Origin of the sequence: Pseudomonas fluorescens, from assembly GCF_000967965.1 — a bacterium.
Classification (GTDB): Bacteria; Pseudomonadota; Gammaproteobacteria; order Pseudomonadales; family Pseudomonadaceae; genus Aquipseudomonas; species Aquipseudomonas grandcourensis.
Genome location: NZ_LACC01000026.1, coordinates 57263 through 114307, shown reverse-complemented (window position 1 = coordinate 114307; position 57045 = coordinate 57263). Strand labels below are relative to the sequence as shown.

52 protein-coding genes and 2 pseudogenes (2 of these 54 only partly in view) are annotated in these 57045 nt (G+C 60.2%); 34 read left to right on the top strand and 20 right to left on the bottom strand.

The window, feature by feature from the left end:
- The 5 genes from VC35_RS21645 to VC35_RS21625 all read right to left on the bottom strand — a co-directional run.
- Positions 1 to 407, bottom strand: the 5' end (the start) of a protein-coding gene (locus VC35_RS21645) for a PhnE/PtxC family ABC transporter permease (RefSeq protein WP_046042481.1). Its footprint begins 421 nt before the window's first position; only the first 407 of its 828 coding nucleotides appear in the window; it begins with the start codon at positions 405 to 407; its stop codon lies off the left edge, out of view.
- The gene (locus VC35_RS21640; RefSeq protein WP_046042480.1) at positions 401 to 1198 is read right to left on the bottom strand and encodes a phosphonate ABC transporter ATP-binding protein; all 798 of its coding nucleotides are present in this window, start codon (positions 1196 to 1198) and stop codon (positions 401 to 403) included. Before VC35_RS21640 ends, VC35_RS21645 begins: the two co-directional genes overlap by 7 nt.
- Entirely contained in the window at positions 1195 to 2046 is an 852-nt protein-coding gene (locus VC35_RS21635; protein WP_046042479.1) for a putative selenate ABC transporter substrate-binding protein, read from the bottom strand. Before VC35_RS21635 ends, VC35_RS21640 begins: the two co-directional genes overlap by 4 nt.
- A gap of 311 nt (positions 2047 to 2357) precedes the next feature.
- Positions 2358 to 3536, bottom strand: coding sequence for a trans-sulfuration enzyme family protein (locus VC35_RS21630; protein WP_046042478.1), 1179 nt, complete (start codon positions 3534 to 3536; stop codon positions 2358 to 2360).
- Positions 3533 to 4909 (bottom strand): pyridoxal-phosphate dependent enzyme, encoded by a 1377-nt coding sequence (locus VC35_RS21625; RefSeq protein ID WP_046042477.1) that lies wholly within the window; start codon positions 4907 to 4909, stop codon positions 3533 to 3535. Before VC35_RS21625 ends, VC35_RS21630 begins: the two co-directional genes overlap by 4 nt.
- Positions 4910 to 5185: 276 nt before the next feature.
- On the opposite strand from VC35_RS21625, the gene VC35_RS21620 reads away from it, so the two are divergent.
- The 7 genes from VC35_RS21620 (at position 5186) to VC35_RS21595 (ending at position 11328) form a co-directional block, all read left to right on the top strand.
- Entirely contained in the window at positions 5186 to 6547 is a 1362-nt protein-coding gene (locus VC35_RS21620; protein WP_185754825.1) for a flavin-containing monooxygenase, read from the top strand.
- Positions 6547 to 6957, top strand: a complete 411-nt coding sequence (locus VC35_RS21615; protein ID WP_046042476.1) for a RidA family protein — start codon at positions 6547 to 6549, stop codon at positions 6955 to 6957. The genes VC35_RS21620 and VC35_RS21615 overlap by 1 nt, the downstream gene beginning before the upstream one ends.
- Positions 6958 to 6967: 10 nt before the next feature.
- Positions 6968 to 7642 carry a DUF1028 domain-containing protein gene (locus tag VC35_RS21610; RefSeq protein ID WP_046042474.1) on the top strand — a complete coding sequence of 225 codons (675 nt, stop codon included), beginning with the start codon at positions 6968 to 6970 and terminating at the stop codon, positions 7640 to 7642.
- Complete coding sequence (gene argE / locus VC35_RS21605; RefSeq protein ID WP_046042473.1) at positions 7635 to 8804, top strand: acetylornithine deacetylase; 1170 nt, start codon at positions 7635 to 7637, stop codon at positions 8802 to 8804. The genes VC35_RS21610 and argE overlap by 8 nt, the downstream gene beginning before the upstream one ends.
- A 35-nt stretch (positions 8805 to 8839) precedes the next feature.
- A complete protein-coding gene (locus VC35_RS21600; RefSeq protein WP_046042472.1) occupies positions 8840 to 9880 on the top strand; it encodes an ABC transporter substrate-binding protein in 1041 nt (346 codons plus the stop codon).
- Positions 9881 to 10022: 142 nt separating this feature from the next.
- Positions 10023 to 10163: a hypothetical protein gene (locus tag VC35_RS29620; protein ID WP_185754831.1), complete on the top strand. Its 141-nt coding sequence runs from the start codon at positions 10023 to 10025 to the stop codon at positions 10161 to 10163.
- Between the two features lie 124 nt (positions 10164 to 10287).
- Positions 10288 to 11328 (top strand): GGDEF domain-containing protein, encoded by a 1041-nt coding sequence (locus VC35_RS21595; protein WP_046042471.1) that lies wholly within the window; start codon positions 10288 to 10290, stop codon positions 11326 to 11328.
- A 182-nt stretch (positions 11329 to 11510) separates the two neighbouring features.
- Here the strand turns inward: VC35_RS21595 and VC35_RS21590 are convergent, their stop codons facing one another.
- The 4 genes from VC35_RS21590 to VC35_RS21575 form a co-directional block, all read right to left on the bottom strand.
- Entirely contained in the window at positions 11511 to 11870 is a 360-nt protein-coding gene (locus VC35_RS21590; RefSeq protein WP_046042469.1) for a cupin domain-containing protein, read from the bottom strand.
- A gap of 13 nt (positions 11871 to 11883) precedes the next feature.
- Positions 11884 to 13281 carry an NAD(P)/FAD-dependent oxidoreductase gene (locus VC35_RS21585; RefSeq protein ID WP_046042468.1) on the bottom strand — a complete coding sequence of 466 codons (1398 nt, stop codon included), beginning with the start codon at positions 13279 to 13281 and terminating at the stop codon, positions 11884 to 11886.
- A 70-nt stretch (positions 13282 to 13351) separates the two neighbouring features.
- Positions 13352 to 14635, bottom strand: a complete 1284-nt coding sequence (locus VC35_RS21580) for a nucleotide disphospho-sugar-binding domain-containing protein (RefSeq protein WP_046042467.1) — start codon at positions 14633 to 14635, stop codon at positions 13352 to 13354.
- Positions 14636 to 14735: 100 nt separating this feature from the next.
- On the bottom strand, positions 14736 to 15668 hold the full coding sequence (locus VC35_RS21575; RefSeq protein ID WP_046042466.1) for a GntR family transcriptional regulator: 933 nt from the start codon (positions 15666 to 15668) through the stop codon (positions 14736 to 14738).
- 199 nt (positions 15669 to 15867) lie between these two features.
- Here VC35_RS21575 and VC35_RS21570 point away from each other — a divergent pair, with 199 nt between their 5' ends.
- The 11 genes and pseudogenes from VC35_RS21570 (at position 15868) to VC35_RS21525 (ending at position 26795) form a co-directional block, all read left to right on the top strand.
- A complete protein-coding gene (locus VC35_RS21570) occupies positions 15868 to 16923 on the top strand; it encodes a polyamine ABC transporter substrate-binding protein (protein WP_046042465.1) in 1056 nt (351 codons plus the stop codon).
- Positions 16924 to 17005: 82 nt separating this feature from the next.
- Positions 17006 to 17866, top strand: coding sequence for an ABC transporter permease (locus VC35_RS21565; RefSeq protein WP_046042463.1), 861 nt, complete (start codon positions 17006 to 17008; stop codon positions 17864 to 17866).
- Positions 17863 to 18669 carry an ABC transporter permease gene (locus VC35_RS21560; protein WP_046042462.1) on the top strand — a complete coding sequence of 269 codons (807 nt, stop codon included), beginning with the start codon at positions 17863 to 17865 and terminating at the stop codon, positions 18667 to 18669. The genes VC35_RS21565 and VC35_RS21560 overlap by 4 nt, the downstream gene beginning before the upstream one ends.
- Complete coding sequence (locus VC35_RS21555) at positions 18662 to 19741, top strand: ABC transporter ATP-binding protein (RefSeq protein WP_046042460.1); 1080 nt, start codon at positions 18662 to 18664, stop codon at positions 19739 to 19741. Before VC35_RS21560 ends, VC35_RS21555 begins: the two co-directional genes overlap by 8 nt.
- 32 nt (positions 19742 to 19773) lie before the next feature.
- Positions 19774 to 21057 (top strand): nucleotide disphospho-sugar-binding domain-containing protein, encoded by a 1284-nt coding sequence (locus tag VC35_RS21550; RefSeq protein WP_046042459.1) that lies wholly within the window; start codon positions 19774 to 19776, stop codon positions 21055 to 21057.
- On the top strand, positions 21050 to 21418 hold the full coding sequence (locus VC35_RS21545; protein WP_008049636.1) for a cupin domain-containing protein: 369 nt from the start codon (positions 21050 to 21052) through the stop codon (positions 21416 to 21418). Before VC35_RS21550 ends, VC35_RS21545 begins: the two co-directional genes overlap by 8 nt.
- A gap of 184 nt (positions 21419 to 21602) precedes the next feature.
- Positions 21603 to 21947 (top strand): cupin domain-containing protein, encoded by a 345-nt coding sequence (locus VC35_RS21540; protein WP_046042458.1) that lies wholly within the window; start codon positions 21603 to 21605, stop codon positions 21945 to 21947.
- A 5-nt stretch (positions 21948 to 21952) separates the two neighbouring features.
- Entirely contained in the window at positions 21953 to 23026 is a 1074-nt protein-coding gene (locus tag VC35_RS21535) for an aminoglycoside phosphotransferase family protein (protein WP_046042457.1), read from the top strand.
- A complete protein-coding gene (locus tag VC35_RS21530; protein ID WP_046042456.1) occupies positions 23007 to 24515 on the top strand; it encodes an aldehyde dehydrogenase family protein in 1509 nt (502 codons plus the stop codon). Before VC35_RS21535 ends, VC35_RS21530 begins: the two co-directional genes overlap by 20 nt.
- A 27-nt stretch (positions 24516 to 24542) precedes the next feature.
- Positions 24543 to 25022: pseudogene (locus VC35_RS30060) on the top strand (NTP transferase domain-containing protein); the annotation flags it as partial.
- Between the two features lie 294 nt (positions 25023 to 25316).
- Positions 25317 to 26795 (top strand): aldehyde dehydrogenase family protein, encoded by a 1479-nt coding sequence (locus tag VC35_RS21525; RefSeq protein WP_046042566.1) that lies wholly within the window; start codon positions 25317 to 25319, stop codon positions 26793 to 26795.
- 471 nt (positions 26796 to 27266) lie between these two features.
- Here VC35_RS21525 and VC35_RS21520 read toward each other — a convergent pair whose 3' ends face one another.
- Both VC35_RS21520 and VC35_RS21515 read right to left on the bottom strand, forming a co-directional pair.
- Positions 27267 to 28226 (bottom strand): HlyD family secretion protein, encoded by a 960-nt coding sequence (locus VC35_RS21520; RefSeq protein WP_046042455.1) that lies wholly within the window; start codon positions 28224 to 28226, stop codon positions 27267 to 27269.
- A 3-nt stretch (positions 28227 to 28229) separates the two neighbouring features.
- Positions 28230 to 28601 (bottom strand): DUF3302 domain-containing protein, encoded by a 372-nt coding sequence (locus tag VC35_RS21515; protein ID WP_046042454.1) that lies wholly within the window; start codon positions 28599 to 28601, stop codon positions 28230 to 28232.
- 151 nt (positions 28602 to 28752) lie between these two features.
- On the opposite strand from VC35_RS21515, the gene VC35_RS21510 reads away from it, so the two are divergent.
- Together VC35_RS21510 and VC35_RS21505 are read left to right on the top strand one after the other, a co-directional pair.
- Entirely contained in the window at positions 28753 to 29415 is a 663-nt protein-coding gene (locus tag VC35_RS21510; protein ID WP_046042453.1) for a hypothetical protein, read from the top strand.
- A gap of 77 nt (positions 29416 to 29492) precedes the next feature.
- Entirely contained in the window at positions 29493 to 30575 is a 1083-nt protein-coding gene (locus VC35_RS21505) for a sterol desaturase family protein (protein ID WP_046042452.1), read from the top strand.
- Between the two features lie 152 nt (positions 30576 to 30727).
- Here the strand turns inward: VC35_RS21505 and mug are convergent, their stop codons facing one another.
- Positions 30728 to 31249 (bottom strand): G/U mismatch-specific DNA glycosylase, encoded by a 522-nt coding sequence (mug, locus tag VC35_RS21500; protein WP_046042451.1) that lies wholly within the window; start codon positions 31247 to 31249, stop codon positions 30728 to 30730.
- The gene (locus VC35_RS21495; RefSeq protein WP_046042450.1) at positions 31242 to 31868 is read right to left on the bottom strand and encodes a TetR/AcrR family transcriptional regulator; all 627 of its coding nucleotides are present in this window, start codon (positions 31866 to 31868) and stop codon (positions 31242 to 31244) included. The genes mug and VC35_RS21495 overlap by 8 nt, the downstream gene beginning before the upstream one ends.
- Before the next feature lie 260 nt (positions 31869 to 32128).
- Between VC35_RS21495 and VC35_RS21490 the strand changes: the two genes are divergently transcribed.
- The 5 genes and pseudogenes from VC35_RS21490 to VC35_RS21470 form a co-directional block, all read left to right on the top strand.
- Positions 32129 to 33265 carry an HlyD family secretion protein gene (locus tag VC35_RS21490; RefSeq protein WP_046042449.1) on the top strand — a complete coding sequence of 379 codons (1137 nt, stop codon included), beginning with the start codon at positions 32129 to 32131 and terminating at the stop codon, positions 33263 to 33265.
- On the top strand, positions 33265 to 34761 hold the full coding sequence (locus VC35_RS21485) for a DHA2 family efflux MFS transporter permease subunit (RefSeq protein ID WP_046042448.1): 1497 nt from the start codon (positions 33265 to 33267) through the stop codon (positions 34759 to 34761). The genes VC35_RS21490 and VC35_RS21485 overlap by 1 nt, the downstream gene beginning before the upstream one ends.
- 19 nt (positions 34762 to 34780) lie before the next feature.
- Positions 34781 to 36259, top strand: a complete 1479-nt coding sequence (locus tag VC35_RS21480) for an efflux transporter outer membrane subunit (protein WP_046042447.1) — start codon at positions 34781 to 34783, stop codon at positions 36257 to 36259.
- 23 nt (positions 36260 to 36282) lie between these two features.
- Complete coding sequence (locus tag VC35_RS21475) at positions 36283 to 37233, top strand: aldo/keto reductase (protein ID WP_046042446.1); 951 nt, start codon at positions 36283 to 36285, stop codon at positions 37231 to 37233.
- Between the two features lie 63 nt (positions 37234 to 37296).
- Positions 37297 to 38208: pseudogene (locus VC35_RS21470) on the top strand (LysR family transcriptional regulator); the annotation flags it as partial.
- 78 nt (positions 38209 to 38286) lie between these two features.
- Here VC35_RS21470 and VC35_RS29105 read toward each other — a convergent pair.
- A complete protein-coding gene (locus VC35_RS29105; RefSeq protein ID WP_080925361.1) occupies positions 38287 to 38559 on the bottom strand; it encodes a DUF2790 domain-containing protein in 273 nt (90 codons plus the stop codon).
- 474 nt (positions 38560 to 39033) lie between these two features.
- Here VC35_RS29105 and VC35_RS21465 point away from each other — a divergent pair, with 474 nt between their 5' ends.
- Positions 39034 to 41328 carry an AAA family ATPase gene (locus VC35_RS21465; RefSeq protein ID WP_046042445.1) on the top strand — a complete coding sequence of 765 codons (2295 nt, stop codon included), beginning with the start codon at positions 39034 to 39036 and terminating at the stop codon, positions 41326 to 41328.
- Entirely contained in the window at positions 41325 to 43172 is a 1848-nt protein-coding gene (locus VC35_RS21460) for a UvrD-helicase domain-containing protein (RefSeq protein WP_046042443.1), read from the top strand. Before VC35_RS21465 ends, VC35_RS21460 begins: the two co-directional genes overlap by 4 nt.
- A 186-nt stretch (positions 43173 to 43358) precedes the next feature.
- On the opposite strand, the gene VC35_RS21455 is transcribed toward VC35_RS21460, so the two are convergent.
- The 4 genes from VC35_RS21455 to VC35_RS21440 all read right to left on the bottom strand — a co-directional run bounded on the left by VC35_RS21455 (position 43359) and on the right by VC35_RS21440 (position 46665).
- Positions 43359 to 43718, bottom strand: coding sequence for a hypothetical protein (locus VC35_RS21455; protein WP_046042442.1), 360 nt, complete (start codon positions 43716 to 43718; stop codon positions 43359 to 43361).
- Between the two features lie 169 nt (positions 43719 to 43887).
- Positions 43888 to 44916 (bottom strand): restriction endonuclease, encoded by a 1029-nt coding sequence (locus VC35_RS21450; RefSeq protein ID WP_080925360.1) that lies wholly within the window; start codon positions 44914 to 44916, stop codon positions 43888 to 43890.
- 107 nt (positions 44917 to 45023) lie between these two features.
- Positions 45024 to 45917, bottom strand: coding sequence for an FRG domain-containing protein (locus VC35_RS21445; protein ID WP_052960574.1), 894 nt, complete (start codon positions 45915 to 45917; stop codon positions 45024 to 45026).
- Positions 45918 to 46224: 307 nt separating this feature from the next.
- Complete coding sequence (locus tag VC35_RS21440) at positions 46225 to 46665, bottom strand: Lrp/AsnC family transcriptional regulator (RefSeq protein ID WP_046042440.1); 441 nt, start codon at positions 46663 to 46665, stop codon at positions 46225 to 46227.
- A 139-nt stretch (positions 46666 to 46804) separates the two neighbouring features.
- Between VC35_RS21440 and VC35_RS21435 the strand changes: the two genes are divergently transcribed.
- The 5 genes from VC35_RS21435 (at position 46805) to VC35_RS21415 (ending at position 52957) form a co-directional block, all read left to right on the top strand.
- Entirely contained in the window at positions 46805 to 49852 is a 3048-nt protein-coding gene (locus VC35_RS21435; protein ID WP_046042439.1) for an aminotransferase class III-fold pyridoxal phosphate-dependent enzyme, read from the top strand.
- A gap of 171 nt (positions 49853 to 50023) precedes the next feature.
- Entirely contained in the window at positions 50024 to 50812 is a 789-nt protein-coding gene (locus VC35_RS21430; protein ID WP_046042438.1) for an ABC transporter substrate-binding protein, read from the top strand.
- 63 nt (positions 50813 to 50875) lie between these two features.
- Positions 50876 to 51523 (top strand): amino acid ABC transporter permease, encoded by a 648-nt coding sequence (locus VC35_RS21425; RefSeq protein ID WP_046042437.1) that lies wholly within the window; start codon positions 50876 to 50878, stop codon positions 51521 to 51523.
- Positions 51524 to 51533: 10 nt separating this feature from the next.
- Positions 51534 to 52193 carry an amino acid ABC transporter permease gene (locus tag VC35_RS21420; RefSeq protein WP_046042436.1) on the top strand — a complete coding sequence of 220 codons (660 nt, stop codon included), beginning with the start codon at positions 51534 to 51536 and terminating at the stop codon, positions 52191 to 52193.
- A complete protein-coding gene (locus VC35_RS21415) occupies positions 52190 to 52957 on the top strand; it encodes an amino acid ABC transporter ATP-binding protein (protein ID WP_046042435.1) in 768 nt (255 codons plus the stop codon). The genes VC35_RS21420 and VC35_RS21415 overlap by 4 nt, the downstream gene beginning before the upstream one ends.
- Before the next feature lie 117 nt (positions 52958 to 53074).
- Here the strand turns inward: VC35_RS21415 and VC35_RS21410 are convergent, their stop codons facing one another.
- Positions 53075 to 53833, bottom strand: a complete 759-nt coding sequence (locus tag VC35_RS21410) for a DUF899 domain-containing protein (RefSeq protein ID WP_046042434.1) — start codon at positions 53831 to 53833, stop codon at positions 53075 to 53077.
- Positions 53834 to 53917: 84 nt separating this feature from the next.
- Here VC35_RS21410 and VC35_RS21405 point away from each other — a divergent pair, with 84 nt between their 5' ends.
- Positions 53918 to 55138, top strand: coding sequence for a hypothetical protein (locus VC35_RS21405; RefSeq protein ID WP_046042433.1), 1221 nt, complete (start codon positions 53918 to 53920; stop codon positions 55136 to 55138).
- 35 nt (positions 55139 to 55173) lie between these two features.
- Positions 55174 to 55806, top strand: coding sequence for a Vgb family protein (locus VC35_RS21400; protein ID WP_046042432.1), 633 nt, complete (start codon positions 55174 to 55176; stop codon positions 55804 to 55806).
- A gap of 540 nt (positions 55807 to 56346) precedes the next feature.
- On the opposite strand, the gene VC35_RS21395 is transcribed toward VC35_RS21400, so the two are convergent.
- A protein-coding gene (locus VC35_RS21395; RefSeq protein ID WP_046042430.1) for a CAP domain-containing protein crosses the window boundary here: on the bottom strand, positions 56347 to 57045 show its 3' portion. It continues 162 nt past the right edge of the window; the window shows 699 of its 861 coding nt (coding positions 163-861); the start codon falls outside the window, past its right edge — the gene reads right to left on this strand; the stop codon is at positions 56347 to 56349.

The window sequence follows — 57045 nt, the reverse complement described above, 5'->3', positions numbered from 1 at the left end:
ATTTCCGGCACACTGCGCAGGAAGATCAGCAGCCCGCGCACCGGCCAGCGCAACAGTCGGCCCAAGGCGCTCGGGCGACCGCTGCGCGAAGCTGCCGACAACGACAGCGCTCGACTGGCCAACAAGCTGGCAGGCACGGCCAACAGCAAGGCCAGGGCCATGCCGGCGGTGGCGATGGCCAGGGTTTGCAGCGTGGCTTGCCACAGCAACTGGATGAACTCTTCGCCATGGGCCGGTGGCCAGAAGGCCGAGACAAACCGGCCCATCTCACTCTGGCTGTCGGCCTTGAGCAGTACACCCAGGTCCAATTCGCTGAAATGAATACCCGGCCACAGCAGAGCAAGTGCCAACAGACTGAGCAGCAGGCGGGGCAGGGTGGCCGGGTCTCGTGTATCGCGCGTCAGCATCGTGGAATCTGCAGGCTCAAGGGCGCCACCGGAACGGGCGGCGATAGCAGTTGCTCGTTGGCGTAGAGCTTGTCGAGCAAATCGTGGTCGACATCGCCGGCGGGAAGGTCGAACAGGACCTGCCCTTCACGCAAACCGATGATGCGTGAAAAGTGTGTCAGGGCCAGTTCCACCGCATGCAGGCTGGCGACCAGCGTCACGTTGTGCTCCCGGGCGTGGCGGCAGAGGATCGACAGGGTGTGCCCGGCCAGTACCGGGTCCATTGCCGACACCGGCTCATCGGCCAGCAGCACTTCGGGCGCCTGGTACAGCACCCGGGCAATGCCCACGCGCTGCAGTTGGCCGCCGGACAATTGCTGGCACTGGGCAAATAGCTTGTCACCCAGGTCCAGCTTGACCAGTGCCGCCCGCGCCCCCGGAACATCCACCGGATGCAGCAGGCTCAGCAGGCTTTTGGCAAAACTCCATTGCCCCAGCTTTCCGGCCAGCACCGCCGTGACCACCCGTTGCCGCGGTGGCAGGGGTGGCGCCTGGTGAACCAGGCCGATGCGCGCCCGCAGCTGCTGACGCCGATGGGCGCCAAGCTGCCAGGCGTGCTCGCCGAGTACCTCGACCGCACCGTCGTCCGGGCGCAGGGCGGTGGCCAGCACGTTGAGCAGGCTCGACTTGCCGGCACCGGACGGGCCGATGATTGCGACCTGCTCACCGGCAGCGATGTGCAGGTCGACCTCATGCAGCGCACGCACGCCGTTGCCGTGAGTCAGGCTGACCCGGTTCAGATGCAGTGTCATTTCAGCAGGTCGGCAGCGCGTGCGGCTTCCTCGATGCCCTTGTAGTTCTCAGGCTTGGTCTCGATGAAGCGACTGGCGGCTTGCAGGTCCAGAATCGCCTTTTGCTCCGGGTTGGCCGGGTCGAGCGCGAGGAAGGCCGCCTTGATTTTGTCAGCCAGGGCCGGGTCGAGGGTGCCGCGCACGGTCCAGTTGTAGTCGAAGTAGGCCGGCGTGGTGGCAAAGACCTTGACCTTGTCGGTATCGACCTTGCCGGCCTTGACCAGTTTTTCCCAGACGCTGGCATTGAGTACGCCGGCGTCGACCTTGCCGGCCTGAACCCAGGCGACGGTGGCGTCGTGGGCGCCGGAGTAACCGACACGGCTGAAATAGGTTTCAGGCTTGATGCCGTCCTTGAGCATGAAGTAACGCGGCATCAAGCTGCCGGACGTGGAAGACACCGAACCGAAGGCAAAGGACTTGCCCTTGAGGTCGGCCAGCGACTTGACGGCCGGGTCGGCGGTGATGAATTTGCTGGTGAACTGCGCATCCTGCTCACGCTGTACCAATGGAATGGCATTGCCGGTTTTCAGCCGCGCCTGCACGAACGTGAAGCCGCCCAGCCAGGCCATATCGATGCGGTCAGTGGCCAGGGCCTCGACCACTGCCGGGTAGTCGGACACCGGCACGAACTCGACCTTCATGCCCAGTTGCTTCTCCAGATATTCGCCCAGGGGCTTGAACTTGCGCTGCAATTCGGTGGGGGCTTCGTCGGGGATGGCGCTGACCTTGAGGGTCTCGGCAGCCTGTGCCAGCAGGGTGGAAAAGGATAGGGTCAGGCCGACGGCCAATGCCAGGGTACGTTTGAGCATGGAAGTTCTCCGGTTCAATAGCGGAAAAATGTCGATGCGCCCCGCACAAGCTGATTGCTGCACGACGCTTCGTGAGGGTAGACGAAAACGCCGCGATTATAGGGACTCTTGCGGGCTTGACCAGCGTTGAAGCAGGGGAGAGGGCCAAAACGGAACTGTAGGAGCGAGCCTGCTCGCGATTGCGGAGTGTCAGCCAGCATCAATATCGACTGATCCGCCGCCATCGCGAGCAGGCTCGCTCCTACAGTGGATTTCTGGTGAACACAAAATTTGTGTATGACAGAAATTCAAAAGTGTGGGAGCGAGCTTGCTTACATCCGCGCCAACGCCTGCGCCAGATCCGCCCGCAAATCCTCCACATCCTCGACCCCCACCGACAACCGCACCAACCCGTCGCCGATCCCCAGTTCTGCGCGGGTATCGGGTGGAATGGTGGCGTGGGTCATGATCGCCGGGTGTTCGATCAGGCTTTCCACACCGCCGAGGCTCTCGGCCAGGGCGAAGATCTGCACGTTCTCGAGGAAGCGTTTGGTGCCGGCCAGGTCGCTGTTGAGGTCAAGGGAAATCATCCCGCCGAAACCGCGCATTTGCCGTTTGGCCAGTTCATGTTGCGGGTGCGACGGCAGGCCGGGGTAGTAGACCCGTGCGACTTGCGGTTGGCGCTCCAGCCACTGCGCCAGGTCCAGTGCGTTACTGCAATGCCGTTCCATGCGCAGGGCCAGGGTCTTCACCCCGCGCAGGGTGAGGAAGGCATCGAACGGGCCGGCGATGGCGCCGACGGCGTTTTGCAGGAAGCCCAGGCGTTCGGCCAGTTCGGCGTTCTGCCCGACCACGGCGATGCCGCCGATCACGTCGGAGTGACCGTTGAGGTACTTGGTGGTCGAGTGCAGCACGATGTCGAAACCCAGCTCCAGCGGGCGCTGGATCCACGGGCTGGCGAAGGTGTTGTCGGCCACGCAGATGATGCCGCGCGCGCGGCAGGTGCGGGCGATGGCGGCAAGGTCGGTGAGGCGCAGCAGCGGATTGCTCGGGGTCTCGACCATGACCATGCGTGTGTCGTCTTGCAGGGAGGCCTCGAACGCCGCCAGGTCGGTCAGGTCGACGAAGCTGAAACGGTGCCCGGCGCTGCGCTGGCGCACCTTGTCGAACAGGCGGAAGGTGCCGCCGTACAGATCGTTGCCAGAGACGATGTGCGAGCCGGCGTCGAGCAGTTCCAGTACCGTGGAAATGGTCGCCAACCCCGAGGCGAAGGCAAAGCCCCGAGTGCCGCCTTCGAGGTCGGCCACGCAGCGCTCCAGCGCCCAGCGCGTCGGGTTGTGCGAACGCCCGTAGTCCAGGCCCTTGTGCACCCCAGGGCTCTGTTGCAGGTAGGTGGAGTTGGCGTAGATCGGCGGCATCAGCGCCCCGGTGGATGGGTCCGGCACTTGCCCGGCGTGGATCACCCGGGTGGCGAAGCCCTGTGGCGGGGCGTTTTTGTCCTGTTGACTCATGGCAGGGATCTCCGCAAATGGTTGAGCATGTCGGTTCGGGTAATCAGGCCGTGGAAGCCCGAGGCATCCTGGATGATCGCCACCAGTCCACGGCCCAGCTCTGCCTCCAGATCCGCCAGAGAGGCGCCGGGGGACAGGGTTTGCAGTTTGTCGGTCATGGCGCTGGATACAGCCTTGCGAAAGTGCGCAACGTCTTCATGCACGCCCAGCAGGATGTCGGATTCATCGATGACGCCGACCAGTTGTTTGCCGTTCACCAGCACCGGTAGCTGCGAGACATCCGCCAGGCGCATGCGCTGAAACGCCGTCAGTAGCGTGTCATCCGGGCCGACGCTGATCACCCGGCCATCCTCGAAACGCCGCGCGATCAGGTCGCGCAGGTCGCCGTAGTGCTTGCGTTGCAGCAGGCCCTGATCGTTCATCCACTGGTCGTTGTAGACCTTCGACAGGTAACGCGTACCGGTGTCGCAGACGAAGCTCACCACCCGTTTCGGCTGGGTCTGTTCGCGGCAGTAACGCAACGCCGCCGCCAGCAAGGTGCCGGTGGATGAGCCGCCGAGAATGCCTTCGGCGCGCAGCAGTTGGCGGGCGTGATCAAAGCTTTCTTCGTCGCTGATCGAATAGGCGTGGCGCACGCTGGACAGGTCGGCAATCGACGGAATGAAGTCTTCGCCAATGCCTTCCACCGCCCAGGAACCGGGGGTGGGGAGGGTGCCGCCGCGGCTGTACTCGGCCATTACCGAACCGACCGGGTCGGCCAGGACCATTTCCAGGTCCGGCTGCACCCGTTTGAAGAAACGGGTCAGCCCGGTGAGGGTGCCGGCCGAACCGACGCCGACGACGATGGCGTCCACATCATGCTGGGTTTGCGCCCAGATCTCCGGCGCGGTGCTGCATTCGTGGGCCAGCGGGTTGGCGGGGTTGTTGAACTGGTCGGCGAAGAACGCGTCGGGAATTTCCGCCGCCAGCCGCGCGGCGACGTCCTGGTAGTACTCGGGATGGCCCTTGCCGACGTCGGAGCGGGTGATGTGCACCTCGGCGCCCATGGCCTTGAGGTGCAGGACCTTCTCGGTGGACATCTTGTCCGGCACCACCAGCACCACGCGGTAGCCCTTGGCGCGGCCGACCAGGGCCAGGCCGAGGCCGGTATTGCCAGCGGTAGCTTCGACGATGGTGCCGCCGGGCCTGAGGCGACCATCGCGTTCGGCAGTGTCGATCATCGCCAGACCGATACGGTCCTTGATCGAACCGCCGGGGTTCTGGGATTCGAGTTTGAGAAACAGCGTACACGGACCGGTATCGAATCGGCTGACGCGCACCAAAGGCGTGTTGCCGATCAGTTCGAGCACGGCGGGGCGAGAGTTGTCAGGCATGTCGTCACTTTCTTGCGCTATTCGCACTGGGTGGACATCGGCCGGCGCTGTGCCATCAGGCGTCAATCGCCGACATTGCATCGCTAGGACCATAGGCCGGGATCGGGCCTCCCGCAACCTTCCACAGCCGACCGGTCGGCTCGACGCTTTTTCCTCGCCAGCAACCACAAAAAACATAATTTCGCTATTTCCCGGCTCCGAACAGAATGCGGCCAACACCCTGACACCGATAGCCGCAGCAGAAGAACAACAGTGATCAGAATCGAGGCGGCAGCCATGACCGACCTGAATCAAACCACCTTTCAGAAGTGCACAGCCATGACAGTTGATAAAACCGCAATTGATACGCTTGTTGTTGGCGCCGGCCAGGCCGGCGTGGCCATGAGTGAACACCTGAGCAAGCTCGGTGTGCCTCACCTCGTTGTGGAGCGCAATCGTATCGCCGAAGCCTGGCGCACCGGTCGCTGGGATTCGCTGGTAGCCAACGGCCCGGCCTGGCACGACCGTTTCCCGGGGCTGGAATTCGACGGTCTGGACCCGGATGCCTTCGCCGGGAAAGAGCAGGTGGCTCAGTACTTCGAAGCCTATGCCAAGAAGTTCAACGCGCCGATCCGTACCGGCGTGGACGTGAAGAAAGTCGAACGTAACATCGACCGTCCCGGTTTCACCGTTGAAACCTCTGATGGCGTGATCGAGGCCCGGCATGTGGTGGTCGCCACCGGCCCGTTCCAGCGTCCGGCCATTCCGCCGATTGCTCCCGAAATCGCCGGCATCACCCAGATTCACTCCGCCCAATACTACAACCCGCAGCAACTGGCCGAAGGTGCGGTGCTGGTGGTGGGCGCAGGTTCCTCGGGCGTGCAGATCGCCGATGAACTGCAACGTTCCGGCAAGCAGGTCTACCTGTCGGTGGGCGCCCACGATCGTCCGCCGCGTGCCTATCGCAACCGTGATTTCTGTTGGTGGCTGGGGGTGCTCGGCGAGTGGGATGCCGAAGCCATGCAACCGGGCAAGGAACACGTGACCATCGCCGTGAGCGGTGCCCGTGGCGGCCACACCGTGGACTTCCGCCGGCTGGCTCACCAGGGCATGACCCTGGTCGGCCTGACCCAGACGTTCAACGGCGCTGTGGTGAGCTTCGAAAACAACCTCGCCGACAACATTAAACGTGGCGATGAAAACTACCTGGCGCTGCTCGACAAGGCCGACGCCTACATCGAACGCAACGGCCTGGACCTGCCGCTGGAACCCGAAGCCCGGGCCATGCTGGCGGACCCCGACTGCGTGACCCATCCAATCCTGGAACTGGACCTGGTCGAGGCCGGCGTCACCACGATCATCTGGGCCACCGGTTACTCCACCGATTACAGCTGGCTGAAGGTCGATGCCTTCAAGGAAAACGGCAAGCCACAGCACCAACGCGGCGTGTCGGCCGAGCCGGGGGTGTATTTCGTCGGGTTGCCTTGGCAGTCCCGCCGCGGCTCCGCGTTTATCTGGGGCGTTTGGCACGACGCCAAGCACATCGCCGATCACATCGTTAAACAGCACACCTATCTCAACTATCGGGATGCGACCCAGCGTCAAGCCGAAGCCGCCCGTGCACCTATTCAGAAAGCCAGCCTCATGGGAGTTCGTTAATGCCTACTCATACCCGCATCCGCATGTTCAACACCAAAGACACCTACCCGAACCAGACGCTGGACAACGATTTGTGCCAGGCCGTGCGCGCCGGCAACACCGTGTATGTGCGTGGTCAGGTCGGCACCGATTTCAACGGCCAACTGGTGGGCCTCGGCGATCCGCGTGCCCAGGCCGAGCAGGCCATGCGCAACGTCAAGCAATTGCTGGAAGAGGCGGGCAGCGACATGAGCCATATCGTCAAGACCACCACCTACTTGATCGACCCGCGCTACCGCGAGCCGGTCTACCAGGAAGTCGGCAAGTGGCTCAAGGGTGTGTTCCCGATTTCCACCGGCCTGGTGGTCAGTGCCCTCGGCCAGCCGCAGTGGCTGATGGAAATCGACGTGATCGCTGTCATCCCTGAATAAGGAATTCGCCATGACTTTTTCCATCGTGGGTCGCTGCGCCGAGACCGGCCAGCTGGGCATTGCCATCAGCTCTTCGAGCATTGCCGTCGGCGCGCGCTGCCCGTGGCTGCGTGCCGGTGTCGGTGCGGTGTCGAGCCAGAACATCACGCTGCCGGCCCTCGGTCCGCAGATCCTCGATGAACTGGCAGGCGGCTCGGCGCCGCCCCAGGCGCTGGACCACTCATTGACCCGCAACGGCTACAGCCAGTATCGGCAGGTGGCGGTGGTCGATGCCCATGGGCGCACGGCGGTGTTCAGCGGCAACCATGCCCTGGGCATCAATAATGCGGTGGCCGGTGACCAATGCGTGGCGGCCGGTAACCTGCTGGCCAACAGTGGGGTGATCGAGGCCATGGTCGCAGAGTTCGAAAACAGCGAAGGCTGCCTCGCCACCCGGCTGATGAACGCGTTGCAGGCCGGGCAGGATGCCGGTGGCGAAGCCGGCGCGGTGCACTCGGCGGCGCTGTCGGTGGTGGGTGACCTGACCTGGCCGATGGTCGACCTGCGGGTGGATTGGGCCGATGAAAACCCGATCGGCGAGCTGGGCAAACTGTGGACGGCCTACGAGCCGCAACTTCAGGATTATCTGACCCGTGCCCTCAATCCGACCCTGGCCCCCGCCTATGGAGTGCCCGGCGATGAGTGAGTTGCGCAGCCGCGCCATGCTCGCGCGATTGATCGGGTTCGCCACGGTCAGCCGCGATTCGAACCTGGAGCTGATCGAGTTCGTGCGTGACTATCTGCACGAACTGGGCGTGGATTGCGAACTGATCTACAACGCCGAGCGAACCAAGGCCAATCTGTTGGCCACGGTCGGCCCGCGTGTGGCCGGCGGCATCGTGCTGTCCGGGCACACCGACGTGGTGCCGGTGGACGGCCAGGCCTGGACGGTCGAGCCATTCAGCCTGAGCGAGGCGAATGGCAAGCTTTACGGCCGTGGCACCGCGGACATGAAGGGCTATCTGGCTTCGGTGCTGGCGGCGGTGCCGATGTTTCTCTCCAGCCCTTTGAAGCGCCCGGTGCATTTGGCGTTTTCCTATGACGAAGAGGTCGGCTGCCTTGGTGTGCGCGGTTTGCTGGAAGTGCTGCCCCAGCGCATCCCGGCTCCGGCCTTGTGCCTGATTGGCGAGCCGACCGAACTCAAGCCGGTGCTCGGCCACAAAGGCAAGCTCGCGATGCGTTGCCACGTGCGCGGTGCCGCTTGCCATTCGGCCTACGCGCCTTACGGGGTCAATGCCATCGAGCAGGCCGCGCGCCTGATCGGTCGGTTGGGCGACATCGGCGCCACCCTGGCCCGGCCACAACTGCATGACAAGCGCTTCGATCCGGCGTTCTCGACCGTGCAGGTCGGGGTGATCCAGGGCGGTACGGCGCTGAACATCGTGCCAGCGGACTGCCGTTTCGATTTCGAGATCCGCGCCTTGCCCGACTTCGCCCCGCAAGTGGTCGTCGACGAACTGCAGGACTACGCCGAGCAGACGCTGCTGCCGGCCATGCAGGCCGTGGACACCGATACCGCTATCCGCTTTGAAAAAATTTCCGCCTACCCCGGCCTTGCGACACCCGTCGACAGCGCGGCGGCCCGGCTGATTGCCCAACTGTGCGGCAGCGACGAGTTCAGCACCGTGGCCTTTGGCACCGAAGGCGGGCTGTTCGATCAGGCCGGCATTCCTTCGGTGGTCTGCGGTCCCGGCAGCATGGACCAGGGGCACAAGCCCGATGAATTTGTCAGCGTTGTCCAGATGGCGGCCTGTGACCGCTTGATGGATCGCCTGGCGGCGTACTTGAGTGAATCCGAACACCCATAACAACAACGGGCCGACAAGCCCCGAGGAAGCGATCCATGTCCAGATCCTTGCGTTGCAGTGTTCCGTTTGCCCTGGCGTTGCTGAGTGCCAGTGTGTGGGCGGCCCCCCAGGACCTCACCGTGATTTCCTTCGGTGGTGCTACCAAACAGGCCCAGGATAAGGCCTATTTTCAGCCCTTCAACGCCAGTGGCGCGGGCAACATCATCGCCGGTGAGTACAACGGCGAGCTGTCGAAGATCAAGGCCATGGTCTCCGCCGGTCACACCAGTTGGGACGTGGTAGAAGTCGAAAGCCCCGAGCTGCTGCGCGGCTGCGAGGAGGGGCTGTTCGAGAAGCTCGATCAAGGACGTTTCGGTGACTCGGCGAACTTTGTGCCGGGTGCGCTGACCGAGTGCGGGGTGGCCACTTACGTCTGGTCGATGGTCATGGCCTACGACCAGAGCAAGCAGGCCAAGGCGCCGCAGTCCTGGGCGGACTTCTGGAACGTCGCCGACTTCCCGGGCAAGCGCGGCCTGCGCAAGAGCGCCAAGTACACCCTGGAAATCGCCTTGCTGGCCGACGGCGTCAAGGCGGACGACGTGTACAAGGTCCTGAACACCCCGCAAGGCGTGACGCGGGCCTTTGCCAAGCTCGACCAGATCAAGCCGAACATCCAGTGGTGGGAGGCGGGCGCGCAACCGGCGCAATGGCTGGTGGCCGGGGACGTGGTGATGAGCGCCGCCTACAACGGCCGGATCGCTTCGGCGCAGAAGGAAGGCATGAAGCTGAGCATCGTCTGGCCGCAGAGCCTGTACGACCCGGAATACTGGGCGGTGGTCAAAGGCACGCCGAACAAGGCATTGGCGGAAAACTTCATCGCATTTGCCAGCCAGCCACAGACGCAAAAAGTCTTCTCTGAAACCATCCCCTACGGGCCGGTGCATCGCCAGACCCTGCCATTGCTGCCCAAGGACGTGCAGGAGCAACTGCCAACCGCCGAGGCCAACCTGGCCGGCGCCCGGGCCGTGGACGCGGAGTTCTGGGTCGACCATGGCGAGGAGCTTGAACAGCGCTTCAATGCCTGGGCTGCGCGCTGATACAGGCACCGCATAACCTCTGTGGGAGCGGGCTTGCTCGCGAAAGCGGTATGTCAGTCACATCGATGTTGGATGTGCCGCCGTCTTCGCGAGCAAGCCCGCTCCCACAAAAAAGCCTGGTGAAAAACCTCGGGTTCAAGCTTTGCCGCCTGCGCGCAGTGGTGATGGTAGTCAGTTAATCGGCCTGATCGTCACCACACCGCTGTACTACTGGCTGGCCAACCGCGATACGGCCTATCGCCGGCGCCTGAACGCGGCCGGTCTGATGCCGACCAACAGTTGATCGGGCCCGTGGCACAGGCGTACCGGGTTGAAATGATTGTGTAATTCGGGATGGTCGTTTGCCGGGCGTATCGCTATGCTCAGCGAGTTTGCCAAACGCCAATGATAACAATCACAGTGAAACCATGAGCCAATCAGACACGCGTGCGACTGTTCTAGCGCAGTATCCGGAAGACTCCCGCGAGGCCGCGGCATTGCTCAAGCAGGCAGTGCCGCTGATGGTTCGTCACAACATTCCGCCCAACCCGGTGCACTACGCGCTCTGGTACACCTACAGCAAGGGTCAGGAGCCGGAGCTCAACCGGCACCTGGACCGGGTGGTCAACGACTTCGACTATTTTCCGCCGGAGTCGGCCACCAAACTGTTTCGCGAGTACATCATCCGCGATGAACTGGCGGACGCCCGCTCCGGGCAGCAGGATGCAATCAACCTGGTCGACGACATGGAGCGCGATGTTTCGCGCAGCGTGAAAGGCAACCAGAACTTCCAGGCCAGCCTCGGCCAATACCTGCAAATGCTCGAAGAACCCGCCAACGAGCGCTTGCCGAGCATCCTGATCCAGCTGCAACAGAGCACCCGGCTGATGCAGGGGCAGCAGGAGCATTTCCTCGCCCAGTTGCAGTCGGCGCAGCATGAAATCAAAAGCCTGCGGGACAAGCTGGAACGCGCCCAATTGGCCGCGACCCTCGATGGCCTGACCGAATTGCTCAACCGCACCACCTTCAACCGCCAGCTTGAACAGGCCATGGGCAACATGGCGACGGGCGTGGCGCTGGTGATGCTGGATATCGACCACTTCAAGCAATTCAACGACCAGTACGGCCATCCCTTGGGCGACCGCGTGCTTCAGCATGTCGCCCGGGTGTTACGCGATTCTCTGCCCGAAGAAGCGTTCGCGGCGCGTTATGGCGGTGAGGAGTTCTGCGTGGTGCTCAAGGATTGCCCGGACCTGGCCGCCGCGGGCGCTTTTGCCGAGCGCCTGCGCTTGAAAATCCAGTCGCTGCGGGTCAAGGCCCGGGGCACCGACACGGTGCTGGACACCATCACCGCGTCGTTCGGCGTGGCCCATGCGCAAACTGGCGACACACCGGAAAGCCTGTTGACCCGCGCCGACGACGCGCTGTACCAGGCCAAGCGCAACGGACGCAATCAGGTACGGCAGTAACCACTTAAAGGACGAACCCCCAGCACCTGTGGCGAGGGAGCTTGCTCCCGCTGGGCTGCGCAGCGGCCCCAAAACCTGATCAATCAGGTAGCACCGAGCAAACAGGGTTTGCGACTGCTGCGCAGCCGAACGGGAGCAAGCTCCCTCGCCACAGGTTGTTTGTTGCTCATTCCATCCGCCATTTAGCCGAGGATGAAGTAGACCTTGCGCACCTGCGTAAGGTTTTCCCAGGTGCCGGTGAAGCCGCTGGCCACCACGAACGAATCACCGGGGCCGAACGTGCGCGCGACGCCCTCGGCATCGGTCAGGCGCACGCTGCCTTCCAGAATGTGACACAGCTCGTCGTAATCGCACTGGCAACGCTCCCGGTGCGGTCCTGCCTCCCAGATGCCGGCCACGGCGTTTTTCCCGGGCTGTACAAAGTGCCGCCAACTCTTGCTGCGACAAGTCGCGTCGACCACGGCCGGGTCGTTGATTTCGGTTTCACGGGGGGCAAGGTCGCTGGCGAAGTCGATGACGTGCCGGGGCAGGGCTGTGGACATGGTGGTCTCCGGATCAGGAATCGAAACCGATGCCAAAGGCATCGAAGGTCTTGAGCAGCAGGTCGCGGTGACCGTCGCGGTCTTCGCGCGCCAGTGAACGCTGGGCCAGTTTCACGCCAACATAACGCAAGGGTTCGGGCGGAAAGCGGAACGGAGCCTTGGAGGTCATCAGCAGTTCGGTGCGTTCGGTGCGCTCGCCGGCCAGCAGGTCGAGCATGTTCAGCGCGGCGAAGCGGCTGGCGGACACCCCTTGCCCGGTGAAGCCCAAGGCATAGGCGACGCGGCCCTGGTGCTCGCAACCGGTGAACATCGTGGTGCGCGCGGAGGTGTCGATGATGCCGCCCCAGGCATGGCTGAAACGCACGTCGCCCAGGGCCGGGAAAGTCTGGTGAAACTGTTCGGCCAGGCGCTGGAAGCTTTGCGGGCGCTGGGTCAGGGCTTCGTCGCGGCGACCGCCGAAATGGTAGATGGCATCAAAGCCGGCCCAGAGAATGCGGTTGTCGGCGGTCTTGCGCAGGTAGTGGAACTGGTTGCCGGCGTCGGCGATGCCGTAGCGTCCGGTCCAGCCGATGGCTTGCAGTTGCGCATCGCTCAAGGGTTCGCTGACCAGGCTGTAGTCGTACACCGGGATCACGCTCGATGCCAGATGGCCGAGCAGCGGCGGGGCGATGTTGGTGGCGAGGGCGACTTTTCCAGCGGTCACTTCGCCGCTTTCTGTGCGCAGGTGCAAATTGTCTTTGTCCGCATTCAGTTGCAGCACCGGGCTGTTTTCGAACAGCTGAATGCCTTGCTCAAGGCACACGCGGCGCAGTTCAGCGGCCATTTTTGCCGGGTTGAGCAGGGCGTAATTGGGTTCGAACAGGCCGGCTGCATACGTCGGTGAATCAAGCTTCTGTGCCAGCTCGCTGCCTTCCAGCCACTGGCAGTCGATACCGAATCGCGCATAGTTGCGCTGCATTGAGCGCAGCCCGTCGACCTGCCACGGCTGGCTGGCGACGTTGAGTTTGCCCTGGCGTTCGAACTCGACGTGCATGCCGAAGCGTTGCAGGTCGGCGGCCAGTTCATCGAGGTTCTGCCGGCCCAGGCGGATCAGTTGCTCTGCTTCATCCGGCCAGCGCTTGAGTGCGTTGGACACTCCGTGGGAAATGCTTGGTGCGCAGAAGCCGCCATTGCGTCCACTGGCCTCACCGCCGCAGCGTCGCGCCTCGATGATCGCGATGCTCAACCCGGGGTTGCGCTGGCGCGCCAGTAGCGCCGTCCACAATCCGGTAAAGCCACCGCCGACCACCGCCAGGTCGCACTGCACCGTGCCGGCGACGGAAGGTGCGGCGGGTGGCGGGGTGACGGTGTCCTGCCAGAAGGGATGGGGCAGGACGTGGTCGAGGGAATCGAGACGCGGTGGGGCATTCATGCTGAAACTCCGGCGGTGTGTCGGGCAGCGACGATTGCGTTCGGTTGCCCGACGGTTTTTGTTGTTTTGGCTAGAGGTCTGGAAGCGCCAGGATCGCGCGCGCGGCAATGTCGGTGCCGCGGGTCGCCTGCATGGGCTCACTGAACGATTTGAGGCGTTTTTTCATCGCTTGGTCGGCCAGCAGCTGTTCGAGGGCGGCGGGCAGGGCGGCCAGGGGATCGGCAAAGCGCGGCAGGTAGCGACCGACGCCGACTTCCTCGGCGCGGGCAGCGTTGTCGTGGCCGTCCCAGCAGTACGGAATGATCAGCGACGGCAGGCCGAAATACAGCGCTTCACAGAAGCTGTTGTTGCCACCGTGGTGGATGAACAACTGGCATTCCTTGAGCACCGCCGGCTGGGCAAACCAGCTGTCGAGGTACACGTTGTCCGGCACGGTGGTGTACATGTCGCGGTAGGCGCCGACGTTGACCAGGAAGCGGTACGGCAAGGTTTCGATTGTACTGATCAGGCGCTTCATCATCCCGGTATCGGCGGCACCGAGGCTGCCGAAGCTGAGGTAGATCAGCGGCGCGTCGTTGTGCCGTGGAAAGTCCGGGACGATGTACGGCGCTTCGCGGCGCACGCAACCGTCGAGGTACACGTAGCGTTGCGGGTCCAGCGGTTGCTGGCGCTCATAGCGCACTGGCGTCGGTGACAGCAGCAGGTTCAGCCATGGCGAGTCAGTGAGGAACTGCCCCGCTGGGCACGGCGCGGTGCTGTTGCCGAGGAGGAATTGCGAAAAGCGTTCATGGGCCGGCGCGACGGCCTTGAGGTACTGCTCGGTGTAGCGCTCGCAGGCCTGGGTGTCGCTGGCCAGGCATCCGGACAGGTACGGCGGAACAGCCGCATCCGGCAGTTCGGTTTCGGCGCACGACACCACTCGCACCCAGGGGCAACCGGCGTTGGCGATGGCCGGGAACATCACCACGTTATCGAGCACGATCACATCGGGCTTGAGGCGGCCGAGCAACTGCTGCAAGGGTTTTTCCGCTTCGATGGCGGTGTCGATGATGGCTTCCCAAGCGGGCGCAACGTAGCTGTCGATCTGTGCCAGCGGGGTCTGGTCGAAGTAGGGAATGCTGCGCTCGATGAAGCGCTCCCAGTAGTGCTGGTGTTCCGCTGCCGACAATGGGCTCGCTTGCGGAATCGGGTACTCGTCGAAACCGTATTCGGCGAACAACCCCTGGAAATGCTCATGGCAGATGAACACCGGTTTGGCGCCCATCTCGCGCAGCGACTGAGCGATACCAATGCAGTTCAAGGCCGCGCCGAAACTGGCTTCCGGAAACAGGGCGATCAGTTTTTGTTTTTGCATGGCGAGGGACTGTCCATGGCGGGTCAGACCCGCCGCTCCTGAAGGTGTTTTTGATGCTGTCTTATTTTCAAAAAAAAATCATCATGTTTTTGCGAGGCGGTTAGCGACGCCCGAGCAGATGACTTTGCGGGATGCCACGGTTGGCGGTTTGCGGGCGTTGCGCGGCGCTCAGGCGCAGGTGCAGGCGCAGCAGGTCGGCGGCAATCTCCATCTGCCCGCGTTCGATCTGCGCGATGATCTGCAGGTGTTCGCGCAGGGCTTCCTGCAGGCGGTGCACACTCACCGATGGCAGCAGGTTCGGCAAGCGGCGCAGGCCTTGATGCTTGAGCAGGGCGTCGCTGATGAAGCGGTTGCCGCAGCTCTGGGCCAGCAGTTCGTGGAAACTGATGTCCAGTTCGCGAAACTGTTGGATGTCGAAGTCTTCCACGGGGCGGGCGAGCAGGCTTTGCGTGGCGCTGCGCAGCAACGCAAGGCGTTGTGGGTCGGCGTTGAAGCTCGGGTTGAGCAAGGCTTCGGGTTCGAGAATCAGGCGGAATTTCAGGCTTTCTTCGAGGGCGGCCAGGCTGTTCAGTGACGGACGAAACAGCCAGGACTGGCCGGGGCCGCGCTCGATGGCCTGGTTTTCGCTCAATTGCTGCAGGGCCTTTTGTGCCGCCGGCCGGCCGATGTCGTAGCGGCGCATCAGCTCACTGATGCTGATGCTGTCGCCCAGGCGCCCGGCCATGCGGTCGCGCAGCACCGAGGCGGCCAGTTCTTCTTCCTCGGCCTGGGGCAGCGCGGCGTTGAAGGCTTGGCCCGTCGGCGAGGCCAGCAACCGGTAGCCCTTGCCGGCTTCGTGACTCAGCAGGTTTTCTTCCAGTAGCACTTTCAGCGCGCCGCGAATCAGCGTGCGCGAGACCTGGAAGGTCCGGGCCAGGGCCTGTTCGGCCACCGGGTCGCCGGCCACCAGGCCGCTTTCCTGGGTGTGCTCGAGGATGCGCCGGGCCAGTTCCAGGTGATTGGTGCGCGGTTTTTTTTCGGCTGTCGTGCTCAAGCGTCTTTTCTCGTTGTGATCCGCTGTCGGACTCAGTTGCCCATCTTATGTCATGCGCCGGCGAAGCGTCAGGCTGGAAGAAATGCGTTGACATCTTTTGATACTGGTCCTAATTTCTAAAAAAAAACACCAGCAATCGTTTCTCGTTTTGCCGTACTGCCTTCGAACACAACAATAAACAATCGTCGGGTGAGTATTTATGAGCAAGCTGAATGATCTTCTGTGCGTGGGATTGGCCGTTTCCCTGGCGATCGCTTCACAGGCTGCAAGTGCGAAAGACATGGTGATTTCCATCTGGGACGGCTACATGGCCCCGGATGCGCTGGACAAGTTCAAGGCTGCCAGCGGTGTGGACGTCGACAAGGCGCTGCACGCCACCAACGAAGAAATCATGGGCAAGCTGATGGCGTCCGGTGGTGAGGGGTACGACGTGGTGTTCGTCTCCTCGCCCTTCGCCGAAGTCCTGCACAAACAGGGGCTGCTGGCGGACATCGATCCGGTCAAGGTCCCCAACCTGAAAAACCTCTACCCCGAAGCCACGCACCTGGAATATGACCAGGGCAACCGGTTCTCCGTGCCTTACACCTGGGGCACAACCGGCATCTGCTACCGCTCCGACAAGGTGACGCCGGCGCCACAGAGCTGGAACGAGCTGCTCAATCCGAGCGATGCCCTCAAGGGCAAGGTGACGATGCTCGCCACCGACCGCTGGATGCTCGGCGCCGGTTTCCTCGCCAAGGGCTGGTCGGTCAACGACAGCGACCCCGCGCAAATCGCCGCCGTTCGCGATCAACTGATCGCCACCAAAAAACGCATTCTCTCCTTCGACGACACCACCTTCTATTCCAAGCTGGCCTCCGGCGAATCGTTGATGGCCCACGCCTGGGACGGCTGGTGCAACTACGGCACCCAGGCCAACGCGGCGATCAAGTTCGTGGTGCCCAAGGAAGGTTCCGACCTGTGGGTGGACACCATGGTGGTGCTCAAGAGCTCGAAGCACCAGGACGACGCCTTCAAGTTCATCAACTTCATGCTGGCCAAGGAAAACCACGCCTGGGTCGCTGAAAACATCCTCTACAAAGTCCCCAACCAGGCGGCCATGGCCGGGTTGTCCGCTGACTTGCTCAAGCAATACCCCAACCTGACCATCGCCCCCGCCGAACTGCTGAAAATGGAGCAGTTGCGCGACCTGGGCGGCACCACGCAAAAGGCCTACACCCGCGCCGTCACCGAAATCATGGCAGCGCAGAACTAACGCCACGTCGATCCGAGGCATGCCCGGCATGCCTCGCCACGCTCGCAAGCCGCCTCTGTCCTGAGGCGGGAGGATAGGGTTAATGAGTGCTTTGCATGCTGACAGGCGTCTGTCGGCCTGGCTTCTTGCGCCCGGCTTCGGCTGGCTGCTGATGTTCCTGGTGATTCCGTGCCTGCTGGTGCTGGTCTACAGCTTCGTCGAACGCGGTGCCTACGGCGGCATCGACTGGTTGTTCACCTGGGAAAACTATCAGCGCGCGTTCGATCCGCTGTACCTGGGCATCCTGCTCAAGTCGGCGAAGATCGCCGGGTTGGCCACGGTGTTCGCGGTGTTGATCGGCTACCCGGCAGCCTATGCGATTGCCCGGGCGCCACGGCGGCGTCAGGCGGTGTATCTGTTTCTGGTGATGCTGCCGTTCTGGAGCAACTACCTGATCCGCACCTACGCCTGGATCGTCCTGCTCAATCGCGAAGGTCTGATCAACCGCCTGCTGCAATTGTTCGGCTACAGCGGTGAACCCATCAGCCTGCTGTACACCGAATCGTCCGTGGTGTTGGGGCTGGTCTACAACTACATCCCCTTTGTGATCCTGGCGATTTTCTCGTCGCTGTCGCGGATCAACAACGAACTGTGGGACGCCTCGAAAGACCTCGGCGCGTCGGGCTGGATGACCTTTCGCCGGATCATCCTGCCGCTGAGCGTACCGGGTATCGCGGCGGGCGCGGTGTTTGTCTTTGTGCTGAGCATCGGCAACTTCATCACCGCCGACTTGCTGGGCGGCAAGCAGGTGCAGATGGTCGGCAACCTGATCTATTCGCAATTCCTCACGGCGCGGGACTGGCCGTTCGGTGCGGCGCTGAGCTTCTTCCTGATCGCGATCATGTTGATCCTGTTGTTCATCCAGGCACTGGTGGCCCGTCGTGCAGAAGGGGCGCGCTCATGAGTCAGTCTCGTTCTGTCAGCGGCACCGTGCTGGGTTCGCACCTGGGGCTGGTGTACGCCTTCCTTTATATACCGATCCTGGTGTTGATCCTGCTGTCGTTCAACAAGTCCGGCTTGCCCACCGCCTGGGGCGGCGTATCGCTGAAGTGGTACGCGGCATTGGCGCACAACACGGCAATTCTGTCGGCAGCGCTCAACACCCTGATCGTTGCCTTGTCGGCGACCTTCATTGCCTGCGTGCTCGGCACGTTCCTGGCGCTGGGCATCGAGTTGCGCCGCAAGGACAACCACAAAGGCCAGGTGGTCGACACCTTGCTGATGGCGCCGATGATTATTCCTGACATCGTGCTGGCGATTGCGCTGCTCAGCTTCTTCAACCTGCTGAAGGTCGGCCTGGGGCTGCACTCGATCATCATCAGCCACGCGGTGTTCAACATCGCCTTCGTCTGCGCGGTGGTGCGCACGCGGCTCAAGCACTTCGACTATTCGATCCTCGAAGCCTCGATCGATCTGGGGGCGAGCTGGTTCACCACCTTTCGCCGGGTGCTGTTGCCGGTGATTTTCCCCGGTGTGCTGGCGGGCGGTTTGCTCTCGTTCACCCTGTCGGTGGACGAATTCATCATCGCCTTTTTCAACTCCGGCTCCGGCCAGGCCTCGACCACGTTGCCCATGCAGATCTACGCCATGATCCGCTTCGGCGTCACCCCGGAAATCAACGCTCTGGCGACGTTGGTGATGCTGGTCAGCATCACCGCGCTGCTGGCTTCGCAGCGTCTCAACAAGGCTCCTCGCACCCATGAATAATTCATCCGCGGTACTGATCCTGGACAAGGTCAGCAAGTCTTATGGCAACGGTCTGGCGGTCAACGAGGTGTCGCTGAGCATCCGCGAGAACGAGTTTTTCGCGCTGCTCGGGCCGTCGGGCTGCGGCAAGACCACGCTGTTGCGCATGCTCGCCGGCTTCGAGACCCCCAGCGGTGGCTGCATCTACCTGGACGGCAATGACATCTCGCCGCTGCCGGCCAACAAGCGTCCGCTGAACCTGATGTTCCAGTCCTACGCGCTGTTTCCCAACATGACCGTGCGCAAGAACATTGCCTACGGCCTGGAAATGGAACGCCTGCCGGAAAGCGAAATCCGTCGCCGGGTCGATGAGGTGCTGAGCACCGCGCAATTGGGTGAGCTGGCCGAGCGCAAGCCCGATCAGCTTTCCGGTGGCCAGCGCCAGCGGGTGGCATTGGCCCGGGCATTGGTCAAGCGTCCTCGGGTGTTGCTGCTTGACGAACCCTTGGGCGCCCTCGACAAGAAGCTACGGGAAAAGATGCAGCTGGAACTCAAGCGTCTGCAACACGAGAGCGGCATCACGTTCATCATCGTCACCCACGATCAGGAAGAAGCCCTGGTGATGTCCGACCGCATGGCGGTGCTCGATGGCGGCAAGGTGTGCCAGTGCGGCAGCCCGACCGAACTCTACGAAAACCCCAACAGCCGTTTTGTCGCCAACTTCATCGGCGTCAGCAACCTGCTCGAAGGCGTGCGCTCGGGCCAGCACTCGGTGCGGGTCAATGGCCAGGAGCTGAGCGTCGAAACCGACGCGCCGCTGGTGACCGGCCAATCCGTCGCCGTGGTGGTGCGCCCCGAACGCCTGCAAGTGCTGACGGAGCAGGGCGGCGATTGCGCCAATCAGGTCAGCGGCAAGATCGTCGAAGTCGCTTACCACGGCCTCGACACCAACCTGCACGTGCAGACCCTCCTCAGCGATAAGCCGCTGATCGTGCGCGTGCCGTCCTCACAGTTCGAATTCGCCCATTTTGCAATCGACACGACCATCCGGCTGGGCTGGCAGGCCCGGCATGCCCGCGTATTGACGCGCTGAACAATAAAAAGACCAGGCAGGAGCAGCACTCGATGAAACAGAAAGTGATCGCATTCTTCCCCGAAGCCGCCTACGGCCCGGCCCTGAACTCAGTGGGTATCGCCCAGGCGTGTGAAGCCCTGGGGCATAAAGCGGTGTTCCTCACCGACCCGGGCATGAGCGGTGTCTACGCCGGTTATGGTTTTGAAGAGCACATGGTCAACATGTCGGCGCCGATGCCGGCCGAAGAGATGGCCCGCTACTGGGTGGATTTCATCAACGGCCATATTCCGAACTTCCGCAAGTCGCCGCTCGACCAGATCGACAACTACGTCAAGGAATGCTGGGCGGCCATCGTCGAAACCGCCAAGTGGGCGCAAAAGGACCTGCCGGCGGTGCTGGACAAGGTCAAGCCCGACCTGATCTGCGTCGACAACGTGATCCTGTTTCCGGCGATCAAGCAATACGGCAAGCCGTGGGTGCGGATCATTTCCTGCTCGGAAAACGAGATCGAAGACCCGGATATCCCGCCGCACCTGTCGGGCATGAGCATCGACGACAAGGCCGGCCACGCGCAATTCCGCCAGCGTTTCGAGGAAGTGGTCGGGCCGATCCACGACGACTTCAACCAGTTCCTCCAGGCCCATGGCGAGCAGCCGTATCCGCTGGGCACCTTCTTTGAAGCCTCGCCGTTCATGAACCTGTTGTTGTACCCCGATGCGGTCAAGTTCGACCGCCGCCATCCGCTGCCGGCCGAGCGCTTCCATTACCTGCAGGGTTGCGTGCGCGACGATACGCCCTACGAGATTCCGCCGTTCCGCGCCCACAACGACAAGCCATTGCTGTACGCCAGTTTCGGCAGCCTCGGTTCCGGCGATGTCGAGTTGCTCAAGCGCCTGATCGAGGCAGTGGGCAAGCTGCCTTACCGCGCACTGTTCAACGTCGGCGAGCACCTCGACGAATACCCGGACCTGCCGGACAACGTGCAGATCTCCAACTGGTTCCCGCAGCCGTCGGTGATTGCCCAGGTCGACGCGGTGATCCACCACGGCGGCAACAACAGCTTCACCGAGTGCCTGTTCTTCGGCAAACCGGCGATTGTCATGTCCTACGTTTGGGACGGCCACGACAACGCCATGCGCGCCGAAGAAAGCGGTCACGGCTTCAAGCTCGACCGCTATGAGTGGAGCGAAGAGCAGCTCGCGGAAAAACTCCATGCGTGCCTCAACGACGAGGCGATGCGCCAACGCCTGCAGCGCACCAGCGCGCAGATGCAATCCCGCAAGGGGCCGCAAGACGCGGCCGCGATTCTCGACAAGGTGCTCAACGATGCCTGATTCATCCACCACGGCGGGTATCACGCCGTACCTCGAAGCCGTCAGCAGCCGCACCGACCTGGTGGACTGGGGCGTGCAGAGCGACGCCGTCGAAGGCGTTTCGCATTCCAGCGGCCGCTTGCTGTTCAAGGGCCCGAACAACAGCCCGGAAACCGGATTGTGGGTGTGCACCCCCGGTCGCTGGCGGCTGTCGATTCCCCGGGACGAGTTGTGCCATTTCATCGCGGGGCACGCCACTTACCGTAACGACAACGGCGAAGTGATCGAAGTGCGCCCCAACACCCTGGTGCTGTTCCCTGCCGGCTGGACGGGCGAATGCCACGTCCGGGAAACCCTGCGCAACGTTTACATGCTGGCTTGAACCTGACACCGCACTTGAACCTGAACCTGAACCTGACACTGGACCTGTGGCGAGGGAGCTTGCTCCCGCTGGGCAGCGAAGCTGCCCCAACAATTGGGCCTGCTGCGCAGTCCAGCGGGAGCAAGTTCCCTCGCCACAGGTTATGCGATGAACCTTTTGAACTGATTTTTCTGGAGAGCAACAGATGAAGACCCCGTTTCTGTACGACCCGCTGAGCATCACCGACGTCAAGGATTGGGGCGTGATCCCGACCATGCTTGAAGGTGAATCCCGTGTCTGCGGCGTGGTGCTGCACAAAGGCCCCGAAGGCCAGTCCGAATGCGGCATCTGGATCTGCACCCCGGGCAAGTGGTTCTGCCATGTCACCAGCGACGAGTTCTGCCACTTTCTCGAAGGTCGCTGCACATACGTCCACGAGTCCGGCGAAGTGATCGAGATCAAGCCGGACACCGCCGCCTTCTTCGGCAAGGACTGGAAGGGTGTGTGCACCGTCCACGAGACCATCAAAAAGGTCTACATGATCCGGTGACTGCCATGACAGATGCACTGGCGTCATTGCCAACCCGTGAGGACCAGCGCGCCGCCTTTCTGGCCCGCGCCGGTTACGCCGGTGGCTTGCTGGTCGCCTTGCCGGCGGATGCCTCGAGCCGGCGTTATTTTCGCCTGGACGGCGCGGGCCTGTTGCTGATGGATTCGCCCCCCGACAGTGAGCCCATCGGCCCGTTCGTGCGCATCGCCCGGCAGTTGCACGGGCTGGGTCTGTCTGCGCCAGCCTTGCTGGAAGTGGACGAAGCGGCGGGGCTGGCGTTGATCGAGGATTTCGGTCACGACACCTACACCCGACTGCTGCTGGCCGGGCATTCGGAATCGCAGCTGTATCACCTGGCGGTCGATACGCTGGTGGCCTTGCATCGCGCAGCGCCAGCCACGGAACTGGCGCCTTACGACGGTCAGCGACTGGCGGACGAGTACGCGCTGTTTATCGACTGGTATGTGCCGCTGCTGATCGGCAAGGACGCGGCGCAAGACCTGCGCGAGGAGTATCTGGCGTTGTTCGCCGATGCCTGCCGCGATGTCGCAAAACGCCGCGAAGCCCTGGTGCTGCGCGACTTTCATGTCGACAACCTGATGCTGCTGCAAGGCCGTGAAGGCGTGGCGGCCTGCGGCTTGCTGGATTTCCAGGACGCCCTGGTCGGGGCGGCGGCCTATGACCTGATGTCGCTGCTCGAAGACGCCCGGCGCGATGTGCCCGAAGCGCTGCGGGCGGCACTGGTCAGCCGTTACCTGTTGCAGCGCCCGGAGCTGGATGCACCGGGTTTTCTCGAAGATTACCGGCGCCTGGCCGCCCAGCGTCACGCCAAGGTGCTGGGGATTTTCGTGCGCCTGGCCGGTCGTGACGGCAAGCACGGTTACCTGGCGCACTTGCCGCGCACCTTGGGTTTGTTCGTCCGCGCCCTGGACGCCGAGGCCTTTGCGCCGCTGCGCCAATGGCTCGACCGGCACGTGCCTGGCTGGCGTGAAGAGCTGCCCGCCGAGACCCTGGCGACGTTGCGTGAAACCCCTTATCGATTGGTTCAAGGATCATCCCATGGCCACGTTCAACACTGACACCGCATTGCGTTTCATCAATTCTGAATTCCTGCCGCTGACCGCAGGCCGTGTGCGCGAAGTGCTCGACCCGGCGACCCTGCAACCGGTCGGGCAAGTCGGCGTGTGTGGCGAAGCCGATGTGCAAGCCGCCACGGATGCCGCCACCGCCGCGCAAAAACAATGGCGCGTAGTGGATGCCAAAAGCCGCGCCGCGCGCCTGCATCAACTGGCCAACGCCATCGAACAGAACATCGCTTGCAACCGTGAAGTCGCACGCTTGATGACCCTGGAGATGGGCAAGCCGTTTCCCGAGGCCATGGGCGAGCTGGCCAACTGCGCGCCGATCTTTCGCTACTACGCGGAGATGGCCCGGGACGATGCCGGCAAGGTCGCCGGCACCACGCAAATCGGCTCGTTCCAGCATGTGCGTTACGAGCCGTATGGCGTCAGCGTGCACATCATGCCGTTCAACTTTCCGATCCTGCTGATGTGCTGGACCGTCGCCGCGTCTTTGGCGGCGGGCAATGCCTGCATCATCAAACCGGCGGAAGCCACGACCCTGTGCACCCTCAAGTTTATGGAGCACTTCACCGCGTTGCTGCCTGGGCTGGTGTCTTGTGTGCCGGGTGATGCGCTCACCGCGCAGTTGTTGGTGCAGTCGGCGCAGACCCACGCGGTGGCCTTCACCGGCAGCGTGGCGGCAGGCAAAGCGGTGGCCGTGGCCTGCGCCGAACGGATGAAACCTTGCGTGATCGAGGCCGGTGGCAGCGATCCGCTGATCATCTCCAGGCATGCACCGTTGGAAGTGGCAGCGGCGGGGGCGGTGACGGCGGCGTTTCACCTCAGCGGGCAGATCTGCACCTCGGCGGAACGCTTCTACGTCGTCGATGAAATCCATGACGAGTTTGTCGCGAAATTCGCCGAACGCACCCGCGCCTTGCGCATTGGCCATGGCCTGGAGCGCTCGGAGATCGGGCCGATGGTCAGCGAGGCAGCGCGAAACAAAGTCATGCGACTGGTCGATGACGCCGTAGCCAAAGGCGCGAAAGTGGTGTGTGGCGGGCGGATTCCACCCGAGCAAACCGTCGGCTGGTTCTATGAGCCGACCATCCTCACCGGGGTGACCGGCGACATGGCGATTCTGCAGGAAGAGTGCTTCGGCCCGGTGGCGGCGATCTGCCGGGTCGGCGATTTCGATGAGGCGGTGCGCTTGGCCAACGACTCGCCGTTCGGCCTTGGCGCCTCGCTGTTTTCCACGGATCTGGCCGAAGCCATGGAAGCCGCCGAGCGTCTGGAAGCGGGGATGGTCTGGGTCAACAATCCGCTGATCGACAACGATGCGCTTCCGTTCGGCGGCTGGAAAATGTCGGGTCTTGGGCGCGAGCTCGGGCGTCAGGGGCTGGAAGCGTTCCGCCGATCGAAAATGGTCATCATCGACCACCAGCCGAAAATCCAGGACTGGTGGTATCCCTACGCCGACGACGTGTTCTATCGCGATCCTGCCTGAAGCCGGGATGCACACAGGAGGATCGCGATGAGCGACAACATTGGCTGGCCGACCCTGGCGGTGATTCTCGCGGCCGGGCAGGGCACGCGCATGCGTTCGCCGCTGCCCAAGGTCTTGCACCCGGTGGGCAACCAGCCGCTGCTCGGCCATGTGCTGGCGGCGGTGACGGCGGCGGGCATCGAGCAACGGGCGGTGGTGGTGGGCGCCAGTGGCGGGCAGGTGACCGAGTACCTGCGACAGGCGGCACCGACGGCGCAGGTGTTTACCCAGCACGAACAACTGGGCACGGCCCACGCAGTGCTTGCGGCCCGGCCTGCACTGGAGGCTCACAAGCAGGGTTGTGTGTTGGTGCTGTTTGGCGATTCGCCGTTGATCACCCCGCAGACCTTGAACCGTTTGCGTCGGGCGCTGATAGACGGCGCAGCGGTGGCGGTGGCGGGTTTCCACACCCAACAGCCCGGGCCTTACGGGCGGCTGCTGGTGGAGCAGGGGCGTTTGCGGGCCATTCGCGAAGCCAAAGACGCCAGCCCGCAGGAACTGGACATCAACTTCTGCAACGGCGGCGTCATGGGCCTGCGCGCCGACACCTGCCTGTGGCTGCTGGAACGTATCGGCAACCGCAACGCCCAGGGCGAGTACTACCTCACTGACGCGGTGGCGGTGGCCAACGAGGCGGGGCTGACGGTGACGGCCGTGGAGGTGGATGAAATCGACGTGCTCGGGGTCAATGACCGCGAGCAATTGCAGGTCGCCGAACAGCTGTACCAGCAGCGTCGGCACCGCAGGATCAAGGAGTGTCCCATGGGTGACTATCAACGGTTGTACATCGGCGGTGAGTGGGTCACCCCGGTTCAACGCGGTGTTTTCGACACGCTCGATCCGAGTGACGAGTCGGTTCTGGCGCAGGTTGCCTCGGCGACCGCCGAGGACATCGATCTGGCCGTGGCGGCGGCGCGCAGGGCGTTTGACGAGGGAGACTGGCCGCGCTGGTCCGGCGCACGACGGGCGCAAGTGCTGAGGAGCATCGCCGATGGCATCCGCGCTCGCCAGGACGAACTGGCGGCCATCGAAGTGCGCGATAACGGTAAACCGCTACCGGAAGCGTTGTGGGACATCGCCGACACCGCCGGGTGCTTCGACTTCTATGCGGGGCTTGCCGAGCAGTCGGACCAGCACAATGAGCAGTCGATCGAGTTGCCGGATGCGCGCTTCACCTCGTCGGTGATCAAGGAACCGGTGGGTGTGGTCGCGGCGATCATCCCGTGGAATTTCCCGATGCTGATGGCTGCGTGGAAAGTCGCCCCGGCACTCGCGGCGGGTTGCACCCTGGTGCTCAAGCCTTCCGAACTGACACCGCTGACCGCCCTCGAACTGGCCGGCATCGCCGACCAGGCCGGGTTGCCGGCCGGGGTGCTGAATGTGGTCACAGGCTGGGGACGCGAGGCGGGCGCGCCGTTGGCCGAACACTCGCAGGTCGACAAGATCGCCTTCACCGGCAGCGTGCCGACCGGACGCAAGATCATGCAGGCCGCTGCCAGCGAGATCAAAAACATCAGCCTGGAACTGGGTGGCAAATCGCCTTTCGTGATCTTCGCCGACAGTGATATTGAGGCGGCGGTGGAGTGGATTCTGTTCGGGATCTTCTGGAACCAGGGCCAGGTCTGTTCAGCCACTTCGCGGGTGCTGGTGGAACGCGGGTTGTACCCGGCGCTGCTGGAGCGCCTGATTGCCGCTACCGAGCAGATTCAGATTGGCCAGGGCTTCGAGGAAGGGGTGAAGCTCGGGCCGCTGGTCAGTCAGGGGCAACTGGACAAGGTGCTGGCGGCGATTGCAGCCGGTCAGCAAGAGGGGGCGCGGCTGGTTTCGGGTGGTGTGCGGCCGGGTCATCTGGAAAAGGGTTATTACCTGACGCCGGCGATTTTCGCCGATGTCCCCGAGGACAGCACCGTGTGGTGCGAGGAAATTTTCGGCCCGGTGGTGTGCCTGCGCGCCTTCGACACGGAAGCCGAAGCGATCCGCCTGGCCAATGACTCGCCGTTCGGGTTGGCGGCGGCCGTCATGTCCCGGGATATCCCGCGCTGCGAACGGGTCGCTCGCGGCTTTCGCGCGGGCATCGTGTGGGTCAACTGCTCGCAACCGACTTTCGTCGAGGCACCCTGGGGCGGCTACAAGCAAAGCGGCATTGGTCGCGAACTGGGTGAGTGGGGCTACAACAGCTACCTGGAAACCAAGCAGATCACCCGCTACAACGGAGAGCCCTGGGGGTGGTATCTGAAGTGATGTGAGCGCCAGAGCGGCCTGCCTGCGGACAGGGGGCAGGTCATTTTTCCCGAATTGTACGCCTGTGGAACTGCAAACCATTCTGGCAATCGAAGCCTATATGGGCGAGATGGACGTCGTAATGGTTACGCGTTGGCATTGAGCGCCCTGTATGGCTGCAAAGTCGGGAGGGTTGCATGGAAAGGGACGCGATGTTCAGGTTCCTTGCGGGCTACTTGTTGATGTGTGTCCTGCTGGCATGGGGGGTGATCCAGGCATCTCACTGGATTGCTTCTTGCCTGCTGCTGTACTGGATTATTTAGCGCCGACCCTCGCTGCCTCGCTCCTTCCTGTCGATTCTTCCAGCACCACAATGGTGCGACCCGCTGTCTGGCCTTTTTCCTCCGACCCTCAGTCTGCGAAATCAGTCCGGTTCGCCGAACCGGCAACCGACCCAATCCAATGATTGAGCCAGTTGCCGATGCTGCCCGGTTAGTGGAACGGAAAGATGTAGTTCATCCAGGCGGCCATGCGCAGAAGGATTTTGCGCATCATCGCGATGTGATGGAAATGCTGGCTGTACAGCGCCGCCTGGCCGTAGGCGCCGCCCGGCATCTGGCCGGCATACTGGGCATAGTCGGGGTCGGTGATCTCAATGATCACCGGGACCCGGCCGGCCGGTGGAGAGCCGGTGAAGCCGATCAGGGTGCCTGACGGTTGGATCTGGCCTTCGGCGATGACCGAAACGACAGTCTTGACCCTGCCTTCGAACACCTTGCCTGGAATGCCATCGAAAGCGACCTCGGCCTCGTCGCCCTCGGTCAGGCGCAACAGGCTGTTCTGGCGCATCCAAGCGGAGAAGTAATGCCCTTCCGCGGGAATGAAGACCATCGAAGGGCGCAGCGGCAACTTGGTCGCCATCATGCCCGGACGTAGCGAAACATGGGTGACGAAGCCTTTGCTCGGCGCACGGACCGTGGTGTTGTCGAGTTCGTACTGCGCGTTGTCCAGTTGCGCCTTCAGGTCATCACTGCGCGCGACCACCATGTCCAGTTCCCGTTGGGTACTGAAATTACGCTTGATCAGCTCGGTGATCCGGGCGCGATCGGCCTGGGCGGCAATCAGCTGTGCCTTGAGGGATTTGAGCCGGTATTCGAACGGCGCGGGGTCGATGCGAAACAGCACATCGCCTTTTTCCAGGGGCTGGTTGGTTTTTACCGGTACATCGATCACCTGGCCGCTGACCACGGGAATCACCGGGACCGATACGAAATAGGAACGTGCCACCTCGGAGTAGGGGTGGTTGTAGTTCATCGTGAAAATCAGCGCGCCGATGATCACGATCCCGCCCAGCACCGCCGTGGGCACCGTCCATTTGTTCAGGGGGATGCGGAAGATCTTGAAGATGGCTACGCACAGAGCGGCATACGTCAGAATGAGTAAGAGATCCATGGCTCAAATGCCCTCGCCGAGATTGTCCGTTGGCACCCGGTTCTGTGCCGTGCCCGTCGCTGCCTCCAGGCGCTCGATCCGGCCTTGCAGCTCGGCGACCTGTTGTTCGAGGTGAACCACATGACTTTTGGGTGAGTGTCCGTCACTGAAACCCCAGCCCCGGTCCTCTCGATAGGCCATCGCCCAGATCCACAGGAACGGCCAGAGCGCATGCAGGGTGAAGAGGCTGACCCAGCCGGTGGCGTGGATCGCATCCTGGTGAGGGTGGTTGCGGTGGACGGCAATTTCATAGGGGATGTCGTGGAGCAGAATGACCCCGTAGAACAAGATGAGCCCGACAAAGATCAGCAGGCCCAGGGCGAAGTAATCAAGCATGAACCACTCCTCTTGAAGCAGATAACGTGTGCGCATGAGTGTAGTCGTTCAAACTACACTTGACGGGGATGCGGATATCCAGCAGGGACAACCGGTGCCTGGCCGAAGCGTCGACCGATATCGTGCAAGCACACTCCGACGAGGTGAATTCATGCCAGCCAATGGTCAATTCGAGAGGGCGCCTGTACTTGACCCTGTCGAGCGCATTACCGAGGTGATCTTCGGCCTGCTGATGGCCATGACGTTCACCGGCACCATCAGCGTGGCCACGGCAGACCAGGCAGCCGAACGCACGATGATGATTGCCGCGCTCGGCTGCAATCTCGCCTGGGGACTGGCCGATGCGGTCATGTACCTGTTGCGCGCACTGGTCGAGCGCACGCGCAGGATCAAGCTGTACCTGGCCTTGCGCAATGGAACGGACGCCGCGGCCGGTCAGGCACTCGTTGCGCAAGTGTTGCCATTGCAGTTCGCGACGGCGGCCGGCAGCGAGGGGCTGGAGTTGTTGCGCCGTCGGCTGCTTGAGCAGCCCCCCTTGCCGATCAGTGCCGGCCTTGGTTGGAACGACTTCAAGGGTGCTCTCGGTGTTTTCCTGTTGGTCGTGTGCTCGACATTTCCGCTGGTGGTGCCGTTCATACTGCTCGATCAGACGGCGCTCGCCATTCGACTGTCCAACCTGATCGGGCTCGTGGTGCTGTTCATCGCAGGCTGGCTGCTCGCCAGATACGCTGGCGCCACGCAATGGCAGGGTGGGGTGATCCTGGCCGCCACGGGGGCCGTATTGATCCTTGCGATCATTGCGCTGGGCGGCTGACAGCCGGGCATAATTCAACACACTAAAGACTCATTCTCATTTACAATTGCCCTTCCATTTACGTTGGGCAGCCCGGTATGGATGTTCTTGCCGCAATCCATCTTTATTTATCCCAGTGGGTGATCGAGCCGGTCACCCGGCAGTTCCTGGGCATTTTCGACTTCAACGGCAGACTCGGTCTAGCCTTTCTCTGCATGTCTTACGGCGTCGCCTACTGCCTGTTCCGCTACCGAAAATCCCGGGGCCTGACCGACGCGCGTTCGTTCGGGCAGTTCATCGGCGGCCGTCGGGTGTACCTGCATCGCTCGGCGTTGCTCGACTACCGCTACTACTTCGTACTCGCCATCCTCAAGGTTGCCCTGGTGCTGCCCATCGTCGGCCTGGTGGATCCGTACGTCTTGCGTTCAGCGGACTACATCGCGTTCTTCACCAACCTGTGGGGCGCGCGTACGCAAGTGGAGGAACACCTGGGGCTGACCCTGCTTTATGGGCTGGGTGTATTTCTGGTCAAGGACTTCAGCCATTACTGGGGCCATCGCGCTTTCCATTCGCGGTACCTGTGGGCCTTCCACAAGGTCCATCATTCGGCGCCCGTGCTGGTGCCGGCAACGGCCAGCCGCGTGCACTTTCTGGAAGAAGTGGTCGAAAAGCTCACGGACATCATCTGCGTCGGCGCGTTTGCCGGTGTCTTCTGGTACGTCTGTGGCGGGGAGATCAGCCGCTATACCTTGTTTGGCGTGACCTACATCGTGTTCATCTTCAATGCCCTGGCGGCCAACCTGCGTCACAGCCACGTCTGGTTGTCCTTCGGGCCGGTGCTGGAGCGGGTGCTGAGCAGTCCGGCGCAACACCAGATTCATCACAGCGATGCGCGGCGGCACTTCAACAAGAACTTCGGCATCAATCTGTCGCTGTGGGACTGGATGTTCGGCACGCTCTACGTCACCCGGTCCACACCCGAGTCCATCCAATTTGGCACGGGTGAGCAGGATCACGAGCGTTACCTGACGCTGCAAGGGTTGATCGTCACGCCTTTTGTGGACATCGCCCGCAAATTCTTGCCTGTAAAACCCTCGAAAGCACGGCCTGAAAGCGGATCTGATCCGTATTTTTCAGCGCAATCTGCCTCTGTAACGGATACAGCCGCCAGCCCACAATAAGTCTTCGGTACGCCGTTCGGGCAGCGCAGGCTGCCCCTGTACCGCCAATTCATAGTGTGGGAGGCCCCATGGCCAAGATGACGATTTTTCTCGGCGGTTTTCTGCTGTTGACCATCCTGATCGGTGTGCTGGCGACGATTCCGCCGACGTGATTACACCCGCCGCTGTTCGTCGACGGCCAGGCGCAGTTCACGGTACGCCGTGACCAGTTGCTCGAGGCTGAACCCACGATTTCTCCCGCTGGGGTTGGGCAGGACCCAGACCGTGGCATGGCCGAAGGTTTTGGTTTGCAGGCCCCAGGCGATGTCCCGCTGACCGGACAGCGCGGCATACGCCGCCTTGCCCAGAAACGCCACGAAACGCGGCGCATGGCGTGCGATTTTCTGTTCGAAGTCGGCAGCGGCGGCGGTGAACTCGTGCAAGGATAGCTGATCCGCACTGGCCGTCGGCCGTTCCACCACCGCCGTTAACCCGCAGTGGTACTGCAAGATCGTCCGATCGTTTTCCGGTTGCACAAGCTGCGGGGTAAACCCGGCGAGATGCAGCGTGCGCCAGAAACGATTGCCGCGCCCGGCAAAATGGTGCCCCTGGGCGGCGGCCGTCATGCCGGGGTTGATGCCGCAAAAGATCACGGCCAATTGCCCGGCGAGGATATCTTCGAGCTTTTCACTCACCGCAGATCACTCTGATCGCATTGCGTGCCAGTTCCGTCAGCTCGGCTCGGGATTTACCGGCCCGAGCACGTATCGAAATGCTGTGCAGCAGAGACGAGGCGAGCACGGCCAGGGCAGCCGGGTCTGCATTGTCTTTCAACTCGCCAGCCTCTTTCGCCGCTTGCAATCGGATTTCCAGATCGGCATCCAGCCGACTCAACCGGTCGCTCAGCACCTCGCGAATTTCCGGGTCCTCGACCGCCTCGGTGGTGGCCGTGCCGATGGCGAAGCAACCGCGGGGCTGGCCGTCGCCCGAGAAGTAAATCGATAACTGCCCCTCGTAGAAACGCTGCAAGGCCTCGGTCAACGGCAGGTCAAGGTCCGTCAGCGCCTCGCCCATGGACGCCGCGGCAAACTCCCAATATTGCTCCAGCGCTTTGATGTAGAGCGCGTGCTTGTCACCGAATGCCGCATAGAGGCTGGGGCGATTCATGCCGGCGGCGGTGGCGATGCTGTCCAGGGACGCGCCGGAATAGCCGGTGTTCCAGAACACACCGAGTGCCTGCTGCAACGCTGTCTGCGGGTCGTAGGCTCGAGGGCGGCCACGGCCTTTGCCCTCTGTCGATTTATTTTGTGCCATGTCGTACAAAATCCTTGTGGGAGGGTGGGTCGAGGGATATTCTTACACCATCGCACAAAATTAAGGAATCAGAAATTCCTTGCTCCAGGGTTTGTTGTAGCCGAGCGCGAACTGAGTGTTGCGGCGACGAAACCGACGCGCCGGGAGCGATCCTCCCGGCCGCGCACGGGCTTGCTTCCTTACAGCATTTATTGACCTGCGGGCCGCTGGCGATGCTTGCCGACGTCGGCCCGATTACCCGGCTAAAGGTGAACTCGATCATGACCAAACCGTTCGATATCCCGGCTTCACAGACCTTCGAGCACCCTGGCCCAAACCCGGCTGACTCGCGTATCAACAAACCATTGAAACAGAGGTTGCGTCCCTGGCTGATGGTGGGTGTTCCCATCCTCTTCGCGGCCCTGGGCTATGCCCACCATGTGTCGGGGCAGGCTTATGTTTCGACCGATAACGCTTACGCCCGGGTGGCGAAGGCATCGATCAATGCGCGGATCTCCGGGCAAGTGGCAGAGATCGCCGTCGAGGACAATCAGCAGGTCCGCAAGGGTCAGGTGCTGTTCCGGATCGACCCGAAACCCTTCCAGATCGCCGTCGACCGCGCGCAGGCACAACTGAGCGTGGCGCGGCTGCGTATCGACGGGCTCAAGGCCAGCTATCGCCAGCAACAGGCGGAACTGCAATCGGCAAAAGAGTCGGCTGACTTCGACCAAAAGGATTTTGCCCGCAAGAAGGCCCTGATCGCCTCGGCGTTCGTGTCGAAGTCCATCTACGAACGCGCCGATACCGATGTGAAAGTGGCGCGGCAGCGGATCGCCTCCATCGAGCAACAGATCGCCAGCACCGTAGTTGCGTTGAACGGTAATCCGGACATCGATGCCGACAGTCACCCGACGGTGCGCGAGGCCAGGGCGCAGCTCGACGAGGCGCAGTTGTACCTCTCGTACACCACGGTGTATGCGCCGCAAGATGGCATCGTGGCCAAGGTCGACGATCTGCAGGTGGGCAACCATGTGAACAGCGGCGCGCCGGCCTTTGCCTTGTTGTCCGGTCACGAGATCTGGGTCGAGGCCAACTTCCGCGAGACCGATGTGACCCACATGCGCCCGGGCCAGGAAGCCACCATTCGCATCGATACCTACCCGGATCGCGTGTTCAAGGCCCATGTCACCAGCATGAGCCCGGGGGCCGGGTCCGATTTCGCGCTGCTGCCGCCGGAGAATGCCACCGGTAACTGGGTCAAGGTGACGCAACGGGTGCCGGTACGGCTTGAGCTCGACGAAGTGGACCCGACGCTGCCGCTGTTCTCCGGGACCAGCGCCACGGTACGGATCGACACCCGTTTTCAAAGCCCCTGGTGGCACCCGCTCAAGGCGTTGCTGAGCGCAGGTAACTCCTGATGAATAGCCAATCGATGGTAAGCCCCGGTGAGGAGGGCGCGCGTTCGCTCAGGTTCGCCGCCTTGCTGGCGACCTACATGCAGTCGGCGAACCTGCCGTTGCCGAACGCGGCGCTCAGGTTGATTCAGGGCAGCCTGTCGATGAGCGACGACCAAGCGGGCTGGATTTTCACCTCGTACCTGGCCGCGAGTGCGATCAGCATGCCGCTCGCGAATTGGCTGGCCGGGCGCTTTGGCTTGAAGTGGGTGTATCAGGCGGCGCTGGCGTTGTTTGTCCTTGGCTTGCTGCTCGCCACGGCGGCGACGACGCCGCTGGAATTCGTCGGCGCGCGCATTGTTCAAGGCATCGCCAGTGGCGTGCTGGCACCGTTGTCGATGGCGATTGCCATGGAAACCTTGCCGCTGGACAAGCGTGCGAAGTTCGGCGCGAGCTGGACCGCCATCGTGCTGTTCGGCATCGTCAGCGGCCCGAGTATCGGTGGCTGGATCGCCGAGCATTTTGGCTGGCGGCCGATGTTTTACCTCAGCGTGCCACTGTCGGCGTTTATCTTCCTGGTGGCGGCGCTGTTGCTGACCGAGAAGAAGGCCGAGAAACCGCCGGCGTTCGATTTCTTCGGTTTCGGCACCTTCACCCTCGGCATGATCAGCCTGCAAATGCTGCTCGACCGAGGGGAGCGCCTGGACTGGTTCGCCTCGCCCGAGATCTGCCTGGAAACCGTGGCGTCTGCGCTGGGGATCTACCTGTTCGTGGTGCATGTGCTGACCTCGAAGGTGCATTTCCTCAACAAACGCCTGTTCAAGGACCGCAACTTCGTGTTGTCGACGGTGATCTTTTTCGCCCTCGGTTTCGTGCTGTTGTCGACCATGGCCCTGACGTCGCCGATGCTGGACGAGATTCTCGGCTACCCGCCTGACACCACCGGCGCCTTGACGATTCCCCGTGGCATGGGCCTGGTTGGCGCTTTTCTGTTGATGGGGCGGCTGCCCGAGCGTTTCGACCGTCGTCCCTTCGTGGCGGCAGGCGTGGCGGTGGTAGTTTATGCCAACTGGCTGATGCTCGGCTATTCGCCGCTGATGGACGAGTGGCCCGTGGCCGTCGCCGGTGCGATCCAGGGCGCGGGCCTGGGCATCCTGATGCCGGCGGTGACCAAGGTCGCGTTCAGTACGCTCGACCCCACGCTGCGCCCCGAAGGCACTGGCCTGTTCAACCTGGCCCGGGTCTACGGCAGCACGCTGGGCGTGGCGATCGTGCAGTTGTTCTTCTTCAACAACACCCAGGCCATGCACATGGCGCTGGCCAGCAACCTGACGCCATACCGCGCGGCTGCGCATTCGCTGACCTCGGCGCCGTTGCAGGTGCTCGACGGGCTCAACGAAATGATCACCGGCCAGGCCGCGTTCATCGCCGTGGTCGACCAGTTCAAGATCCTGATGGTGGTGATGCTGGTGGTGAGCCCGCTGGTGTTGTTTCTTCGCAAGCCCGTTGCGGCCAATTAGTTTTCGTGGAGTTTGCCTAATGAATGCTTATGCGCTGGTCCTCAACCGCTGTCTGCTGCAAACGAAGTTCGCGGGGTTGTCGCTGCTTGCCTTCCTGACTGCCTGCACCGTTGGCCCCGACTATCAAGCACCGGCGGCGAGTGCGTCGCAGCACTATGACCCACAGGCCGAGCAGCGTCTGGCCCAGGGTGGCAACCCCCGCATCGACCTCGGCAACAAGGTCAATGGCGATTGGTGGTCGGCCTTTGGTTCGCCGAAACTCGACCGCGTGGTGCGGCGTGCCATCGACGGCAACCTGGATCTGGTGGCCGCTGATGCGACGATCCGGCAAGCCGCTTCTTCTGTTGCGGCGGCGCAGGGTGTCCTGTATCCGCAGGTCGATTTCGCTGCGGTGGCCGGTCGTCAACGGCTGCACAACGCCAGGGAACCCGCCATCGCCAATTTCTACGCGATAGGACCGCGGGTGGGGTTCGACCTTGATGTGTTCGGCGGCAACAAGCGGCTGGTTGAACAACAGCAGGCGTTTACCGACCTGCAAAGGCACCGCTACGAAGCGGCGTACCTGACCCTGACCGGCAACGTCGCCAGCCAGGCCTTGCTGGTGGCCTCCGCCAACGCGCAGATACAGGCCGTGGAAAAGCTGCTGGCCGATGACGCGAAAAACCTTGAACTGGTGCGCATGGCCCATCTCAACGGCTCCACCACGCAGATCGATGTATCACTGGCCGAGACCCGTCTCGCCCAGGACCGCACCTTGTTGCCACCCCTCGCTCAACAGCGCGATGCGGCACGCCACGCACTGTCGATCCTGACGGGGAAGGGGCCGGCGGACTGGGTCGCTCCCGACTTCGACTTGAGCGAGTTTGCACTGCCGTCGAACATGCCGGTGACCCTGCCTTCGGAGATGGCCCACGACCGGCCGGATGTGCTGCAAGCCGAGGCGCAACTGCACATGGCCAGCGCGGCGGTGGGCGTGGCGACGGCGAACCTCTATCCCCACGTCACGCTGTCGGCGTCCCTGGCGCAGGCGGCTTCCGGCAATGGCGGCGCGGCACTCTGGGGTTTCGCTGCGGGGTTGGCCGGGCCGATCTTCGATGGGGGCACGCTCAAGGCTGAACAACAGGCTGCCGTCGACGGTTACAAGGCGACGCTCGCCGGTTATCAGCAAACGGTCATCACCTCGTTCGGGCAGGTCGCCGACACCTTGCAGGCGATCAACCATGACGCCGAGGAACACCAGGCCCAAACCGATGCCTTGCGCGCGGCCGAATCCAGTTTGCAGTTGAACCAGCAAGCCTTTGCGCAAGGCGAGAACAGCATCCTCCAGGTCCTGGAAGCGGAGCGTGCCTACGAGCAGGCGCTGCTGGGACAGATCCGCGTGAATACCGCGCAGTACCTCGACACCGTGCAGCTGTTCATTGCGTTGGGCGGCAACGCCGTCGGTGCCTTCGAGCAACGCGTGGCGTCTGGCGACGGGCAGAAACCTTCGTATCAATAACGGCTGCGGCCTGGAGTAATGACATGACTTATGAAGCCTTTCACGACGGACTGCGCGATACCGGATTCCTGCTCAACCATGGGGCGGTCGAGATGCCGGCGGTTGGGTTCGGTACCTTGTTCCGCGATCTCGCCACCACGACCCAAGCAGTGAAGGAAGCGCTGGCCGCCGGTTTCCGCCATTTCGATTGTGCCGAGCGTTATCGCAACGAAGCGCAGGTGGGTGTTGCACTGAAGGAAGTGCTGGAGGCCGGTAAAGTCCGCCGCGAGGAGCTGTTCATCACCACCAAACTGTGGAACACCAACCATCGTCCAGAGCGCGTCGAGCCTGCGTTCGAAGCCAGTTGCCAACGCCTGCAAGTGGACTACATCGACTGCTACCTGATCCACACGCCGTTTGCCTTTCAACCCGGCGACAACCAGGACCCGCGGGACGAGCAGGGTAATGTCATCTACGACGACGGCGTGACGCTGATCGAGACGTGGCGGGCGCTTGAGCGGCTGGTGGATAAGGGACGGGCGAGGTCCATCGGTGTGTCCGATATCACGCTGCAGGCGTTGAAGGCGCTGGTTGCTGTCGCCCGGATAAAACCTGCGGTGGTGCAGGTCGAGGCCCACCCTTATTTGCCGGAGTGGGAGTTGCTTGAGTTCTGCAAGGAGCACGGGATCATCGTGCTGGCGTTTGCGCCACTGGGGCATGGCATGGAACCGAACGTGCTGGCAGACCCGGTGCTTGCCGGCATCGCCCGGCGCGTGCAGAAAACCCCGGCCCAGGTGGCACTGGCCTGGTCGGTACAACGCGGGGTGGCGTTCCTGACCACCTCGGCTACGCCCAGCCATATCCGGGAAAACATCGATATCTCGACCTTGCCGCACAGGGCCATGGTGGAGATTCAACAAGACATCACAACCCGTATACGCTTCAACTCGGTGGTTGAAACCGGCGTCCCCGGATTCATCCCGCGCAAGCAGTAGTTGCCGACGCCAGGGCGGTCCGTCACGGGGCCGTCCTGCTTGCCTATCCCTTGAGGTGAAACGATGGATGTTTTCCAGACCCTGCGCTGTTTCGCGGCGGTGGCCCAAAGCGGCAGCTTCACCGCGGCGGCCGCGATGTTGGACACCACCACGACCAACGTTTCAAAAGCCGTTTCCAGCCTGGAGGCCCGGCTGCAAACGCGGCTCATCAACCGCACCACCCGGCGCCTGGCACTGACCGAAGCCGGTGTGCGCTATTTGCAGCGCTGCGAGCGGATCCTGCAGGACATGCGCGAGGCCGACGAAGAGGCGGGCACCGCTCAGGTCATGCCCGCAGGCCGGCTGAAAATCCACGCGATGTCGGCCATCGGCAACCATTACGTGATCGGCGCCATCGCCCGCTACAGAGAAACCTATCCATCGGTTCTGTTTGACCTGACCGTGACCAATCGGCTGCCGGATTTGCTCGAGGAAGGCTATGACATGTCGATTGTGCTGGCGCGGGACCTGCCCGATTCCGGATTCGTCGCCCAGCGGCTGGGTATCACCTACAGCATTCTCTGCGCCTCGCCAGCCTACCTGAGCAAACGCGGGACTCCCGAGTCGCCGAGTGAGCTTGGCGGCCATGATTGCCTGCGAATCGTCAACACGGTCATGCCGGCCGAGAACTGGGTATTCGAAGGTCCCCAAGGGATAGAAACGTTCAGCACGCCGGCGTCGCCCTTCCACGTCAACACGGCCGACGCCATGACCTTCGCGATCAAGAACGGGATGGGGATTGGCATTCAACCGATTGCTTCGGCCGTCGAGGGCCTGCGGGCGGGGACCTTGGTGCGGGTATTGCCGGGGTATCGGCTGGAGGAGCTGAACCTGTTTGCGATCTACCCGTCACGCAAGTTCGTGGATGCAAAAATAAAAACCTGGGTGGAATTTCTGAAGCATTCCATTCCGGGGTTGCTCGTCGCTGATGAAAAAAATTGTCGGTACAACTGTGTAGCGATGTGGCTGGCGCTGTACGCATGGAGTGTCGACCCTCCATCGTCCATACAGTGTTCAACCGTTCGAGCACCCGCTGCCCATGACTTGATACTCGATGGTGCGGCGTTGACCCTGGGAGTCTTCGTAGGTCATGTGCGCCGGGACGGGGCCGCATTCGTTGGCGATTTCTGATACATCGATGACGCGTTTGATATCCAGCCTGGTGCCGTATGTGTAGGTTTCAACCTGTGGTTGGCTGGTGGCGGCAGTCGAGTGACTGTCGTCTGCAAAGGCCTGGGTGCCGGTGGTGCCAAGCGCAAGCAAGAGTGCGATTTTCAGCAGTTTCATGATCTTCACCTCGTGGTCAGAGCGTTATCCCTTGAACGATTTCTCCCGCGTGAGTGGATAGCGCCTGTTTGGCTTTACTCACTTGGGTAGAGCCAATGTTAGGTGTTTGGCGGGGGTGTAAAAATCGGTTGGCGGGATAAACACTGTTGCCGGATTGATCATGAATCGAGGGGGGCTTTGGTGGGGGGGCGGTCTTGAGTTTTCTCCCTCCAGGTAGGTGATTTCACAGACTTGCCTACCCATTTGCATTGGACTTGACCAGTCAATTGCATCGGATTTGACCAGCATGCTTCATGGCTATACCCAGTAGGGAACGACCCGATAGCGGCCTGTGGCGACGGGTAGGAAACGGCCAATAGCAGTCGTTTAGAGCTACAAAAATAAATCTGTCTCCATTTTTCTCTATTTGATTGTTATAGGCAGCTAGCTACATTGATAGCAAACTGATACTCCTCAGGCTTTCAAGGACGACCCATGCGCATCCAGCACGTAGAGATATCTAACTTCCGAAAACTGCTTTCTGTGCGAATTGACTTCGCTAATGAGACCACGCTGCTTGTAGGTGCAAATAACAGCGGAAAATCCTCCGCCATGCTGGCACTCCGGAGATTTTTGGTTTCGAAAGCTTCTGCTTTTCGGCTCCAGGATCTGACTCTTTGTCATCTCGCCAAGCTGGACGAGATTGGTAAGGAGTGGGAGAACCCACCAGCAAACTTTGAAATTCCTACAGCCAAAGACTGGGCCGACTGGCTCCCTAGTCTGGATATCTGGGTGTCAGCAGATCAAGGAGAATTCCACTTCATCCGCGATCTCATACCCAGCTTTGCGTGGCGCGGGGGGCTTGTGGGAATGCGCTTCCTGCTTGAACCAGATGATATGAATACGCTGTACACGGACTATCGCAAGGAGCGCGCGAGGGTTGCAGAGCTTGAGGATGCTTTAGGGAGGGAAGACCCGCCTGGTAGCCCGCTGACTCTATGGCCGCAGAGCCTTCATGATTACTTGAACCGTCGGCTGGGAGATAAATTCAAGGTTCGTTGGTACCGCCTAGATCCACAACAACTTAGGAAGCCTGACAAGTCGACTCGAATGGCGCAAAGGCAGCAATTGAGCCTTACTGCCCTGCCCTTGGAAAGCAATCCCCTCAGCGGATTAATTCGAGTACATGAAATCAATGCGCAGCGGGGATTCGGCGACCATTCGGACGACAATCAAGGCGATAACACTAGACCTAGCGGCGCTAGAAAACTCTCGGAACAACTCAGATCCTATTACTCCCGACACCTTGATCCAGGTGACAGCCCAGATATCTCAGATCTCGAAGCGTTGCGGGCGATAGAAGCAGCTCAGTCGGCATTCGATACGAAGCTAGGTAGCAGCTTCGAACCTGCTATTAGAGAGGTCGAGGGATTGGGCTACCCCGGCCGCAATGACCCACGTATCAAAGTCGCAAGTCGCCTGGCAACAACTGACGGCATGAACCATGAAGCGGCTGTCCTTTTTGAATTGGACTCAATCCAAGGCGCCCCAGGAGCCCCTCCTCTTCATTTACCAGAGACCGCTAACGGGTTGGGATATCAAAACCTGATATCTATGATTTTCCGGCTGATGGGTTTCAGGGACGAGTGGCTGAGAAAAACCAGGGCCGCCAACACGGAAGTAATAGACCGCGTCGAGCCCATCCACCTCGTGCTCATTGAGGAGCCTGAAGCCCACCTTCATGTTCAAGTGCAACAAGTTTTCGTACGGCACGCCTACCAAGTTCTATGCCGGGATGCTTTGCTTGAACGCTACCCAAATCTGAAGACTCAGCTTCTGGTGAGCACACACTCCAGTCATGTAACTCATGAAGTGGAGTACCAGAACCTTAGGTATTTCAGACGACTCCCAGCTGGGATGTATGGCATTGGTGTACCGGTGTCGACGGTCTCTAACCTCTCTAACGTGTTCGGCGAGGGAACCAAGACGAAGGAGTTCGTTACCAGGTATCTGCGGGCACAGCACGCAGACATATTCTTCGCCGACGCCGTCATCTTGGTAGAGGGCTCAGCAGAGCGAATGATGCTGCCGCACTTTTTGCGGAATAAATTTCCATTCCTTGACCGCTGCTACATCACAACCCTCGATATCGGTGGCAGTCACGCACACCGACTAAGGCCTTTAATTGACGCCCTTGGCATCCTCACCCTGGTTATTACAGATCTCGATGCAGGGCTTAATAAAGCCGCAAAACCCGTGCAAAGAAACGCAGATCAGATTACGAACAATCCGACATTGCGGAGCTGGATGAAACTGATGCAGCTGGGCAGCACAGTGGATGAGCTGCTTGAGCTGCCAGCGGATCAAAAAGAGCACCAGATCGACGACCTGTACTCGGTACGCATCGCCTATCAAACTCCTATTTCCACCCACCTACCCGCTACTGGTGAAGCAATACAAGCTCTTCCAAATACCTTTGAAGACAGCTTTGTGCTTAGCAACGCTGGTCACTTTGCGGAAAAGGCAGGGAGCACTGGTCTGATGAAGGCTTTCGTCAAAGTTTTAAATGAATCGCAATCATCTGAAGCCGTCGGGGAAGGTTTTTTCAACGAATTACGCGAAGGAAAGAAAGCAGAATTTGTGCTGCTTGTTTTGGGGGATAAAAACTTTTCCAACCTCGAAATCCCTGTATACATCAGTGAAGGCCTCAACTGGCTTGAGTCCAAATTGCGAAGCAAACAAAAAGAGCTGCTGGTAATTCCGCCCGAGGGCGCGGAGGTGACGCCATGAGCGAAGCAGCTGTCGCAGATGCCGACACCATTATGCAGGCCTGCCTGAATCTGGCAGACCCAAAGAGTTTTTTTCTTTACGCAGGTGCTGGCTCAGGAAAAACCCACTCACTCGTCGAGGCTATCCGCGAACTCAAAAGTCGCGAGCGAGAACGCCTGACGTTCGAGGGCCGGCGCATTGCGGTGATCACCTATACAAACGCAGCCTGCGACGAGATTCTTCGGAGGCTAGAGTTTGATCCACTCGTGGAGGTCTCGACCATTCACGCGTTTGCCTGGCGCCTAATCCAAGGATTCGACAACGAGATCAGAGAGTGGCTAAGGATCAAACTTGCCCAGGACATTGAGAAGATCGAGGGCGAGCTCGCACGCTCGAAAGGCGACAATAAAACCTCTCGAGCAAACAGACGGAAGCTACAAAGCAAAACACGCAGACTTGACACTCTCGACGAGATTACGAAGTTCATCTACAGCCCCACAGGTGACAACCGAGAGCGGCAAGCACTCAATCACGATGAGGTCATCAAGTTAACTGCAGCGTTCGCTCCTGAACGCCCTTTGCTGGATGTTTTAGTAGACCGTTACCCAGTTGTATTGATCGATGAAAGCCAGGACACCCACGCTCCAGTAATGGAGGCTTTTCTGAAAGTCCAGCAATCGGCGCAGACACGTTTCTGCCTGGGACTACTGGGTGACACCATGCAACAGATTTACGGCCATGGAGTTACGCGCCTTGATAAAGCGATACCGGGTGACTGGCAGAAACCTGAAAAGGTCGTTAATCGCCGCTGCCCTCGTAGGGTGGTAGATCTTATCAATGTGATTCGAAGTACTGCAGACACTCATCAGCAGACCCCTAAGCCTGATGCCATTGAAGGTGTAGTGCGCATGTACTGCATTAGTCAAAGCCAAGAACAGGCACCAAATCTTGAGGAACGCATCGCTCATTCGATGGCTGCAATCACCGACGACGGCGAATGGGCTATCGGCCCTGAAGGCAGAAAGACTTTGATCCTTGAACATAAGATGGCTGGACGGCGGATGGGGTTTGAGAAGCTGTTCACGCCCCTATATGCGGTTGAGCACCTTCAAACAGGCTTGCTGGATGGGACCCTGCCCGCACTTCGCATTTTCAGCGAAGGCGTTCTTCCCATCCTTACCGCAAAGAACGATCACTTCCTGCTGCTTGAAGCCGTACGCTCTCGCTCTCCCTTGTTCAGCAAGGACGTTTTGCAATCAACAGGGGACCAATTGGCCCACATGCAGCGTGTAAAGGACGCGACGCATGCCCTGCTCTCTCTTTTCGAAAGAAGCGATCCAACACTGTGTGAAGTCGCAACGCTTCTGTTGCAAACCCAACTGCTTGACGTTCCTGACAATCTGATTGGAGCAATGGTGTTGGGAGCTCCTGGTGAGGCCCCAGATCCTGAAGATACGAACGCGATGACCAACTACGCCTACCAGCTATTCCTTGAACGTCCATTTTCGGAGCTGGCAGCCTTTGCGAGTTATGCGGATGGCCTTTCACCCTACGGCACACATCAAGGCGTAAAGGGACTGGAATTTCCAAGGGTCATGGTTGTCATCAACGACGAGGAGGCAGGCGGTTTCTTATTCAGCTACGACAAATTGCTTGGTGTAAAAGAACCAACAAAAACAGACCGGGACAACGAGCGTGACGGCAAGGACAACGCACTAGCACGTACTCGTAGACTGCTTTACGTGACGTGTAGTCGGGCTGAAAAGAGCCTAGCGATAGTCGTATACACACCCCAGCCGACACTGGCCAAGCGAAACGTTGTTGCTGCTGGCTGGCTTCAGGAGAGCGAGGTCGAAATCCTGTGAGGTTTCCTCCTTGGATTGAACCGCCCCTAGTTGCGTAGACGCTTCCGGGCCTCTTAGTGAAGCTATATGAGCGAGCGCCCTCGTCGGACTAGGCCTTCCGCCAATGGCTGCATTTGGCCCAGAGTGTGTAAAAACGAAAGCCATCAAAATCGGAAGCGAATAAATCAACTTCGATGCCGAAGGTAACTAGTAGTACCCAAGCGTTTGCAACGTTCTGGCAAGATTCAGGACAGGTTGTAATTTTTCATCAAACAACGTCCACCACTCGTGCTCAACCCATTCACCAGTCTCTATCTGGTGCATGGGTGGCATCCAATCTTTGTGTCGATTGAAAACATCCGGGATGGCTCGCGCTAGGGCTGATAGTTCATTTTGGGTAAAGCCCACTTTTTGAAGCTCAACGGCCTTCGCCAGCGCCAGACGATAATCTTCAACGTAAGTCATCGCGGGAGTGGAACTAGCGACCCGTATCAGTTCGGGCAGTGCTGACTCTAGTTTCTTAAGCTGACTCAATCTGTCCGCATTCGTGTAACGGTATTCAGCCATTGTGACTCCCTACTATCTGTTGGCTAGCTGCTTCCATTTCTTCCGGCGGCGATAGTTAAAAACGGCCAATAGTGGGCCTTCGACTTCGTCTGCTCACGACCCAAAGCAGACGCTAGCGTTTGAATTCAGCGGACACCGAAGGCGTTCCGCTGGATTGATTTGTGAGAACTTATCTAGGTAGTGTCAGCAAGAAATTGTCGGCAATTTCAAAAAGGCAGTCTGTGGGATCTTCACCGCGCTCCTTCATGTGGAGCATCTTGCATACCTTTTCGTCGTCTACGATGAGCATCAACTTGCCCTGTTCGCGCATGGACCCCTGCGTCATTGCAACCGCATGTTCGTCTGCGCCTACTCTGGTCATGATGATTGCCATGCGCCGGAGACCTCGTTCCAAGAGGTACTTCTCAGTCGTAAGAATCTGCCCTTGTTTGATTTCCTGCGTGTAGTTCTTGAACTCAAAAAGTACGTAGCGGCTATCAAGATGGTCGATGACAAACTTCCAGAACTCGGTAGTTGGCCTCACACGGCAAACATAGTCAAAACGATTGAGCCCGTCATCAGTTCGCATTTGAGAATGCCAGCCATGAAGATCGTTCGGGAAAAGGTACTTCAGAATTTTTTCGCACACCTTCTCGTACTTTGCCCAAGCCGCTTTGCCCTTTTTAATACTTTTGAGCTCGTTACATAGCTCAGTTCCCCTTGTGTCGCGAGGTTGGGGGGGCACACCTTTGAGGAGCTTACTACCTCGTGTAGGGTCGTCACGTGTTGGATGTGTTGCCTGAGGCTCGCTTGGGTTAGCTTCTAATAGCGCATCCAATTTCTCCGCGAGATCGGGGCGCGCTGCACACCAGTTTCTCAGGTCAACTTGATCTACAAATGTAATACTATATTTCTGCTCAAGCGCCTCTCGTAGTTTTCCTGGGAGAAAGCAGGAAACTACCAGCATTCCTTTTTTAGCCTGCGCTGTGGTTCCATTAATTTCTATGCGGGCAGCAGCAGCATCGATAAGAGCAGGCTGAGCGCGTACCGTGCGGTAGTATTTAACCTCAATTGCCCAACTCTCATTCCCAAAGTCGGCCAGCAGGTCAAATCCTTGATCTCCTCTGAGACTATTGCGTATGACATTAAAGTTATTCACCTCCAAGATACTGCGAACTAGATCTTCAAATAACTGCCATGTCGCCACTGACTGATTCATATTTATGGGACCTAATAATCAAACTAACAGGGAAACATAAGCGCAGTACTTGTACCCGGTAGCTTTCGCGAATCCAGTGAGCTAAGCGGGCGATATTGAGTGCATTGCTAGGTTTCGCTTGCAGGCGCGTAGTGATGTTTGAGGAACTCAGCTACGCGATCAATTTCCGGATACACAGTACCTTGGGAGATACCCAACGACTCCAACTGGCTGCGTATACGCCGCTTTTCAGAACCGATGATCAGTATTCGTTTTGACGACGAGGTCGCGATGTAACGCTTCGGGACCGACGCGGCATTAGATTTTGACCCAGCCACGCCAAATAGAAAGAATGCTCCATCCTGTCTAATGATGCGAGGGTTCTCAAGCTTAGGTCTAACGCAGACAACCGACTCAAGGTGCTCACGCACGATCCCCGGTTCAAAGTATGGCTTCTCTTGCTTGATCTCGTGCAAAAGATAGCGAATGGTTGAATCTTCATTGAACTCAGCCTTGGTCAAACTCTCCGGAGGTACCTCAAAGGAAATAGGTCTACGAGCAATATTCGCAATTACGCTTGCCGTATCGCTGTCATAGTACTTCATCTCACCAGTAGGCACCCCAAAAGCGAGTACCTCCCCGCTCTCACTTGGCGGATCAGCTGGATCGCATGCAAAATAGAGCGCAATAAGTGGGTTCGCTGTTAAGTCAAGCAATCTTGTTGGAAGCCCGTAGTGCTGCATCTTCACAAGAGTTTGAAAAGTGGACGCGAGTGAGGTGAACTCGTTCGGGCATCTGAGGATGAGTTCCTTGAACATGATGTCTTCGTTCTTGACCCATCTAGCTTCACGATAGACGCTGGGCTGAAGTAGATAAGTGAAGCTCGGATGCCCACGATAGAAGAAGGTCGTGCCACTAGGCTTTTCGAGCTTTTCAAGTGCATCCAGAAAAGTCCGTACGCTCCCAACGCGTACGGCGTCTTCCGGCTCGATGGCTGCGACTCGTTTGGATTTGACTGCCACTCATGAACCTCTAGTGAGACCTGACGTTTACCGATTCCATAGGGACGCGAACAATACCCTCCGCTTGATGACATACGCGGTGTGGGCAAACTCGAACGCTACTATTTCGCCAGCAGGCTGTCTACATGCAAACCTCATTCATCCTTGCCGCCTACGACCGGCTGCTTTTGGCCGTTCTCTGCCCGTCATGCCCACGAAGCAACCGGCTCAAATCCGACGCAATGGATGCTCAGAACGAATGCAAATGACTGCTCAGGTCGAATGCAAACGCCTGATCAAGTGGCGTGCAATTTCTCCCCCAGGCAAATCAGGAACTCTGCCGATCAATATCGCGGCGCAGAACGACAGCGGTGGTGATGTCTTCAACGGATTCGTGACTGGCTACTGCATCTCTGACTCGATTCAGGTCATCAATGGTTCGCGATTCGACCTCAATGACCAGATCGAGCTGGCCACTGACCGAGGAGACTCGTCGTACCTGTGAGTTTTGGGCAAGCAGGTCCAGCAAGCTGATGGCTGGTGTGCGTTTCAGGCATACAAGAAGGATTGCGCGAATCACGTTGGCATCGATTTCGCCGATATCAGCTCGGTAGCCTCTGATCACACCATTGCGTTCAAGGTTGATGACTCGCTCGCTGGTAGCACTTCTTGAAAGCCCGATTCTCGCTGCCAGGGCCTTCAGGGCAATTCGAGCCTCTTTGGAAAGAATTTCGAGTATTTCGCGATCTTTCGTGTCCAGGTCGCGCATCAGAACTCCCTAATTTTGCTGCCGAAATTGTGCCGGTCGATTCCGGCAATATGCAGGCGCAAGCCGACCGTATACCTACTGCCGTCCCGGGCGTTGCGTGCCAAGCTATCTGAAAAAAATGGCTTGGAAAACAATTACCATGACAAATCTTTCCCATCCTGCCCCCCAGTTCTCGACCGGGGATGCCGAAAAACTGAGTGAGCAGCTTTTCAACGTTATTGGTACAGCCACGCCTCTGGATGGCGAGCGCGACCGCAACTACCGGTTGAATACCGGAACCGATGCGGGATGGATTCTGAAGGTCGTCAATTCGACCGAGCCGCGCGTTGAAAGCGAGTTTCAGACGGCCATTCTCAGTCATCTCGCCACTCACAACCCCGAGCTTACCGTGCCTTTTCTCAAGAAAAGCCTTGCCGGTGAATACCTCGCCACTGCGGTAGCGCCCTCGGGTGAAACCCATGCGGTCCGTCTGGTGAGCTGGTTGCACGGTACGCCGCTTGCCGAGGTCGAGCGTACGTTCGAATTGATGCGCAGCCTGGGCCAGTCGTTCGGTCAGATAGATCGTGCACTGCAAGGCTTCATTCATCCGGGCGCGGTGCGTGATCTTGACTGGGATTTGCGTCACGCCGCACGTTCGCGCTCACGCCTGCACTTCGTCACAGATCCTGGCAGAAGGGCCATCCTGGAACGCTTCATTGAAAACTTCGAACAAAGCGTCCAACCGAAGCTTTCGCGTCTGCGTGCGCAAGTCATTCACAATGACGGCAATGACTGGAACATCCTCGTCGATTCCCACAATCATCAGAACGTCTCGGGCGTCATCGATTTTGGCGATGCGGTCCATACGATCCTGATTGCCGAAGTAGCCATTACCTGCGCCTATTCCATTCTCGACATGGAAGACCCGATCGGCGCCGCCGCCGCCCTCACTGCCGGTTTCCATGACAAGTACCCTCTGCAGCCGGAGGAGCTTGACGTCCTCTTCAATCTCATTGCGATGCGCCTGGTCACCAGCGTCACCTTGTCGGCATCGCGATGCGACCGCACGCAAGACAATCCCTACCTTGGCATCAGCGAAGCGCCGGCCTGGCGCCTGCTGGAAAGGATGGATCGCATGAATCCCCGACTGGCGACGGCGATCCTGCGCAAGGCCTGTGGTTTTGACGCGATCGAAGGCGCGGGTGCGGTGCGCCGCTGGGTGGCTGCGAACAGCAAGTCCTTCGCCGATATCGTGCGTCCATCGGCTGCGACCATGAACAAGGCCATTGCCCCGTTCGGCGACGCTTCGCATGTGATGACCATTGCTTCAGCCGAGCAGCGTCCAGCGCAGGCAACGAAGTGGTGGAGTGATTTTTCTGCCGAGCACAAGGTGCCGCTCGGCATCGGGCCATGGGGCGAGGAACGGACCATCTACACCGACACGGCGTTTGAGTCGCGATTCATCGAAGGGCAGCGTCGGATCATTCACGTCGGTGTCGACTTGATCATGCCCGCCGGGACGCCGCTCTATACGCCGGTTGCCGGTGTGGTGCAGAGCGTCGAGGTCGAGCATGAGCCGCTGGGTTATGGCGGCTTGATCATGCTCAAGCACTCGCCTGAGGGTTGCCCGCCATTCCTCACGCTGTGGGGGCACATGGCCCATGAAGCCCTGGCGCGGCTCAAGCCCGGTGACCGCCTGGAGGCTGGCGCGCTGGTGGGATACATGGGGGCGGATACGGAAAATGGCGGGTGGATCCCCCATGTGCATTTTCAGATGTCCACCGACACCGGGCTGAAAGCGGGCGAGTTCATCGGCGTGGGTGAGCGGGCTTATCTTGAGGTATGGGCGGACCTGTTCCCCGATGCATCGACGCTCGCGGGGATTCCTGCGGAAACCTACAGCCAGGATGGACGCACCAAGGCCGAGCTTGTGGCCAAGCGCAAGGAGCTGTTGCTGCCAAACCTGTCGATCTCTTATTCGGACCCGATCAAGTTCGTTCGCGGTGACGGGGTCTGGTTGATCGACAACTTTGGCCGGGCGTATCTGGACTGCTTCAATAACGTCTGCCATCTCGGCCACTCTCATCCGGATGTGGTGCAAGCGCTTTCGCGGCAGTCTGCACGCCTGAACACCAACACGCGCTACCTGCACGACAATATCGTCGAGTATGCAGAGCGGCTCACCTCCACTTTACCTGAAGGTCTGGCGGTGGCTTCCTTCGGGTGTTCGGGAAGTGAAGCAAACAGCCTCATGCTGCGTATGGCGCGCAATCACACAGGGCGTAACGATGCGATCGTGCTGGATTGGGCTTACCACGGCACTACACAGGAACTGATCGACCTCAGCCCCTACAAATACAAGCGAAAAGCCGGTAAAGGGCGCGCAGACCATGTGTTTGAGGCGGCCGTCCCGGATGCCTATCGCGGTATTGATCACTGGTCGTTCGAGGAACTTGGCAAGCGTTACGCCGAGAGTGTGGCGGATCAGATCGAGCTCATGCGCAAGCAGGGCAGAGCGCCGGCGTTCTTCCTGGCGGAGTCCATTCCAAGTGTCGCCGGGCAACTGTTCTTCCCGGAAAACTACTTGAAAGAAGTCTATGCGATGGTCCGTGCCGAGGGCGGTCTTTGCCTGGCTGACGAAGTCCAGGTCGGCTTTGGTCGTGTAGGCAGCCACTGGTGGGCTTTTGAAACCCAGGGTGTGGTTCCCGATGCAGTGTCCATGGGCAAACCTATTGGCAATGGCCATCCCATGTCGGCAGTGGTGACCACGCGAGAAATTGCAGACAGCTTCAACAATGGCATGGAGTACTTCAATACCTTCGCCGGTAGTCCGGTTTCATGTGCTGTAGGGCTCTCGGTACTCGATGTGATCGAGCGCGATAACTTGAAACTCAACGCACTGACCATTGGCAACTATTTGCTCGACGGCTTTCGCAAGTTGCAGCAGCGCTACGATGCAATCGGCGATGTGCGCGGGCAGGGTCTGTTTCTCGGGATAGAACTTGTCACGGATCGCAAAACGAAAGTTCCAGCCACGCAGTTGGCCAGGAAAGTAGCCGATGGTGCCAGGGAACGAGGTGTTTTGATCGGTACTGAAGGGCCACATGACAATGTCCTGAAAATGCGCCCATCGATGATATTCAGTCAGGCAAACGCTGACTTTCTGCTTGAGGTCCTGGACGAAAGTTTCAAGGCAGCACTCCGGTAACCAGGTTGGACGATGTGACTGCCCGACATAGTGTCGGCCAACTCCGGCAATGTGTCAGGCGGGCTGACACCTTGCCGGGTGCTTTCCAGAAGTGCCTATGCAAGACTTTTCATGAAAGCCGGCTGAATAACCCCAAGAAAATAAAAAACAATTCTTCCAAGGTGCCATCCAATGCTAACCAAAAAGCTCAAGGGTTTGATTGTCGCTACTACCGTGGCGGCAGCGGCGCTACTTTCCACCTCGGCTGTTCACGCTGATGATTTGAAGTCGATTCAGGATTCCCAAGAAATCCGCATCGCTATGAGCGGTCAATACTCTCCCTTCAGCTTTGCCAACGAGCAGAACCAGATTGTTGGATTCGACGCTTCCATCAGCGAGGCATTAGCTGAGCGGATGGGGGTAAAAGTGAAGATCATTACCACGCCATTCGACGGGATAATTGCAGGTCTACTCGCGAAAAAGTATGACGCCATTATCGCTTCAATGACCATTACCCCGGAGCGGCAGAAGGCAGTGGATTTCGTGGGGCCCTATTACCATGCCGGCCGCACGATCGTAGTGAAGGACGATTCTTCGATCAAAAGCCTTGATGATCTTAAGGAGGTGATTGTCGGCGTGACCCTCGGCGATGCCCACGATAAATGGGCCAGGGCCCGCGGCAACCTGAAGGTCAGAACCTACAAGGGTCTTCCCGAAATGCTGGTCGATCTTGAGGCCGGACGTATCGACGCGATAGTGATGGACAGTGTTCCGGTGTTGGTCGCAGTCAAGGAAACAGGGCAGAAAGTGCGCATCATTACTCCACCGGATAGCGATGGTGCTCTTGAGGGAATGGGTATTGCGTTGCGCAAAAATAACCCTGAACTCAAGGCGACGATGCAGAAGGCACTTGAAGGCATGCTCGCTGATGGCACCTACGAAAAGATCTCGATGAAGTGGATTGGCAACGATATCCGCTAATTCGTATTTAGCGTGGCTCGACTTACCGTCGAGCCAGCCAATCAGACTTTTCCGAGCGTGCTCATGGATCTGACTCTCATACAACGCACATTCCCGTTTTTCCTGGAGGCGGCCTGGATTACGGTGCAGATCTCTGTACTTGCTCTTCTGCTTGGTTTTCTGGTCGCAATCGTGCTGGTGGCTGCCCGGTTGTCCACTGTTCTTACCTTTCGATGCCTTGCAAGACTCTACATAAGCGTTTTTCGCGGCACTCCCTGCCTGGTCCAGCTGTTCATCATTTACTTTGGCGGGCCGCAGATCGGTCTTGAGCTGGAGCCGTTTGCGGCAGGCGTAATCGGCCTGGGCCTGAACATCGCCGCCTACATGGCCGAGTCCATTCGTGGCGCTATCATCAACGTTGACCCTGGCCAGGAAGAAGCAGCACGTTCAATTGGTTTCGGGCGGGGTCAAACCTTATGGTTCATCACGCTGCCACAAGCTGCAAAACTGATGATAAGACCGCTGGGAGTGAACGCTGTTGCTCTTATCAAAGGTTCTGCATTGGTGTCGACGATCTCTGTAGTTGAACTTTCATATACAGCGCAACGCTTTATCAGTTCAACATATAAACCTTTTGAGATTTTCATGGTGTCTGCACTGCTTTACATCGTGATGGTCTACTCGGTCAGATTTATTGTTGACTATCTCGATAATCGCTTCGCGGCAAGGTGAGAGCATTCATATGCAAAGCCTGGATCTTAGTATAGTTACACCTTATTCCGAGCTGCTTGCGACCGGTCTTTGGTGGACGGTCGTGATGTTTGTAAGTTCCAGCGTACTGAGTTTGATGGCCGGGATAGCCATTGCACTCATCGTTCTTTATGCGCCCAAGGTGTTGGCGCTGCCCGTGCGTTTTATTACCTGGTTGCTGATGGGCACTCCACTGCTTCTGCAGTTGTACGTGATTTATTATGGTCTTGTGCAAGTGGGAATCGATATTCCTGCACTGGTGGCTGGCATCATAGGCCTGAGTTTGCACTTTGCCGTCTACAACGCCGACGTTATTCGTGCCGGCGTGGTGTCGGTAGACCCGGGGCAGATTGAAGGTGCCCGTTCCATTGGCCTCAGCCGTGGACAGACCCAGCGTTACATCATCGTACCGCAGGCGCTGCGCAGGACTATTGCGCCGCTGGGAAACAACCTGATTGTCCTGTTGAAGGACACCTCTCTGGTTTCCATAATCGGTATTGCCGAGTTGGTGTACAGCGCGCAACTTGCCGTGAGCGAGACCTATAGCCCGTTTGAGTTTTATCTGACTGTTGCGGTTATTTACTATGCAGCCAATCTTGTTCTGGAAGGCGGCCTGCATCTCCTCGAAAACAAGGTAGAGATGTCACGATGATCAGCAAGCAATTCATGGTTGAGGTGAAAGGCGCTCGCAAGGCTTACGGAGCACTTGAAGTACTCAAGGGCATCGATCTTTCCATCTCTCGCGGACAAATCATCGCCATCATCGGCCCGAGTGGTTCTGGCAAAAGCACGCTCCTGCGCTCAATCAATCACCTGGAAGTGCTCGACGATGGCGAGATCTGGCTAGAGGGCGAGCAAGTCAACCGGCCATTGAAAGGTCGTGCGTTCGAACAGCATATCAATGCCGTGCGTCAGCAGATGGGCATGGTATTCCAGCACTTCAATCTTTTTCCGCACCTGACCGTGTATGAAAACATTGCCCTTGGCCCGGTAAAGCTCAAGGGGCTCAGCAAAAAAGCGTCTCGTGAATTGGCAATGGAATACTTGTCAAAAGTTGGCCTGGCCAGCAAGTTCGATGAGTATCCTTCTCGCCTGTCGGGTGGGCAGAAACAGCGCGTGGCCATAGCCAGGGCCCTGGCGATGCAGCCAAAAGTCATGCTGTTCGATGAGGCTACATCGGCACTGGACCCTGAGCTTGTCGAAGAGGTCAACCAGGTCATGAAACAACTCGCTGCGGAGCACATGACAATGTTGATCGTCACCCATGAAATGCGCTTTGCAGGCGAAGTGGCAGACCGGATTGTCTTTATGGACGGGGGGGTTGTAGTAGAGGAAGGGGCGCCGCAAGAGATCCTGCAAAACCCCGTCCACGAGCGAACCCGGTCATTCTTGAAAAAGCATTTGCACGATAGATAAGGTGCGCCTTCCTGCAAACCTTGCGTGATCTTGCAAAACATAGTCTCCCAGACCCAACCGGCGCTGATGGACAAGCGGGCGGACCTCTTCATCGGCAGTCAGTGATACCGCTGGCGCTCACCGGTACTCATCATGCCGGCGCCACCAGGGCCCCGTTTCATTGCGTCCCTTGGGCGCGCGGTCGAGCCATTGGTACATGCCCCACAATCCGTCCAGGCCCCGTGCGTAGGTGGAGTAGGTGTGATAGATCTCGCCGTCCTCCAACACGAACGTGCTCAACCCTGGCCGGTCGCGGGTATAGGTCGGCGCATCGGTGCCACAGGTGGCGGCGAACTGTTTCACCGGTTCCGGTATTTCACTGGCGTCCATGGCATGGCCGCCGCGCTGATAGTTGTACTCGACCAAGCCTTCGCGCTGCTGCGCTTCGGTGAAGTAGACATTGAAGTCGGCGGTGAAGTCGCTGTCGGCGGCCGAGGCCCAAGGGAAGGTCCAGCCCATTCGGCGCTTGTAGGCCTGCAGTTTCGCCAACGGCGCGCGGGATATGGCCATCAGGGTTACGTCGTGGTTCGCCAGGTGGACGACGACGGGGTCGAAGCCATCGGCGATGGCAGAGCAGGACGGGCAGCCGGCGGTGTAGTCGGGGCCGAACATGAAGTGGTAGACCAGCAGTTGTGAGCGCCCTTGAAAGAGTTCGGCCAGGGTGGCGCTGCCGTTGTCGGTATCGAAGCGGTACGTCTTGTCGAGGCGAACCCAAGGCAATGCCTGGCGTTGCCTGGCCACTTCATCGCTGCGTCGGGTCAGGGCCTTTTCCGCTTCGAGCAGTTGCAGGCGTGCCGCCAGCCATTGGTCCCGGGACGCGGTTTTGTGGGTGTTCATCGTTCTACGCTCCTGGTGAAAGGTCGTGATTTAGACTAAACCCGGGTGTCAAATGATGGGAGTGACAAGCGTGGCGGGATTTCCATGGACTCGATGATCGCGGCAGCCGCACAGGCGCTGGCGGCGGGCAATCCGCTGGGCGCACTGGACCGTGTGGCCTTGCGCGACGATGCGCCGGCGCTGGCCCTGCGTGGTATCGCCATGGCGCAACTGGGCGATCTGGTGCGGGCCAGGGCGCTGGTCAAGCGTGCGCAACGGGCCTTTGCGCCAAGGGAAGTGCTGGCCCGAGCGCGCTGTGTGGTGGCCGAGGCGGAAATTGCCCTGGCTTCGCGGGAGCTCGGGTGGCCGGTCAAGGCGCTCGAAACGGCGCGGGTCACCCTTGAACATTACGGTGACCGGGTCAATGCCGCCCATGCGCGCTATCTGCAAATCCGCCGTTTGCTGTTGATCGGTCAGCTCGATGAGGCACAGCAGTTATTGGCCGAACTCGACCCCGACCCATTGCCGCCAGCCTTGCGCGCAACCCATGAACTGGTGCTGGCGGGGATCGCCATTCGGCGCGTGCAATCGCACGCGGCGCGGGAGGCGTTGAACAGGGCCGGACAGGCTGCCGGTCAAACCGGGATTGCCGCGCTGATCGCTGAGGTCCAACACGCTGCGTATCTGCTGGATGCCCCCGCCGCACGCCTGATTGCCCAGGGTGAAACACGGCCGCTGTTGCTCGATGATGTTGAAGCGTTGTTCTGTTCAACGTCACTGGTGGTGGATGCCTGCCGGTACGTTGTGCGCGGTTGTGGCATGTCGGTGTCGCTGGCGACGCGGCCGATCCTGTTCGTGCTCGCCCGTGCATTGGCCGAGGCCTGGCCCGCCGACGTTGCGCGGGAAACGCTGATCGCCCGGGCGTTCCGTCTGAAGCTCTCGGATGAATCCCATCGCGCCCGGCTTCGCGTGGAAATCGGCAGGCTGCGTAAAGCACTCAAGCCGTTGGCCGACGTCATCGCGACGGCCCGCGGTTATGCCCTGCAATCACCGGTGTGTACGGAGGTGGTGACTCTGGCGCAACCGGTCGAGGAAAAATTTGCCGCGGTATTCGCCTGCCTCGCCGATGGCGAGTCGTGGTCGAGTTCCGCCCTGGCACTGGCGCTGGGTACCAGCCAGCGCACGGTGCAACGGGCGCTCGATACACTGGCGGAGCAGGGCAAGGTGCAGTGGTTTGGCCGTGGTCGCGCACGGCGCTGGATGACGCCGCCCGTGCCGGGATTCGCGACGACCTTGTTACTCCCGGCGCCGCTGCCCGGTGGCTAGGATGAACGCCACCAACCCCCATCGAGGAATGTCAGATGAAACACGCAACTGCTGAAATCATTCGTGAATACGGCCCGTTTGCCGATGTCGACCACGTGTGCGGTGTCACCTGGGACGGCGAAAAGGTCTGGTTCGCAAGCAACAGCAAAATCAACGCCCTGGACCCGGAAAGCGGCAAGGTACTGAGCTCGATCGATGTCGCTGCCCATGCCGGCACCGCGTTTGATGGAGAACACCTGTTCCAGATCGCCGAAGACCGAATCCACAAGATCGACCCCCGCAGCGGCCGTATCCTCTCGACCATTCCTGCCCCCGGCGCAGGCACCGATTCGGGGCTGACCTGGGCCGAAGGGACGTTGTGGGTAGGCCAGTACCGCGAGCGCAAGATTCACCAGATCGACCCCGAGACCGGCAAGATCCTGCGCACCATCGAATCCAACCGTTTCGTCACCGGCGTGACCTGGGTGGACGGTGCGCTGTGGCATGGCACCTGGGAGGGCGACGAAAGTGAACTGCGGCGCATCGACTCGCAAACCGGTGAAGTGCTGGAAAGCCTCAAGATGCCGGAAGGCGTCGGCGTGTCGGGGCTGGAGTCCGATGGCGGCGAGCGGTTGTTCTGCGGTGGCGGCGATAGCGGCAAGGTGAGGGTGGTGCGCCGGCCTTCGTGAGGTGCTGCAGCCAGGTCACCAGGTACAACCTTTGTGGGAGTGAGCCTGCTCGCGATAGCGGTGGGTCAGCCAATATCAATGTTGAATGTGCTGGCCTCATCGCGAGCAAGCCCGCTCCCACAAAGGCAACTGCCTTGGCGAAATTCATCCATATACAGACATCTGCGCACCGATAGTATTTTTCCGTCCTGCCATGTTTTCTGCTGGTCGAAATCGGTCTAAAAGCCCGGTTGGAAATCGCTCCTGTTTTGCTATCCTCAAACCTGTAGGTGAAGACGCAGACTGATGCGCAAAAGGATAGCGAGGAGACGTGGGGCGCGTTCCGAAGGGTACACGGTTAGAAAGATCCCCGCGCTGGGATCCAGCCCTTATGCCGTGTGAAGCAGAAGAGTTCCATTACAGTTTCACGACTCTTTTGTGGGAGGCCTGATAAACCTTGTAAGCCGGAGACCAGCGCCGGCCACCTACTTGTTACATTCACCCACGAAGCCCGCTCAGTGCGGGCTTTTTAATGCCCGCAAGGTGGGTCCGGTCAGCGGCTCAGGGCGCGCCAAACAGCATCGTCCAATAAACGCCGTTGTCGCTGCGCGCGTTGGCGGCGTACGCAGCACCGACCTGGGTGAACATCGGATTCATCAGGTTGGCGCAGTGCCCGGGGCTGGCGAGCCAGCCGGCCATGGCCTTGCTGGGGGAACCTTGCCCGGCGGCGATGTTTTCACCGATTTGCCGGCCACGGTAACCGGCGGCCTTGGCACGGTCATAGGGCATGTCACCGTCGGGGTCCTGGTGGGCGAAATAGTTGCCGTAGGCCATATCCTTGCTGTGGCTTTGTGCTGCGGAGCCCAAGGCTGCACTCCAGGACAGCGGCCGTGCGGCGGCGAAACGCTGGCGACCGCACAAGCGAGGTTTGGCCCGGGCTGCGTTGACCTGCGCCAGCAACGCCTGTGCGGCGCTCCGTGGATCGCCGGTTTGCCCGTCGAGTACCGGCTTGGCGAGCACCACTTGCCATTCACTCCCGGCGCGGCTGACGCCGATGTCGGCGTATTGGTTGTCGAGCAGTGCGGCGCAGTGCTCGTCCTGGAACATATCGAAGGCTTCTTCGGCATCCCGTGCACCCACCACACGGATCGACCTCACCATGGTGGCCTGATAGCCGGAAGCCTTTAACCGGTCCCGCAACCCACCGCCATAGCCAACGGGCAGGGCCAGGTTCGACTTGAGCGTCAGGGGTGATAAGCG

Coding starts and splice junctions, on each gene's coding strand:
- VC35_RS21640 (WP_046042480.1), bottom strand. CDS start 1,198: ATGACACTGCATCTGAACCGGGTCAGCCTGACTCACGGCAACGGCGTG.
- VC35_RS21635 (WP_046042479.1), bottom strand. CDS start 2,046: ATGCTCAAACGTACCCTGGCATTGGCCGTCGGCCTGACCCTATCCTTT.
- VC35_RS21630 (WP_046042478.1), bottom strand. CDS start 3,536: ATGAGTCAACAGGACAAAAACGCCCCGCCACAGGGCTTCGCCACCCGG.
- VC35_RS21625 (WP_046042477.1), bottom strand. CDS start 4,909: ATGCCTGACAACTCTCGCCCCGCCGTGCTCGAACTGATCGGCAACACG.
- VC35_RS21620 (WP_185754825.1), top strand. CDS start 5,186: ATGACCGACCTGAATCAAACCACCTTTCAGAAGTGCACAGCCATGACA.
- VC35_RS21615 (WP_046042476.1), top strand. CDS start 6,547: ATGCCTACTCATACCCGCATCCGCATGTTCAACACCAAAGACACCTAC.
- VC35_RS21610 (WP_046042474.1), top strand. CDS start 6,968: ATGACTTTTTCCATCGTGGGTCGCTGCGCCGAGACCGGCCAGCTGGGC.
- argE (WP_046042473.1), top strand. CDS start 7,635: ATGAGTGAGTTGCGCAGCCGCGCCATGCTCGCGCGATTGATCGGGTTC.
- VC35_RS21600 (WP_046042472.1), top strand. CDS start 8,840: ATGTCCAGATCCTTGCGTTGCAGTGTTCCGTTTGCCCTGGCGTTGCTG.
- VC35_RS21595 (WP_046042471.1), top strand. CDS start 10,288: ATGAGCCAATCAGACACGCGTGCGACTGTTCTAGCGCAGTATCCGGAA.
- VC35_RS21590 (WP_046042469.1), bottom strand. CDS start 11,870: ATGTCCACAGCCCTGCCCCGGCACGTCATCGACTTCGCCAGCGACCTT.
- VC35_RS21585 (WP_046042468.1), bottom strand. CDS start 13,281: ATGAATGCCCCACCGCGTCTCGATTCCCTCGACCACGTCCTGCCCCAT.
- VC35_RS21580 (WP_046042467.1), bottom strand. CDS start 14,635: ATGCAAAAACAAAAACTGATCGCCCTGTTTCCGGAAGCCAGTTTCGGC.
- VC35_RS21570 (WP_046042465.1), top strand. CDS start 15,868: ATGAGCAAGCTGAATGATCTTCTGTGCGTGGGATTGGCCGTTTCCCTG.
- VC35_RS21565 (WP_046042463.1), top strand. CDS start 17,006: ATGAGTGCTTTGCATGCTGACAGGCGTCTGTCGGCCTGGCTTCTTGCG.
- VC35_RS21560 (WP_046042462.1), top strand. CDS start 17,863: ATGAGTCAGTCTCGTTCTGTCAGCGGCACCGTGCTGGGTTCGCACCTG.
- VC35_RS21555 (WP_046042460.1), top strand. CDS start 18,662: ATGAATAATTCATCCGCGGTACTGATCCTGGACAAGGTCAGCAAGTCT.
- VC35_RS21550 (WP_046042459.1), top strand. CDS start 19,774: ATGAAACAGAAAGTGATCGCATTCTTCCCCGAAGCCGCCTACGGCCCG.
- VC35_RS21545 (WP_008049636.1), top strand. CDS start 21,050: ATGCCTGATTCATCCACCACGGCGGGTATCACGCCGTACCTCGAAGCC.
- VC35_RS21540 (WP_046042458.1), top strand. CDS start 21,603: ATGAAGACCCCGTTTCTGTACGACCCGCTGAGCATCACCGACGTCAAG.
- VC35_RS21535 (WP_046042457.1), top strand. CDS start 21,953: ATGACAGATGCACTGGCGTCATTGCCAACCCGTGAGGACCAGCGCGCC.
- VC35_RS21530 (WP_046042456.1), top strand. CDS start 23,007: ATGGCCACGTTCAACACTGACACCGCATTGCGTTTCATCAATTCTGAA.
- VC35_RS21525 (WP_046042566.1), top strand. CDS start 25,317: ATGGGTGACTATCAACGGTTGTACATCGGCGGTGAGTGGGTCACCCCG.
- VC35_RS21520 (WP_046042455.1), bottom strand. CDS start 28,226: ATGGATCTCTTACTCATTCTGACGTATGCCGCTCTGTGCGTAGCCATC.
- VC35_RS21515 (WP_046042454.1), bottom strand. CDS start 28,601: ATGCTTGATTACTTCGCCCTGGGCCTGCTGATCTTTGTCGGGCTCATC.
- VC35_RS21510 (WP_046042453.1), top strand. CDS start 28,753: ATGCCAGCCAATGGTCAATTCGAGAGGGCGCCTGTACTTGACCCTGTC.
- VC35_RS21505 (WP_046042452.1), top strand. CDS start 29,493: ATGGATGTTCTTGCCGCAATCCATCTTTATTTATCCCAGTGGGTGATC.
- VC35_RS21495 (WP_046042450.1), bottom strand. CDS start 31,868: ATGGCACAAAATAAATCGACAGAGGGCAAAGGCCGTGGCCGCCCTCGA.
- VC35_RS21490 (WP_046042449.1), top strand. CDS start 32,129: ATGACCAAACCGTTCGATATCCCGGCTTCACAGACCTTCGAGCACCCT.
- VC35_RS21485 (WP_046042448.1), top strand. CDS start 33,265: ATGAATAGCCAATCGATGGTAAGCCCCGGTGAGGAGGGCGCGCGTTCG.
- VC35_RS21480 (WP_046042447.1), top strand. CDS start 34,781: ATGAATGCTTATGCGCTGGTCCTCAACCGCTGTCTGCTGCAAACGAAG.
- VC35_RS21475 (WP_046042446.1), top strand. CDS start 36,283: ATGACTTATGAAGCCTTTCACGACGGACTGCGCGATACCGGATTCCTG.
- VC35_RS29105 (WP_080925361.1), bottom strand. CDS start 38,559: ATGAAACTGCTGAAAATCGCACTCTTGCTTGCGCTTGGCACCACCGGC.
- VC35_RS21465 (WP_046042445.1), top strand. CDS start 39,034: ATGCGCATCCAGCACGTAGAGATATCTAACTTCCGAAAACTGCTTTCT.
- VC35_RS21460 (WP_046042443.1), top strand. CDS start 41,325: ATGAGCGAAGCAGCTGTCGCAGATGCCGACACCATTATGCAGGCCTGC.
- VC35_RS21455 (WP_046042442.1), bottom strand. CDS start 43,718: ATGGCTGAATACCGTTACACGAATGCGGACAGATTGAGTCAGCTTAAG.
- VC35_RS21450 (WP_080925360.1), bottom strand. CDS start 44,916: ATGAATCAGTCAGTGGCGACATGGCAGTTATTTGAAGATCTAGTTCGC.
- VC35_RS21440 (WP_046042440.1), bottom strand. CDS start 46,665: ATGCGCGACCTGGACACGAAAGATCGCGAAATACTCGAAATTCTTTCC.
- VC35_RS21435 (WP_046042439.1), top strand. CDS start 46,805: ATGACAAATCTTTCCCATCCTGCCCCCCAGTTCTCGACCGGGGATGCC.
- VC35_RS21430 (WP_046042438.1), top strand. CDS start 50,024: ATGCTAACCAAAAAGCTCAAGGGTTTGATTGTCGCTACTACCGTGGCG.
- VC35_RS21425 (WP_046042437.1), top strand. CDS start 50,876: ATGGATCTGACTCTCATACAACGCACATTCCCGTTTTTCCTGGAGGCG.
- VC35_RS21420 (WP_046042436.1), top strand. CDS start 51,534: ATGCAAAGCCTGGATCTTAGTATAGTTACACCTTATTCCGAGCTGCTT.
- VC35_RS21415 (WP_046042435.1), top strand. CDS start 52,190: ATGATCAGCAAGCAATTCATGGTTGAGGTGAAAGGCGCTCGCAAGGCT.
- VC35_RS21410 (WP_046042434.1), bottom strand. CDS start 53,833: ATGAACACCCACAAAACCGCGTCCCGGGACCAATGGCTGGCGGCACGC.
- VC35_RS21405 (WP_046042433.1), top strand. CDS start 53,918: ATGGACTCGATGATCGCGGCAGCCGCACAGGCGCTGGCGGCGGGCAAT.
- VC35_RS21400 (WP_046042432.1), top strand. CDS start 55,174: ATGAAACACGCAACTGCTGAAATCATTCGTGAATACGGCCCGTTTGCC.